This window comes from Winslowiella iniecta, assembly GCF_001267535.1.
GTDB classification, from domain to species: Bacteria; Pseudomonadota; Gammaproteobacteria; order Enterobacterales; family Enterobacteriaceae; genus Erwinia; species Erwinia iniecta.
Genome location: NZ_JRXE01000009.1, coordinates 28697 through 83077, shown reverse-complemented (window position 1 = coordinate 83077; position 54381 = coordinate 28697). Strand labels below are relative to the sequence as shown.

The 54381-nt window shown below is 53.5% G+C and carries 48 protein-coding genes; 20 read left to right on the top strand and 28 right to left on the bottom strand.

The features are described 5' to 3' along the window. From NG42_RS23425 to NG42_RS08035, 6 genes are all read right to left on the bottom strand, one after another. On the bottom strand, positions 1-310 hold a 310-nt coding region (locus NG42_RS23425; RefSeq protein WP_241488326.1), incomplete at its 3' end, for a sorbitol dehydrogenase family protein. Then, positions 294-1691 (bottom strand): c-type cytochrome, encoded by a 1398-nt coding sequence (locus NG42_RS08055; protein ID WP_082203849.1) that lies wholly within the window; start codon positions 1689-1691, stop codon positions 294-296. The genes NG42_RS08055 and NG42_RS23425, both read right to left, overlap by 17 nt. A 142-nt stretch (positions 1692-1833) precedes the next feature. Continuing rightward, positions 1834-2547: a hypothetical protein gene (locus tag NG42_RS08050; protein ID WP_052898803.1), complete on the bottom strand. Its 714-nt coding sequence runs from the start codon at positions 2545-2547 to the stop codon at positions 1834-1836. Between the two features lie 53 nt (positions 2548-2600). After that, positions 2601-3749 (bottom strand): lactonase family protein, encoded by a 1149-nt coding sequence (locus NG42_RS08045; protein WP_052898802.1) that lies wholly within the window; start codon positions 3747-3749, stop codon positions 2601-2603. A 36-nt stretch (positions 3750-3785) separates the two neighbouring features. After that, positions 3786-4424 (bottom strand): 3-oxo-tetronate 4-phosphate decarboxylase, encoded by a 639-nt coding sequence (otnC, locus tag NG42_RS08040; protein ID WP_052898801.1) that lies wholly within the window; start codon positions 4422-4424, stop codon positions 3786-3788. A gap of 29 nt (positions 4425-4453) precedes the next feature. Then, the gene (locus tag NG42_RS08035; protein WP_052898800.1) at positions 4454-5761 is read right to left on the bottom strand and encodes an MFS transporter; all 1308 of its coding nucleotides are present in this window, start codon (positions 5759-5761) and stop codon (positions 4454-4456) included. Positions 5762-5998: 237 nt separating this feature from the next. Between NG42_RS08035 and NG42_RS08030 the strand changes: the two genes are divergently transcribed. Next, positions 5999-7033 carry a LacI family DNA-binding transcriptional regulator gene (locus NG42_RS08030; RefSeq protein WP_052898799.1) on the top strand — a complete coding sequence of 345 codons (1035 nt, stop codon included), beginning with the start codon at positions 5999-6001 and terminating at the stop codon, positions 7031-7033. 48 nt (positions 7034-7081) lie between these two features. Here NG42_RS08030 and NG42_RS08025 read toward each other — a convergent pair whose 3' ends face one another. Both NG42_RS08025 and NG42_RS08020 read right to left on the bottom strand, forming a co-directional pair. Then, positions 7082-7783 carry a molybdate ABC transporter substrate-binding protein gene (locus NG42_RS08025; RefSeq protein ID WP_052898798.1) on the bottom strand — a complete coding sequence of 234 codons (702 nt, stop codon included), beginning with the start codon at positions 7781-7783 and terminating at the stop codon, positions 7082-7084. A gap of 20 nt (positions 7784-7803) precedes the next feature. Beyond that, positions 7804-9042: an alpha-hydroxy acid oxidase gene (locus NG42_RS08020; RefSeq protein WP_052898797.1), complete on the bottom strand. Its 1239-nt coding sequence runs from the start codon at positions 9040-9042 to the stop codon at positions 7804-7806. A 274-nt stretch (positions 9043-9316) separates the two neighbouring features. Here NG42_RS08020 and NG42_RS08015 point away from each other — a divergent pair, with 274 nt between their 5' ends. Together NG42_RS08015 and otnK are read left to right on the top strand one after the other, a co-directional pair. Next, complete coding sequence (locus NG42_RS08015) at positions 9317-9985, top strand: aspartate/glutamate racemase family protein (RefSeq protein WP_052898866.1); 669 nt, start codon at positions 9317-9319, stop codon at positions 9983-9985. A 3-nt stretch (positions 9986-9988) separates the two neighbouring features. Next, a complete protein-coding gene (otnK, locus tag NG42_RS08010) occupies positions 9989-11272 on the top strand; it encodes a 3-oxo-tetronate kinase (protein WP_052898796.1) in 1284 nt (427 codons plus the stop codon). Positions 11273-11472: 200 nt separating this feature from the next. Here otnK and fhuE read toward each other — a convergent pair whose 3' ends face one another. Beyond that, positions 11473-13686: a ferric-rhodotorulic acid/ferric-coprogen receptor FhuE gene (gene fhuE / locus NG42_RS08005; RefSeq protein WP_082203848.1), complete on the bottom strand. Its 2214-nt coding sequence runs from the start codon at positions 13684-13686 to the stop codon at positions 11473-11475. 425 nt (positions 13687-14111) lie between these two features. On the opposite strand from fhuE, the gene yghU reads away from it, so the two are divergent. Then, the gene (gene yghU, locus NG42_RS08000; RefSeq protein WP_052898795.1) at positions 14112-14978 is read left to right on the top strand and encodes a glutathione-dependent disulfide-bond oxidoreductase; all 867 of its coding nucleotides are present in this window, start codon (positions 14112-14114) and stop codon (positions 14976-14978) included. A gap of 145 nt (positions 14979-15123) precedes the next feature. Further along, positions 15124-15582 carry a MarR family winged helix-turn-helix transcriptional regulator gene (locus NG42_RS07995; protein ID WP_052898794.1) on the top strand — a complete coding sequence of 153 codons (459 nt, stop codon included), beginning with the start codon at positions 15124-15126 and terminating at the stop codon, positions 15580-15582. Positions 15583-15594: 12 nt separating this feature from the next. Here the strand turns inward: NG42_RS07995 and fsa are convergent, their stop codons facing one another. Genes fsa through NG42_RS07975 form a run of 4 tightly spaced genes read right to left on the bottom strand, consistent with a single transcriptional unit; the run spans position 15595 to position 18309 of the window. After that, positions 15595-16257, bottom strand: a complete 663-nt coding sequence (gene fsa, locus NG42_RS07990) for a fructose-6-phosphate aldolase (protein WP_052898793.1) — start codon at positions 16255-16257, stop codon at positions 15595-15597. A 17-nt stretch (positions 16258-16274) separates the two neighbouring features. Continuing rightward, entirely contained in the window at positions 16275-17534 is a 1260-nt protein-coding gene (locus NG42_RS07985; RefSeq protein WP_052898792.1) for a PTS ascorbate transporter subunit IIC, read from the bottom strand. A 21-nt stretch (positions 17535-17555) separates the two neighbouring features. Continuing rightward, complete coding sequence (locus NG42_RS07980) at positions 17556-17843, bottom strand: PTS sugar transporter subunit IIB (RefSeq protein WP_052898791.1); 288 nt, start codon at positions 17841-17843, stop codon at positions 17556-17558. A gap of 22 nt (positions 17844-17865) precedes the next feature. After that, the gene (locus NG42_RS07975; RefSeq protein ID WP_052898790.1) at positions 17866-18309 is read right to left on the bottom strand and encodes a PTS sugar transporter subunit IIA; all 444 of its coding nucleotides are present in this window, start codon (positions 18307-18309) and stop codon (positions 17866-17868) included. A 282-nt stretch (positions 18310-18591) separates the two neighbouring features. Here NG42_RS07975 and NG42_RS07970 point away from each other — a divergent pair, with 282 nt between their 5' ends. Continuing rightward, positions 18592-19779: a LacI family DNA-binding transcriptional regulator gene (locus tag NG42_RS07970; RefSeq protein WP_052898789.1), complete on the top strand. Its 1188-nt coding sequence runs from the start codon at positions 18592-18594 to the stop codon at positions 19777-19779. 102 nt (positions 19780-19881) lie between these two features. On the opposite strand, the gene NG42_RS07965 is transcribed toward NG42_RS07970, so the two are convergent. Together NG42_RS07965 and NG42_RS07960 are read right to left on the bottom strand one after the other, a co-directional pair. Then, entirely contained in the window at positions 19882-20331 is a 450-nt protein-coding gene (locus NG42_RS07965) for an SgcJ/EcaC family oxidoreductase (RefSeq protein WP_052898788.1), read from the bottom strand. A gap of 217 nt (positions 20332-20548) precedes the next feature. Then, positions 20549-21181 (bottom strand): response regulator, encoded by a 633-nt coding sequence (locus tag NG42_RS07960; protein ID WP_052898787.1) that lies wholly within the window; start codon positions 21179-21181, stop codon positions 20549-20551. A 448-nt stretch (positions 21182-21629) separates the two neighbouring features. Here NG42_RS07960 and NG42_RS07955 point away from each other — a divergent pair, with 448 nt between their 5' ends. Further along, positions 21630-22268 carry a helix-turn-helix transcriptional regulator gene (locus NG42_RS07955; RefSeq protein ID WP_162231021.1) on the top strand — a complete coding sequence of 213 codons (639 nt, stop codon included), beginning with the start codon at positions 21630-21632 and terminating at the stop codon, positions 22266-22268. A gap of 23 nt (positions 22269-22291) precedes the next feature. Here the strand turns inward: NG42_RS07955 and NG42_RS07950 are convergent, their stop codons facing one another. Beyond that, the gene (locus NG42_RS07950) at positions 22292-25879 is read right to left on the bottom strand and encodes an ATP-binding protein (protein ID WP_052898785.1); all 3588 of its coding nucleotides are present in this window, start codon (positions 25877-25879) and stop codon (positions 22292-22294) included. A gap of 733 nt (positions 25880-26612) precedes the next feature. Between NG42_RS07950 and NG42_RS07945 the strand changes: the two genes are divergently transcribed. From NG42_RS07945 to NG42_RS07910, 8 genes are all read left to right on the top strand, one after another. Then, the gene (locus NG42_RS07945; protein WP_053115834.1) at positions 26613-27377 is read left to right on the top strand and encodes a DUF1835 domain-containing protein; all 765 of its coding nucleotides are present in this window, start codon (positions 26613-26615) and stop codon (positions 27375-27377) included. 307 nt (positions 27378-27684) lie between these two features. Then, positions 27685-28839, top strand: a complete 1155-nt coding sequence (locus tag NG42_RS07940; RefSeq protein ID WP_052898784.1) for a mandelate racemase family protein — start codon at positions 27685-27687, stop codon at positions 28837-28839. A gap of 136 nt (positions 28840-28975) precedes the next feature. Then, positions 28976-30607, top strand: coding sequence for an ABC transporter substrate-binding protein (locus NG42_RS07935; RefSeq protein ID WP_052898783.1), 1632 nt, complete (start codon positions 28976-28978; stop codon positions 30605-30607). After that, positions 30604-31641 (top strand): ABC transporter permease, encoded by a 1038-nt coding sequence (locus NG42_RS07930; RefSeq protein WP_053115833.1) that lies wholly within the window; start codon positions 30604-30606, stop codon positions 31639-31641. The genes NG42_RS07935 and NG42_RS07930 overlap by 4 nt, the downstream gene beginning before the upstream one ends. Then, a complete protein-coding gene (locus tag NG42_RS07925) occupies positions 31638-32543 on the top strand; it encodes an ABC transporter permease (protein WP_052898782.1) in 906 nt (301 codons plus the stop codon). Before NG42_RS07930 ends, NG42_RS07925 begins: the two co-directional genes overlap by 4 nt. Next, entirely contained in the window at positions 32515-33381 is an 867-nt protein-coding gene (locus NG42_RS07920) for an ABC transporter ATP-binding protein (protein WP_052898863.1), read from the top strand. Before NG42_RS07925 ends, NG42_RS07920 begins: the two co-directional genes overlap by 29 nt. Positions 33382-33406: 25 nt before the next feature. Next, the gene (locus NG42_RS07915; RefSeq protein WP_052898862.1) at positions 33407-34177 is read left to right on the top strand and encodes an ABC transporter ATP-binding protein; all 771 of its coding nucleotides are present in this window, start codon (positions 33407-33409) and stop codon (positions 34175-34177) included. Positions 34178-34562: 385 nt separating this feature from the next. Beyond that, positions 34563-35429: a nucleoside-specific channel-forming protein Tsx gene (locus tag NG42_RS07910; RefSeq protein ID WP_052898781.1), complete on the top strand. Its 867-nt coding sequence runs from the start codon at positions 34563-34565 to the stop codon at positions 35427-35429. 124 nt (positions 35430-35553) lie between these two features. On the opposite strand, the gene yjdN is transcribed toward NG42_RS07910, so the two are convergent. The 3 genes from yjdN to NG42_RS07895 form a co-directional block, all read right to left on the bottom strand. Continuing rightward, positions 35554-35991: a VOC family metalloprotein YjdN gene (gene yjdN, locus NG42_RS07905; protein ID WP_052898780.1), complete on the bottom strand. Its 438-nt coding sequence runs from the start codon at positions 35989-35991 to the stop codon at positions 35554-35556. A 153-nt stretch (positions 35992-36144) separates the two neighbouring features. After that, complete coding sequence (locus NG42_RS07900) at positions 36145-36546, bottom strand: nuclear transport factor 2 family protein (protein WP_052898779.1); 402 nt, start codon at positions 36544-36546, stop codon at positions 36145-36147. Between the two features lie 231 nt (positions 36547-36777). Then, entirely contained in the window at positions 36778-37470 is a 693-nt protein-coding gene (locus NG42_RS07895) for a GntR family transcriptional regulator (RefSeq protein WP_052898778.1), read from the bottom strand. A gap of 716 nt (positions 37471-38186) precedes the next feature. Between NG42_RS07895 and NG42_RS07890 the strand changes: the two genes are divergently transcribed. Further along, the gene (locus NG42_RS07890) at positions 38187-39575 is read left to right on the top strand and encodes an MFS transporter (RefSeq protein ID WP_420911304.1); all 1389 of its coding nucleotides are present in this window, start codon (positions 38187-38189) and stop codon (positions 39573-39575) included. A 38-nt stretch (positions 39576-39613) separates the two neighbouring features. On the opposite strand, the gene NG42_RS07885 is transcribed toward NG42_RS07890, so the two are convergent. Further along, positions 39614-40252: an RpiB/LacA/LacB family sugar-phosphate isomerase gene (locus NG42_RS07885; protein WP_052898776.1), complete on the bottom strand. Its 639-nt coding sequence runs from the start codon at positions 40250-40252 to the stop codon at positions 39614-39616. A gap of 372 nt (positions 40253-40624) precedes the next feature. Here NG42_RS07885 and NG42_RS07880 point away from each other — a divergent pair, with 372 nt between their 5' ends. Then, positions 40625-41791 (top strand): oligogalacturonate lyase family protein, encoded by a 1167-nt coding sequence (locus NG42_RS07880; protein ID WP_052898775.1) that lies wholly within the window; start codon positions 40625-40627, stop codon positions 41789-41791. A gap of 24 nt (positions 41792-41815) precedes the next feature. Further along, on the top strand, positions 41816-42139 hold the full coding sequence (locus tag NG42_RS07875; protein WP_052898774.1) for a cupin domain-containing protein: 324 nt from the start codon (positions 41816-41818) through the stop codon (positions 42137-42139). A 119-nt stretch (positions 42140-42258) separates the two neighbouring features. On the opposite strand, the gene NG42_RS07870 is transcribed toward NG42_RS07875, so the two are convergent. From NG42_RS07870 to NG42_RS07860, 3 genes are read right to left on the bottom strand one after another with little or no spacing between them, the layout of a single operon-like run. Continuing rightward, the gene (locus tag NG42_RS07870) at positions 42259-43572 is read right to left on the bottom strand and encodes a c-type cytochrome (protein WP_052898773.1); all 1314 of its coding nucleotides are present in this window, start codon (positions 43570-43572) and stop codon (positions 42259-42261) included. Between the two features lie 11 nt (positions 43573-43583). Then, positions 43584-45368 carry a GMC family oxidoreductase gene (locus NG42_RS07865; RefSeq protein WP_052898772.1) on the bottom strand — a complete coding sequence of 595 codons (1785 nt, stop codon included), beginning with the start codon at positions 45366-45368 and terminating at the stop codon, positions 43584-43586. Positions 45369-45370: 2 nt separating this feature from the next. Next, positions 45371-46111 (bottom strand): gluconate 2-dehydrogenase subunit 3 family protein, encoded by a 741-nt coding sequence (locus tag NG42_RS07860; protein WP_052898771.1) that lies wholly within the window; start codon positions 46109-46111, stop codon positions 45371-45373. A 325-nt stretch (positions 46112-46436) separates the two neighbouring features. Here NG42_RS07860 and sbmA point away from each other — a divergent pair, with 325 nt between their 5' ends. After that, positions 46437-47672, top strand: a complete 1236-nt coding sequence (gene sbmA, locus NG42_RS07855; protein WP_052898770.1) for a peptide antibiotic transporter SbmA — start codon at positions 46437-46439, stop codon at positions 47670-47672. 10 nt (positions 47673-47682) lie between these two features. Here sbmA and NG42_RS07850 read toward each other — a convergent pair whose 3' ends face one another. After that, on the bottom strand, positions 47683-49326 hold the full coding sequence (locus NG42_RS07850; RefSeq protein ID WP_052898769.1) for a dihydroxyacetone kinase subunit DhaK: 1644 nt from the start codon (positions 49324-49326) through the stop codon (positions 47683-47685). A 151-nt stretch (positions 49327-49477) separates the two neighbouring features. Between NG42_RS07850 and leuA the strand changes: the two genes are divergently transcribed. Further along, the gene (gene leuA, locus NG42_RS07845; protein ID WP_052898768.1) at positions 49478-51160 is read left to right on the top strand and encodes a 2-isopropylmalate synthase; all 1683 of its coding nucleotides are present in this window, start codon (positions 49478-49480) and stop codon (positions 51158-51160) included. Here the strand turns inward: leuA and NG42_RS07840 are convergent. From NG42_RS07840 to NG42_RS07825, 4 genes are all read right to left on the bottom strand, one after another. Beyond that, positions 51152-51916 carry an AraC family transcriptional regulator gene (locus NG42_RS07840; protein WP_052898767.1) on the bottom strand — a complete coding sequence of 255 codons (765 nt, stop codon included), beginning with the start codon at positions 51914-51916 and terminating at the stop codon, positions 51152-51154. The genes leuA and NG42_RS07840 overlap by 9 nt on opposite strands. A gap of 118 nt (positions 51917-52034) precedes the next feature. After that, entirely contained in the window at positions 52035-52682 is a 648-nt protein-coding gene (locus NG42_RS07835) for a Qnr family pentapeptide repeat protein (RefSeq protein ID WP_052898766.1), read from the bottom strand. 126 nt (positions 52683-52808) lie between these two features. Further along, the gene (locus tag NG42_RS07830; RefSeq protein WP_052898765.1) at positions 52809-53156 is read right to left on the bottom strand and encodes an endonuclease domain-containing protein; all 348 of its coding nucleotides are present in this window, start codon (positions 53154-53156) and stop codon (positions 52809-52811) included. Between the two features lie 133 nt (positions 53157-53289). Continuing rightward, positions 53290-54381, bottom strand: a 1092-nt coding sequence (locus NG42_RS07825) for a methyl-accepting chemotaxis protein (RefSeq protein WP_072133744.1), incomplete at its 5' end; no start/stop codon positions are given.

The following is a 54381-nucleotide window of genomic DNA, read 5'->3' as shown; positions in this document are numbered from 1 at the left end:
CCTGCAAAAAGTCATCGACGTGGGCGAACTTCTGACCATCAAGATAAGCCGCAAGCGCCGCCAGCCGTGCCGGGAAGTCCGGATAGTGGCGATTCAGGGCCGCATAGTAGCGCTGACTGAGAATCGGGCTGGTTGCCCGGCTGGCAAGGAAAGCTGACACCACGGAAAAACCCGATTTCTCACTCTGTTGCGCGGCGGCCATCTGTGCCGGAAATAGTGAAGCGCAGGCGGCGGTTAACGACAGTGCCGCCATCCCCTGCAATAAACGGCGGCGGCTTAGCGAGCGCGGGGGGTTATTTGGCTGCGACATGCTGCCTCCTTCTTTTTATCATCACCAGACCGGCAACAATCAGCACCAGTGCAAGGCCAGCTCCCGCCATCACAGCCGGGCGCGTCAGGCGAACCAGCAGCGGAGTCTCGCCGCCCTCACGTAAGGTTTTCACCTGTTCAGCGGTGACCGTCACCTGCGGATTGCCATAGTTTTTCAGCACATAGTTACTGACGTCGGCAATTTGCTGGTCGCTAAGGCGCATGGCGAAATCGGCGTTCGGACCGAACTCCGGCATCGCGATCGCTTCGCCATGCACCGTGCGCTGTACGCCAAACAGAATGGTGGAAACCAGGTTATCAGGTCGATCGGCACCGGTGGCGGTGTTATGGAACAGCGACGGATAGCGTTCGCTGCCCTGCCCGTCCGGCTGATGGCAGTTGGCACAACTGCCGCTGAATACCTTCCAGCCCGCATCGACGTCGCCAGTCTGTCCACGTAGCTGCTGTTCACTACCGGAAACAGCACCGTAACTTTCGCGGGCGCGCACGTCACCGTTGCTGACGGCGGGAACCTGACGCAGATAAGCCACCATTGCCGCGATATCACTGTCGGAAAGGTATTGCAGGCTGTGCTCTATCGCTTCGGCCATCGGCCCTGCCGCCTGCGCTTTGCCGCTGAGATGCCCGGTTTTCAGATACTGTGCCAGTTCGGCTGGCGTCCAGTTGCCGATGCCGGACTGAAGATCGGGGGTAATATTCGGCGCATACCAGCTGCCGAGACTACCGCCAGACAGCGCCCGATCGTTTTGCTGTCCCATCAGTGCATTGCGTGGGGTATGACAGGTGTCGCAATGCGCCAGCGCGTTAACCAGATAGTCACCGCGATTGATCTGTTCAGACACCCCCGCAGTCGGCGTAAAGCGCTGATTATCGGCAAACAACAGGTTCCACACCGCCATTGACGCGCGAATATTAAACGGAAAAGCCAGCTGAGTCGGCGGAACCGGGCTGTCGACAGGTGCCACGCCGTGCATAAAGTAGAAATACAGCGCGTGGATATCGTCATCGCTGATTTTGGCGTAAGCGGTATAAGGCATTGCCGGGTAAAGATGCTGCCCCTGTTTATTGACGCCTTCGCGCACCGCGCGCGCAAATTCCGCCTCGCTGTAATTGCCGATGCCATCGGTGGTGGAAGGGGTGATATTGCTGGCATAAATGCCGCCCATCGGCGAAGGGATCGCGTACCCTCCTGCCATGGTTGCCCCCTGGTGAGGTGACGTGTGGCAAGCACCGCAGTCGGCGGCGGTCGCGAGATATTTCCCTTTCGCTATCAGCTGCGCATTTTCCGTCCGGGCGTCAGCATGGCTGACCCCGCTGAAAAGGATCAGACTGATGGCGAAAGGCAGACAAAATTGTCTCACCTGACATGCTCCTGTAAATGTAAAATAAGATATTGTTTTTGTAGGATAAAAAGAGGGCGTGTTTCACGCTCCACGAAGCAAAACACCGTGTATCCCGCTGCGGTTAACGGCAGCGGAATGCCACGGCGAAAAGGAAAAACGGTTACAGCAGTTCGTAATCGTTAAAAATCAGCGGGGTCTCTCCGCCATTGCTTAACTGTATTTTGCCGGGGTCGATCAGCATCGCATCGCCGCGATGCAGCCAGATCTCTTTCACCCGGTTAGGTTTGCCGGGTTCAGCCACCAACAAGCGGCCTTCGGTAAAGAACACCCGCACACCGGGGCCATGCTGGGTATACTCGGCGGTGTTTTCGCCCGGTTGCAGCGTGACTTTCCAGCCGCGCACAGTTTTCTCATCCAGCACCTGCTTAAACGCCGGGCTGTCCGGGCGCGTTGCGCCACCAAAGTTTTGCGGGCCGTTCTGTTTAATCTCAAACGACACCTGATGATTCAGCGTGGTGTCGACGTTAGTGACTTTATCCTTTTCCGATTTGCCCTGATGCGCGCCAAATTTCACATTGCCGCTTTTCATCTCATGGTCCTTCACCGGTTTATCCGGGTAGGAGATCTGCACTTTGCTGCCGTTCACATGGGTGTTGACGTAATCCAGATGCTGCTCATGAAACTGGGTGGATTCACCCGGACGAATCATCACGCGCATCACGGTAACGTACTGATTTTCCATAATAACGTGATGCAGAGGTTCGAGATCGGTGGCAACGACTTCTTCTTCCGCAAAGGCGGCAGGGGCGGCGCTCAGCGCCAGCAGACCTGCGGCGATCAGCGCGGGTAACAGCGGGTATGACTTAGGTTTCATAGTGGCTCCAATAGTTGTTGACTTAATCCGGGGCGGCGGCCTGTCGTCTGGCGTTACTGTTCAGCCAGCGAGATCCAGTTTGCCCCTTTGCCGGTGGGATAGCGGCCAACCAGCGTCAGTGCGCCAGTGGAATCGTTAATGGTGTAAAGAGAAAGCTGATCGGATTTCTGCCCGGACTCAATCAGGAAGCGGCCAGTGTTATCAATGGCAAAACCACGCGGCTGCTGCTCGGTTTTGATACTGGCAAGTCGGGTCAGATGGCCATCGTTGGCATCGACAGAAAACGAGGTCAGCGTGCTGCTGGTACGTTCGGTTGAGTAAAGGAAGCGCCCATTCGGCGTGATATGGATATCTGCCTGCCAGATGCGCGGCTTAGGCGATGACGGCAGCATGTCGTCACCGGTCAGCGGTCGCGCTTCGCCACGCTGCATATCTTCATCCGGTGAGATCGAGCTGACCGCTTCTGCCTCGCTGGCAGTGCCGTCTTTATTCAGCGTCAGACGAGTAATGTTGCCGGCCATTTCGGTGAGGATATACATATTGCGTTTGCCCTGCCCATCGGGCTGCGGGGCAATCACAAAGTGTCGGGGGCCGGTGGCGGCTTCGTGCTGAATATTGATAAACGGCGGGTCGTTCGGCGTCACTTTGCCGGTTGCCGCGTCAAAATGATATTGCAGCAGCTGATCCGTCCCGAGCAGTGTAACGTACAGATAATGATTGGTCGGATCAACCTGAATGGCATGGGCGCGCTTACCGGTATGCACCACCTGCACCGGTTTTTCCTCTACCCGACCCTGGCTGTCGATACGATTAATACTGAACAGATCGCCGCCGTAGGAAGCGCTCAGCAGAAATTTTCCCTGCCGATCGAGCGACAGATAAGCCATGCTTTCCGGCAGGGGTGACTGTCCGGCTTTCTCCAGCTTGCCATCCGGCTGAATATGATAAGCCACCACGTGATAAGGTTTGCTGCGCACCGAGACGTACAGCATTTTATTATCCGGCGACACCACTGAAGACATCGCCTTGTCTCCGGCCGGAAAGGCGCCGGTCGGCACCAGCGTTTTATTCGCTTTATCCAGCTGATAGCCGGTAACCGTGCCGCTTTCGGCGTTCGAAACATACACCAGACTCTGCGCCTGAGCCGCAGTGGCCAGCGTCATCATCGACAGTAAAGCACCCGCATAAAGCCGTTTTTTCATCGTTAACTCCTTACCAGTCTGAAGGGGGAAACAGGATTACCAGTGGGTGGAAAACACCTCGCACAGCTCAGCGACATCGGCATCGCTAAGCGGCTGAGGTTTCTCCTGCGCCTGCATCCACAGCCTGGCGGTTTCTTCCAGCTCTTCCAGGGCAAAACATGCGCTTGAAACCGAACGGCCCCAGATAACCGGACCCAGCCGTTCCAGCATCACCCCTCTGACTTCGCAAGCCAGCTGCGCCACCTGCTCTGCCACTTGTGCAGCGCCCGGACGGCAGTAGTTAATCAACGGAATACGGCCGACTTTCATCACCTGATAAGGCGTAATCGGCGGCAGGATGCTGGCCTGCTGCCAGACGCCCTGCAGTGTCAGCCCCACCAGATGGGTGGAGTGGGTATGCACCACGCCCTGCACATTCGCATTGCGATCGTAAACCTGACGGTGCAATAACAGCGTTTTCGACGGCTTATCGCCGGAGATCCATTCACCGTTGCTGGCCACTTTAGCGATGCGCGCCGGGTCGAGGCGGCCAAGACAGGCGTCGGTCGGGGTGATCAGCCAGCCATCTTCCAGCCGCGCGCTGATATTACCGGCGCTACCAACGGTATAGCCGCGCTCAAACAGGCTGGCTCCGGCCCAGCAAATCTCTTCACGTAGCTGATGTTCAGTTTTCATCTCTGCCTCTTCGACGTCTAAAGGAAAAACTAATGGGAAGCGGTGGCGATTTTGCTGGCCGCATCCGGTTTATCAATTTTCAGCGGCTCGACTTTACCCATGATGAACATAAAGTTGAGCGCGCCGAACAGGCAGATGCCCCCGGCCACCAGCAACGGCACCACAAAGGAGCCGTGGCTTAGCGTCAGCATCAGGCCGGTAAAGGAGGCGGTGACGATACCGGCGAGATTACCGGCGAAGTTCTGAATCCCACCCAGCGTCGCCACATAGCCAGAGCCAGGCGCGACATCGGCAGGCAACGTCCAGATATTGGCGGCGGTAAAGGCCAGTCCGGCATAGGTCAGCGAGAACAGCGTCAGAATCACCGCCACACTGTCGGTAAAGGCGGCAAAAGCAATCACCGATGACAGCAACATCCCGGCAATCAGGCAGGTTTTGCGCGCGGTGGTCAGGGAATAGCCTTTGCGGTACATCCAGTCAGAGGTGATGCCACCCAGCAGACTGCCGGGAATGCCCATCAGCGCCGGAATCGCACCCAGCGTGCCCAGTTCTTTCAGCGAGAAGCCGTGCGCGATGGTGAGATAGGTCGGAAACCAGGTCACAAAGAAGTAGGTGGCAAAGTTCATGCAGAAGAAGCCAATCATCATGCCCCACACGGTTCGGTAGCGGAACAGCCCGGCAATTTTCACTTTTTCATTGTTATCAACCGTATGCACGCTACGATCTTCCAGCAGATTCTGGCGCTGCTGTTCATCCAGCCCTTTCATGTCTTCCGGTTCACGGTAGAACAGCAGCCAGACCGCCACCCAAATCAGCCCCAGCGCGCCAGTGACGATAAACGAGGTTTCCCAGTCCCAGGTGCTGATCAGCCAGGCAACCAGCGGTAACGCGATGGCGCTACCGGCGCGCGGGCCGGCATCAAAAATACCGCTGGCGGTTGCGCGCTCTTTTTTGGCAAACCATGAGTAGACCACTTTGGCGCAGCCCGGATAGCCACCGGACTCGCCAATCCCCAGCATCAGGCGCGAAGCGAAGATGGAGGTAAAGCCACGGCCGAAAGCGGTAACCACCGTGAACAGTGACCACCAGCCCACCGCAATCGCCAGTCCGGCACGGGCACCGAGACGGTCAATCAGGCGACCCGCAGGAATTTGTAGTAAAGCGTAGGTCCAGAAAAATGCACCAAGAATCAATCCCATACTGGTGTCATCCAGTCCAAGATCTTCTTTAATATGCGGAGCCGCGATGGCCAGATTGATACGATCTATATAATTAATGGCGATGGCGAAGAAGCAAAATGCGATCATCAGCCAGCGGACTCGTGGGTATCTACGCATGGTGAATTCCTTTATTATCTCGGTGCTTTTAATGTTGGCTTTTATAAGAAGGGAGACCGTTTGATGGTCTGTTTCTTGTTATCATTTGTTAAAAAATGACCTTTATCTGATAATATGATGTTAAAAGTAAGCGATTACAAAAATCAGTCAAGCTAAAAGTAAGCGCTTTCAAAATGAACCTTTGGTTGTCTGCAAAATTTGTGGGCGACATCACTAATTTGCGTCTGGAGTCCCGATATGTCCGATAAGTCCGCACAGCCTGCAAGAGTCTCACTGGAAGATGTCGCCAGACGATCCGGGGTATCGACAGCCACCGTTTCACGCGTGCTTAACGGCAGCAGTTCAGTGAAGCAATCCAGGCGGGAGGCGGTAGAACGGGCCTGCGAGGAGCTGGGATATGTGATTAATCGTGCCGCCAGGACGCTGGCATCACGCAGAAGTATGACCATTGGCGCGGTGGTACCGACACTGGCGACTGAAACCTTTTCCCGTCCATTGGCCACCTTTCAACAGAAGATTCACCAGTCGGGCTACACCCTGTTACTGGCCAATTCGGACTTCGATCCGGATACTGAGTTAAAAGAAGTGAACAAGCTGGTGGAGTACGGCATTGATGCGCTGATGCTGGTCGGTAATTCACATCACCCGCGCCTGTGGGAACGAATTACTCAGCAGAATATTCCGTGCATTCAGACCTTCTCCGTCGACGATCGCCACCCAAGCGTGGGGTACGATAATGAACAGGCCGCAGGCGAGCTGACCCGGCATCTGCTGGCGCTTGGGCATCAGAATTTTGCGTTAATCGTCGGCACACCGCCGTCCAACGACCGCGTTTCCGATCGTATTACCGGTACGCGGCAGGCGCTGGCGGCTGCCGGGCTGCAACTGGCAGCCGCTAATCTGATTGACAGTGCCTTCACCATGAATGACGCCCGCGAGGCGATGTTCCGTCTGCTGGATGGCGAAAACCCGCCGACGGCGGTGATCTGCGGTAACGATTTGCTGGCGTTTGGCGCACTGCGGGCGGCAGGCGAACGCTATTTGCGCGTACCGAATGATATCTCAATCACCGGCTTTAATGACTATGAGTATGCCGAGCACCTGGAACATCCGCTGACCACCATGCGTGTTGAGCTGGATAGGATTGGCGAACACGCGGCAAACTATTTGCTGGCAACATTAAATGACCAGCCAGCGCCACGGCAAACCATCATTAAGCCCGAATTAATTGTGCGTGGCAGCACCGGTTCGGCACCGCGTCGGGTTCGTTAATCCGCACAGTAATAACGCCTTCCGCTGCTGACAACGGAAGGCCAGCGGTTAATCGCGACAGGTCTGCCCGAAAGATTCAAAAGCGGCCCGGGCCGGTGCGCTGCGCAGAAAGTCCAGCAGAGCGGCAGCGCCCTCAGGATGGGTTGCAGCCGCGAAAACCCCGGCTGAAATGGAGGTCACTTGCTGCACTTCCTCCGGTAACGGGCCAATCACCTTCACACCGGGTACGGTTAATAATTCGCTGATCTGCTGGATGGCAATGTCCGCGTGGCCGGACAATAGCTGGCTGGCGGTAAACCCCTCCGCAATGGTGGTGGCACGCGCATTAATTTGCTGTTCAATACCCAGCTGTTTCAGCAGCGCCTGGAAATAGACGCCGCTGGCTCCGCCCAGCGAATAGGCCACCGATCGGGCCTGCAACAGCGCCTGCTTCAGCGCCTGCGTACTGCTGATATCCGGAGCACTGGCGTCGGGCAACATTGCCAGTCCAATCGGCGAATCCACCAGTTCCACCCGGCTGCTGGCGATAACAATCCCCTGCTCAATCAGCTTGTCCATTGCCGACACCGTCAGAATCACCGCATCGGCGGTATCGCCAGCGGCGATCTTTTTCTCAATGACCGTGGTCGGGCTCCATTCAATCTCCAGCTTGCTGTCCGGGTACTGCTGCTGCCAGCTGGCTTCCAGCCGATCGAACGGTGCACGGATCGCCAGTGCGCTAAATACGCGGATAGTGTTGGATGCCGTCATACCCTGCTCCTTTTTTGTTTTCAGCGCATTTTGCGCAAGTAGCTGGCGTCCAGTTCTGACGGCGTACGCACGCCAATCAGCGCCAGGTCGCGGTCAATTTCATCACGCAGAATATGCATCGCGTGCTCGACGCCCGCCTGGCCGCCAATCACCGCACCGTAGAGGAATGGCCGACCGAGGAAGACAAAGTCTGCGCCCAGCGCCATCGCCTTCATCACGTCAGTGCCGCGACGAATGCCGCTGTCGATAATCACCTTCATACTGCCTTTTTGCGCCGCGATTTCCGCCAGCGTTTCCAGCGGCGGCACGGTGTAGTCGAGCTGACGGCCACCATGATTGGATAAAATCACCGCGTCCGCGCCAAGATCGCGGGCAATAAACGCATCTTCCGGCGACATTAGTCCTTTAATCACCAGATTGCCTTGCCATTTACGGCGAATGGCTTCGACGTTTTTCCAGTTCAGCTTGTCGCGTGCATGGGTGTTACGCACTTTACTCGACATCATCGGCGGCCCGCGTTCGGCATCGGTGTTTTCAAAGTGCGGCGCGCCGTGGCGCAGGAAAGTCTGCGCAACGGTACCCAGCAGCCAGCGCGGACTTATGGCGCTTTCAAACATCACTTTCGGGGTGATTTTTATCGGCATACTGAAGCCACTACGGGTGTTGTGCTCGCGGTTGCCGAGCATCGGCGTATCGCCAGTCACCACCAGCGTGTTGAAACCCGCTGCCGCCACCCGATCCACCAGCCGATCAATTCGTGGCTGATCCCCAGCCAGATAAGCCTGGAACCACGCATCAGGATTGGCCGCGTAGACATCTTCCAGCCGTATCAGCGAAGAAGCACTGAGGATCATCGGCACATTCATCGCGCGGGCGGCTTTAGCCAGGGCAATATCCGCCTGATAAGCGACAAAAGAAGCGCCACCCAGCGGCGCGACGCCGAAAGGATGCTGCCAGCGCTGCCCGAACAGCGTGGTGTGCTGATCGCGCCCCGAGACATCCCTGAACATGCGCGGAATAAAGGTGTAGCGCTGGTAGGCTTCAAAGTTACCGGCAATGCCGCGCCCGGTTTCCACGCCACCGGCAACATACTGATAGATCATATTCGGCAACCGACGGCGGGCATGACGTTCAAAATCATCCAGCGCCAGCAGATCGCGAAAAGCACGCGGCAACTTGCGTACCGCCGGATTAGTCGTCACAACAGTTTCGCGGGTGTCCGCCTGCGGCACTGAAGAGGAGTTGGCAGGTGATGTCATAATGCGTTCTCACAGTCCATGAAAAGAGGTTAACGGCATGACTTAACATGACGGATAATGCGTTTAAATTTGTAAGCGCTTTCAATTCTGAGCAATCATCACTAACATTTCAATATCACCCTAACAACACTGACGCATTTTTATGTGATGTGCATCACTTTACAGACACATTTGTAAGCCCTTACATTAAGCCAGGTCGTTCTGTTGCATGATTCAGCGCGCCAGTTATCCGCTGAGCCATAGCCAGTGAAGAAGAATCTTTATGGAGTCTGATATGACATCTCGTATTGTTTTACTGCATGCCACCCCGGTTGCCATGGCACCGATAGACGCTGCATTCCAGCAAGTCTGGCCAGAAGCTGAAACCATCAATCTGCTTGATGATGGACTGTCGATCGACAGAGCGCGCGAGGCGGATCTTTCCTCCGCGCTGATCGATCGTTTTGTCCGTCTCGGACATTACGCCAGTGATATGCAGGCGCAGGGCATTCTGGTGACCTGCTCGGCCTTTGGCCCGGCTATCGATCGGCTGGCTAAAGAGCTGGCGATCCCGGTGCTGAAACCGAATGAAGCGATGTTTCATGAGGCGCTGGCCCAGGGGAAAAATATCGGCATGCTGGCGACATTTGGCCCGGCAGTGGAAACCATGACCGATGAATTTAACGAGTACGTTGCCCGTCATCAGACCGCAGCCACGCTGACGACTCTGCTGGTTGCAGACGCCATCGATCTGCTGAAAAAAGGCGATGTCGAAAGCCATAACCGACTGGTCGCCGCCCGCGCCCACGAGCTGGCGCATTGTGATGTGATTATGCTGGCGCATTTTTCAACGTCGCGTGCCGCCGACAGCGTTCGGCAACAGGTGAATATACCGGTACTGACCGCGCCGCATGCTGCGGTTAACCAGATGAAGGCCAGCGTCACCCGCGGCGCTGAGGAGTAAGTCATGCTAATCGGCGTTATTGCAGATGATTTTACCGGAGCCAGCGACATTGCCATCACCTTGTCAAAAGGGCTGACCGGTGAAGGCGGTCTGGAAACCACTCAGTATCTCGGCGTTCCCGATGCTCCTGCCGCCGGGCAGGTTGAAGCCGGAGTGATTGCGCTGAAAAGCCGCTCAATTCCGGCTGACGAGGCGGTAGCGCAGTCACTGGCCGCCTGCCGCTGGCTACAGGCGCAGGGATGTCAGCAAATTGTGTTTAAATACTGCTCCACTTTCGACTCCACCGATGCAGGCAATATTGGCCCGGTAACCGATGCGCTTGCTGCGCATCTCGGCGCGCAGCAGGTGGTGGTCTGCCCGGCGTTTCCGGCCATGGGCCGCACGGTTTATCAGGGGCATCTGTTCGTCCATGACCGGCTGCTCAGTGAATCGGGTATGGAGCATCATCCGTTGACGCCAATGACCGATGCCAATTTACGTCGGGTGCTACAACGCCAGTCGCGTAACCCGGTGGCGCATATCGGCTGGCAAACCGTGGTGCAAGGTCGTCAGGCGCTGCGGGATGCTTTTGCCGCCGCTCGCCAACAGAACAGCGACACCACACTGCTGATTGTTGATGCCATCAGTGAACAGGATCTTACAGTGATAGGTCGTGCGTGCGAGGGCGCACCGCTGGTTACCGGTGGTTCAGGCATTGCGCTGGCGCTACCGCATAACTTTATTGCCCGTGGCCAGGCGAAAGGTCAACGTGCCAGCGTGCCGCCAATTGACGGCCCGGAGGCAATTCTGGTCGGCAGTTGTTCAGGTGCCACTCGCGAGCAAATTGCCGAGCATCAGAAAAAACATCCGGTCATGATGATTGAGGTGGCAGATGTACTAAGCGGGAAAACCGTGCCGGATCATTTGGTGGCATTTATTCAGGCGCATCAGGGCGAAGCACCACTGATTTACTCATCGGGCGATCCGCAAACGGTCAAAGCCATTCAGCAGCAGTATGGTCGCGAGAAAGTCGCTGCGGCGCTGGATTCACTGTTTGGCACCACCGCGCGGCAATTGATCGATGCCGGCGTGCGTCGCCTGGTGGTCGGTGGCGGAGAAACTTCCGGTGCCGTGGTCAGCGCGCTGAATCTGAGCGCATTAACCATTGGCGAAGAGATTGATACCGGCGTGCCGGCAATGATTTCGCAAGGTGAAGCTCCGATCGCGCTGGCGCTAAAATCGGGCAACTTTGGTGGCAAAGATTTTTTTGCCCGTGCAGTGGCGACATTGCGCGGCGGTATCGCCTGATTACAGAGATCTCTGAAATATTGTAGGGAAGTCATTTTCGGCTCCGCTCCTGATGGCATACAGGATGCAAATCCTCGGCACGGGCGGCGAGAACGTCGCCCCTACAAAAAATGGTGTCAGGAGTGTCTGGCCTACAGCCAGTTTATCGGATATGGATAACCAGCACGGGATGCCCTATCCCTAAGGCATCCCGTGCAGCATCAGAAGCTGTAGTTAGCGGTAACGGACAGGTTCCGTGGCGCACCGTAAATCACTGAACGGCTGACCGAAGTATCGTAGGATTTGTCGAACAGGTTGTTCAGGTTTGCCTGCACTGAAAGCTGTTTCGTTACCTGATAACGGCTGAACAAATTAACCAGCGCATAACTGCCCTGCTCAGCATACAGGGTGCCATTGCCGTCCGGCCCTTCAACGTGATCCCAGACATGGGTCTGCCAGTTTACACCGCCGCCGACGGTAAGATCCTGCAACATCGGCAAACGATAGCTGGTAAACAGTTTCAGCGTGGTGCGTGGCAGAGTCGGATTTACCGCTTCTCCCTGATTATCTTCCGCAATATAGCGAGTCGCACCGAACGTCATTTGCAGATTATCCGTCACCGCGCCGTTGACCTCGAATTCAATCCCTTTACTGACGGTACCCTGCGCACCGTAGTAAGCCGTATCTGTCGTGCCAGGAATGATAGCGCCGGTGCTCTGCGCCACGTTATCCTGCTCAATACGAAACACCGCTAACGAGGTAGTCAGACGGCTGTCCAGCCAGTCAGCTTTCACACCGGTCTCATAGTTTTTGCCGGTGACCGGAGAGAGGTAGTTACCGTTGATATCACGATACGATTGTGGATTAAAGATCGAGGTATAGCTGGCGTAAGCGGACCAGGTATCATCAATGTCATAAATCAGGCCGGCATAGGGAGAGATATTATTTTTCTCCATATCCACCGTCATGGTGCTGGTGCTCCACCTGGTGTAACGCGCGCCGACAATCAGATGCAGCGGGTCAGCCAGCGAAACGCGGGTCGCAATATAAGCGGATTTCTGATGAACCGTATCGTCCTGCGCAACGTTCTGCTCACCCCATGCGGTTTCAGGATAGCGACTGTCCCAGTTATTAAAATTACCCGCCTCTTCGGCACTGATATTTGCCCATGAGTTGACGTAGCGGTTCTTCTGCTGGCTATAGCTTACACCCGCCATCAGTTGATGCTGGCGACCCAGTAGTTCATAAGGGCCAGAGACAAAGGCATCAACCGCATTAACTTTGCGCTTACCGGAGTTCCAGCCGGTTCCGCCCACCACCGGATAATTAGCATAGGGGCTAACGCCGATACCGGTATTTTTATCGAAATAACCGTCGATATAGAGCATTTTACTGTCGAAATCGACTTCAGTATGCGCGCCGTTCACCGTCAAATCCCAGCCGTTATCAAAGCTTTGCTTCAGGCTGGCAAACACTTTTTTCGAGGTTTTATCGCTGAAAGCCCAGTCAGGCGCGGTACTAAAGCCACGATCATAATGGGTTTTGCTGCCGTCGGAATACCAGCGAGGCATGCCACCCCAGGTCGGATTATTAACGTTAGTTTCCTGATAGTCATAGCCCAGCGACAGGGTCGTGGAATCCGTCAGGTCGGCATCAATCACGCCATACAGGAATTTTTTCTTACTGTTATAACGGTCGATCCAGCTATCATTATCCTGATAACCGGCAACCACACGGCCACGCACATCACCTGATTCGCTCAGCGGTGCGGAGAGATCGGCAACATAACGCTGTTTATCCCAGCTACCGTAGCTGGCGGAAACATTACCGACAAATTCGCGGCTGTTGGCATGCTTACGCACCATATTGACTGAAGCGGAAGGATTGCCTGCGCCGGTCATCAGACCGGTGGCACCGCGCACCACTTCAATACGCTCATAGATAGCCGTATCGGAAAGTGCATCCCCCATATTCCAGCGTTCTTCAAACTGGGTCGGAATGCCATCGACCATATAGTTATCAATCAGAAAACCGCGGGAATAGAAGGTACTGCGATCGGAATCCGCCACTTTTTCTGTTACGCCGGTGGTGTTTTTCAGTACATCACCCAACGTCTGTAACTGCTGATCTTGCATGCGCTGCTTGCTGATAATACTGACTGACTGCGGAGTATCACGTGCGGTCAGCGCCATTTTTGTTCCGGCGCGGGTGACCGGCGGGTTGTAATCGCTACTGGCGGTGCTGTCGTCACCGCCGGTGGTGCCATCCACCAACAGCGTTTCTTCTTTTTGCGCGGTTTCAGCCGCCGCGGCATAAGGCAACTGCAAAGCCGTCGCGATTACCACGGCGAGCAGTGAAAGAGATGGAGGATTGACGCTGGCCAATGCGGACGCGCTGAGGCGATTTTCCCGGTTACTGCGTGAAGCAAAAAACATTATTCACCCTCAAAACATTTTATTATTTTTCAATTGGCTGGACGAACGCATCCGCCATTTCTGGCTACAGAAACGCCACGCATTCGGTCAGGTTTTCCCTGTGGCAGTAATGATTTCTGCCGTAACAGCGCTGTCTAAAGTCAGCGTCTTTCCCTGGGACTATCCCCACTCTTAACTGGAATCATTTGGAAGCATTAATGATATATCCACCAGTAAAGCGAATGAGAAGTATAATCATTTTGATTATTCGTGTAAAAGAATGTGACAGTGCCGCCCGCGTTAAATTTTTTCATCATTAGCGCTGCTCTGCATCAACATCATCACCCTCGTTGCAATCCCTCATGCGGTTAAGTCTGCCCCTGCCAGAGTGCTACACTCAGAACCGGATAAAACACTCTTACTCTCAGCAAAGGCAGGTCATTACCATGGCGGAAAATAACTATCAGCCTCCTAAAGTCTGGAGCTGGAACCAACAGGGCGGCGGCAACTGGTCCACGATCAACCGTCCGATTGCCGGACCCACCCATGAGTCCTCATTACCGGTTGGTAAACACCCTCTGCAACTCTATTCACTGGGTACGCCCAACGGTCAGAAAGTCACGATTTTGCTGGAAGAGTTACTGGCGCTGAATGTCAGCGGCGCGGAATATGATGCGCACCTGATTCGCATCGGTGAGGGCGATCAGTTCTCCAGCGGCTTTGTTGAGGTGAACCCCAACTCCAAAATCCCGGCGCTGCGGGATCACTCCACAAACCCGCCAACCCGGGTGTTTGAATCCGGCGCTATCCTGCTGTATCTGGCAGAGAAATTCGGTCACTTTGTGCCGAAAAATGCGGCGGCGCGCACCGAAGTATTGAACTGGCTGTTCTGGTTGCAAGGCTCCGCGCCTTACCTCGGCGGTGGCTTTGGCCATTTCTACCACTACGCGCCAGAAAAAATCGAATACGCGGTCAACCGCTTTACTATGGAAGCCAAGCGCCAGCTTGATGTGCTGGATCGCCAACTGGCTGAGCATCGCTATATTGCGGGTGAAGATTACTCGATTGCCGATATCGCAATCTGGCCATGGTATGGCAACCTGGTGCTGGGCGGACTGTATGAAGCCGCGGAATTTATTGATGCGGCGTCGTACACCAACCTGCAACGCTGGGCGAAAGAGATTGAGCAACGCCCTGCGGTACAGCGCGGTCGCATCGTTAACCGCACCTGGGGCGAACCGTCCCGGCAACTGCACGAACGCCACGACGCCAGCGATTTCGAACTGCGCACCGAAGATAAACGTCAGTCATAACGCTGTTTAGCTGTTTTTCTGAGCGGGTGCGCGCGGTTCTTCACGCGCACCTGCCTGCTGTCGTCTCTCATTTCACTATTATGGCTGGCCGCACGGCCGGGAAATTCGCTTGCAATCAGGTAGTGCCCTACCTATATTTTCAGCTATGACAACACCTCAGAAAGATTCACCCCAGGATGAAGCACCGCTGCTGCTAGACCAACAGCTCTGTTTTGCCCTCTATTCCGCCAATCTGGCGCTGCACAAACTTTACCGGCAACTTCTGGCAAAGCTTGAACTCACCTATCCGCAATATCTGGTGATGATGGTGCTGTGGGAGAAGGATGATGTGACCGTATCCGAGATCGGTGAACGTTTGTTTCTTGATTCAGCGACGCTGACGCCGCTGCTGAAGCGCCTGGAAACAGCCGGAATGATCCACCGCCAGCGCTCTCGTCAGGACGAGCGCCAGGTGATGGTCACATTAAGTGAGCAGGGTCGCCAGCTGCGCCAGCAAGCCACAACCATTCCGGAATCGATAAGCTGTGCTGCGGCCTGTGATGCCGACACCCTGCAAGGACTGAAACAACAACTGGAAACTCTGCGCGATAACCTTAACGGCTAACGCCTTCACTGATTACAGCACCAGCGTACCAAACGCCGCTGACCAGTCGTGGTCGAAGCGTTTTAGCGCGTCATCTACAGCCGGGTCCAGCAGGAACATCTCTGCTACCTGCGGATCGACCGTAATCGCCTGACAACCTGCCAGCATACAGTCAAGCACCTGACGCGGGGTACGGAAACTGGCCGCCAGCACTTTACTGGCAGGACAATGCAGGCCAACCAGTTTCTGTAGCTCGGTGACCAGCCCAATGCCGTCTCCGCCCTGACTATCCACCCGGTTCACATAAGGTGCGATATAACTGGCGCCGGCCAGCGCAGCAAAGAACCCCTGCCCCGCACCGTATACCGCTGTACCGAGGGTCGGAATATTCAGCTGGGTCAATTGCTTAATAGCGGTCAGGCCATTATGCGTAACCGGTACTTTTACCACTAAATCGGGAATCACCGCGCGCAGTTTCAGCGCTTCTTCCACCATTGCCTGCGGTTCTCTGGCAATCACCTGGGCAAACAGCGTGCTGTCAGCCGGCAGCAACGAGGCTAACTCCTGAAGTACGCTGACCATATCGCGCTTACCGCGCGCGACAATGCTGGGATTAGTGGTGACACCTTTAATCGGTAATACCGCAGCCAGGCGTTTTACCTCTGCGACATCTGCCGTATCCAGATAAAATTCCATCGTTTGCCTCCGTCAACTTAGCGGACGATCAGTCCTAACAAAATCCCGAGCGCACCGAAATCGGAGTCACTGAATGTGGTGTTCGCCAGACCAATACTGCCCAGTACCGGCAGCAGGAACACCGGCAGGAAGGTGATCAGTAAACCATTGGCAAATGAACCCAGGATCGCCCCGCGTCTGCCGCCGGTAGCGTTACCGAATACCCCGGCCGCCGCGCCAACAAAGAAGTGCGGAACCACACCCGGAATAATCACCGTCATATTCAACGCATACAGCAGGAACATCCCGAGCACACCCGCGATAAAGCTGCTGAGGAAGCCGACCAGTACCGCGTTGGGTGCATAAGGAAACACTACCGGGCAATCGAGCGCCGGTTTGGCATTCGGAACCAGTTTGTCAGAGATGCCTTTAAACGCCGGAACAATCTCCGCAATCACCATTCTCACGCCTTGCAGAACGATATACACGCCCGCCGCAAAGGTGATGGATTGCATCAGAGAAAACATAAACCAGTTCTTTCCACCGGCATTCATCTCTTTCACCGCCGACGGACCGGCCACCAGGCAGGTAACAATAAAGATAAAGAACATGGTGAAGGCAATGGCAACCGGCGTATCGCGCAGAAACAGCAGGCTTTTCGGTACATCCATATCTTCGGTAGATTTCTCTTTATTACCAAACTTACTACCAATAAATGCCGAAAGAAGCTGAGAAAGTGCCGAAAAATGACCAAAAGCGACATCGTCCGAACCGGTGACTTTCTTCATATAAGGATGAATAATCGCCGGGAAGATAACCATCGACAGACCGACGACCAGAGAACCGACGGCAATCAGCATGGCACCCTGCATTCCGGCAGTCGCCAGAATCACCGCCACCATCATTGACATAAACAGCGTGTGGTGTCCGGTCAAAAAGATAAATTTCAGCGGGGTAAAACGCGCAATAACGATGTTAATCACCATGGCGAAAAACATAATCATCGCCATTTCAGTACCAAAGTTCTTCTGCGCAACGGCAACAATGGCTTCGTTATTTGGCACCACACCGGCAATACCGAACGCGTGATGGAAAATCACCGCAAAGTCGCCGAGCGAAGAGACAATTAACCCGGCACCCGCGCCGAGAATAACAAAGCCCATGACGGTTTTAACCGTGCCTTTAATACATTCTGTTACCGGCTTTTTCTGCGCAATCAGACCAATAAGCGCAATCAGACCGACTAATATCGATGGCTCAGCCAGCACATCACTCATCAAAAAACGGAAGAATTCCATTTTGATCTCCAGCAGTTATCTTTATAACGCGCCAAGTTCGGTCAGTGCGACAGACAAACGTTCTTTCATCGCCACTTTATCAACCATGTTGTTCAGCGAGACGATTTTTCCCGCCACGTTCTGCGCCACCAGCTGCTCTGCAATATCTTTCGTGCCGACAAAAATATCACTTGGTGTACCTTTGGCTGAGCCTAAGTCCACATGGTCAACTTCTGCCGCCACACCAAGATCTTTAACGATAGTTTTGATGCTCATTTCCATCATTAAACTGGTGCCGAGACCGTTACCGCATACGACTGTGATTTTCATAATTTTTTTCCCGTAGTGATGATTAATAGTTGGCAAGAATGGATAAAATTTGCTGCTTATTACTGGCCGCCATAATGGCCTGCACATGCTGGTCATTATCAAATAGCTGCGCCAGGCTGGAAATAACCTCGATATGACTGTTGCTGTCAGTGGCTGCCAGTACAATCAATAACTTAACTGGATCGTTTCCTTCTGAATCAAATATCACCCCATCCTTTACCAGCGTTAAACAGAGCGACAAACGATTGGCGCCATCCTCTGGCCGCGCATGGGGCATGGCAATGCCAGGCCCGACCACGTAATACGGGCCGATTGCTTCATGTGAACGGTAAATTGCGTCGACGTAAGATGGCTCAATCGCCTTGCTGAGCAGCAGAGGCTGGCAGGATTTGGCGACTGCATCGCGCCAGTCCTGACAACTTTCGAGGATTTGTATGGTTTCTGGTGTGAGTAATTGATTCAGCATTGCCCGATACCTGTTTTTTAATAATCTGGCAGCAGACTAAAGTAACAGGCAGGACAAGAATGTGACCCTTATCAAAAAAGATAACGCTAACAGTTATAATTATCATCAAATGTGATCGGTCTATCGTTTGACTGTAAACCTCTTGTTGCCCTGATACAATTGATGCAAACTTACCGGTGCTAAGGAACAGCTTCATTCGAAAAAAAACAAATAATTATCATGACGTTAGATACCCAATATTTTTAGCTTCCCGGGGATAAGCCGTCAGTGGAGGAGATTGGCATGAGCAAGCGTCGCAGCAGTGGTCGGGTGACACTCCAGGATGTGGCGAACTATGTTGGCGTAGGAACCATGACGGTTTCCCGGGTGATGCGCAACCCTGAGCAGGTGTCTGAAAAGTTACGCGCCAAAGTGGAACAGGCCGCCGCCACGCTGGGTTATCAACCGAATAATGACGCCAGCGAACTGGCAAGCGGCAAAGCCAAAGTCACGCTTGCGGATGTGGCACATCATGCCGGTGTTGGCCCGATGACCGTTTCGCGCGCCCTGCGCGACCCGACGCAAGTCTCCGGGGAGTCGCTAAAAAAGATCGTCGCAGCGGTTGATGAGTTAGGCTATGTCGTGCAACAGCATGCCTCAGCGCTCGCCTCATTTCAGAATAGCGTGGCGGTGCTGTACCCGTTCTTCAACGATAAACCCAGCATCACCTTCCTCGGCGCATTGCAGGACACCCTGAGCAAACGGCAATTTCAGCTGATTCAGGCCTGCCATGAGTATAACCAGCACAGTGAAAGCAAAGTGGTGGAGAAACTGCTGCAACAGCGCCCGGCGGCCCTGGTCCTGTTTGGCGCACAGCTCTCATCCCTGACCCGGACACTGATCCAGAACAGCGGTGTTCTGACGATAAATATTTGTAGTGCCGAACCTTTTGCCGCCGACTTAACGTTTAATTTCGCCATGTCAGAAGCCGGCGAGAAACTCACCCGCCACTTGCTGGAGAAGGGCTACAAAAATATCGCTTTTATTGGTGCCCATACCGATAATCGACTGCAAAAACAGCAAATTAATGGCTGGAGCAAGGCGTTACTTTCCCATTACCACAATACCGATTTAAAAATTACCGTGCCGGAAGCACCGGATTTAAAATTGGGCCGTTATGCACTCGGTGAACTGTTACAGACCTATCCGGATATCGATGCGGTGATTTGCAGCCATGAAGAGATTGCTCTGGGTGTGCTGTACGAATGCCAGCGGCGGATGCTCAAGGTTCCGTATGATTTAGCCGTCGCCTGCCTTGAAGGCTCTGAAAATTGTGAACACAGTTATCCGTCACTGACCGCCATGCAGATTAATTATCAGAAGCTGGGCAGTCAGATCGGTGCAGCCATCAGTGCGATGATCGCCACCCCTTCCGGCGAAACCGCAGTTCAGAACCTCAGTTATAAACTGGAAGTTCGCTTAAGCACCTGATAAATATCTCTGCAATGCGATAAATAAAAAAAGAGCCGCTGGACAGAGCGGCTCTTTTTTATTCGCAGGATAATTAATAATCCTGCCTGTCATTTATTTTTATTATTCCGGCATTGCAGATGAATGGTGGCTTGAGATCAGCCATTGTTTGCCATCAAATGCATAAGTGTAGGTATAACGAGCAGAAACTTTGGTGTTGTCTTTAAAGGTGAAAGTATAAGTACCTACATCAATCGCTTTATTACAGCCGATACGAATGGTACGGCTGTCAATTTTACCGAATGGTTTCTTCTGCAGAAAATGCTCAAAGTAATCCACACGTTCTGCATCAGTCAGGCGTACCTGATTTGATACGGTTGGCAGCAGGACGGCGTCGGAGAGATAGTTCGCCGCCACTTTCTTTGCATCACCGGTTTGCAGTGAATCATTCCAACGATCGAACAGTGCTTCGATTTGTTTTTGGTCAACCTTCTGACAATCTTTTACGTCTTTAGCTAACACGGAGCCAGAAAAAGATGCTGCCAGAATAAGAAGTGCGATTTTAGTTTTCATTTAAAAAATTCCCCTGGTTAATTAACGCAGAGAAATTTAATTTTTTCCAATTATTTAATCAACGGAATTTACGCATACTTATAGTTGATTAATAAAAGAATACAAAAAAAACAGCTGAATGAATTTAAGAAAAAACGACTGCGTTTTATCTCATTGATTTAATAATTTTATTTTTAAGCGGATTTTTAGTTATCAGGCTAATTAGATTGGCTATTTTTTAATCCAGGTTGTGCCGCCGGGCAAATACCATCATCTCGAACTGATTTTTTACGCCGATTTTATCGGCCAGCCGTCGTTTGTAGGTACTGACCGTCTTATTACTGATACTCATTTCTTTTCCAATCTGAATATTACTCATGCCACGAGACAAATAGCCCAGCACTTTCATCTCCTGGTTTGAGAGACTTTCAATCAATTTAATCTCATGCCGGGTATCGAACATCTCTGGTGAAGTGGTGGCTACGCCGGAGCGCCGTGGGTAGTAGCCATACCCGCGCAATACTGCCCGTGCAGCATCGGTAAATTCACTGAGATTATTTTTCTTACTGACAAAACCATCAGCACCGGCGTTCATACAGCGTGTGACATAGTGTGGCTCACTCTTGCTGGTCAGCACCAGGATACTGATTTCACATCCCGCCATTCGCAGTCGCTCTATCACATCCAGCCCGTTTAATGCCGGGATATCGATATCCAGCACAATTAAATCGGGAGGGTTACTTCCTGCCAGACGAACCGCATCCAGCCCATTATCCGTTTCAGCAATCACTTCATGACCTTCATTTTCCAGTAACATACGCACGGCGAGGCGCGCGACCGGATGATCATCAACCAACAGCACTGTACTCATTATCTTTCCCTTAAAATCCGTTATTCCCGGGCGCTATCCTGCCCCCTCGCATCCTTTCGATATGATACAGATAAATATTACGGCTGTATCTTTTTAACGCAACTTTGTTAATCGGCAGTTTATCAGTAGTCTGTTGCTGAGACATCCGCTTTTGTTGCAATATAAATAACGCCATCCCGTTAAAATCGCTATGCGACGAAACGTAGGAAATGGATTACAAAAACATCAGACCAGGACTGCATATCTTTATGACTGACCTGATATTAACTTATACCCGCTGGATGCATTATTCGTTATGTCGTCTTTAGCAATAAAATCAGGTAATTAACATTCACTCACGGCTTTCAATCTCGCCATAGTTATCAGGCTGGGTTTTATTAATACCGCAGAAGCTGTTAATACCTGAAAAAGATGCCACTGTTTTATGCCAGCATTAGGAAATAAGTTTATGGAAAGCGATTACAATATCCTGCTGATTGATGAGTGCTATCTTTCACGACTGGGCCTGACACTGTTATTAAAAGAGCCAGGCAATCACCATCTCCGTTTTCATCATGCCACCTCACTGGATAATGCCCGTTTCTTTATTACCTCAGGAAAAATAAATGCTATCATTCTCGACTGTAAGAACGACATTTCCCTGTCCAGCACGAAAGTTTTCCTGCGAGAGACGCGGTTAAAAGCGCCAGACATTAAGCTTATCGTCTATAGCCGTAACTTCTCTCGTTCCATATTAAGGATGTATCAGACCTTTATTATTCATGGTTTTTTATCGCGGCGGGACGCGACCGACTGTGTGGCAGATAAACTACAAAGCATCTTCTTTATGGGAAAAAATGCATTGAGTCCGAGCTTTTTTCAGCAGGCGGAAAAAATTACTCCGGACGCCGCCTGCCTGACCCCGGCAGAGAGCCGCACTTTACGCTTTTTACTGGATGGTAAAACGCCGGCACAAATTGGCCGTCTGACTCAGCGCAGCGTGAAGACCATCAGCAGCCAAAAACGTAGCGTAATGCGCAAACTGGGTATCACCAGAACCAGCCAGTTAATTATGATGCGCGAAGGATTGTACCGTACCTTTTATTAACGCCAGCCGCGCCAACATCACCACTACCGCGGGTAATGTTCATCCATATACCGCTCAATCGCCTGATTGAGCTGAACAATCGTGTTCAGAGTGCCATGTATCTCAGCAGCAATAGTCAGCGCACTGCGCTGCTCGCACCTACTTTCCAGTTTGCGGCAATCGTTCTCAGCCTGAGTCGCACCAATTATCTGCGCAACGCCCGCCAGACGGTGCAGGCAATGCGCCAGCCCTTCCCAGTCCTGTTGCTCAAATAAGCGGGTTGCCTGGCGAATATCACGATTATTTTCTTCCCGGGTGGTTCGCAACAGGATCATCATCAGGTCGTTATCATGCTGCGTCAGGCTACGCAGTGCGGCGATATCCACCAGCTGTTCCAGTGAACAGCCCTGCTGACGGACGGTGATATTGCGGAACAGCGATCGCAGCAGCGTATCCAGTTGAGTGAGCCGCAGTGGTTTAAACAGGCAGTCATCCATACCCGCCGCCAGAAAGCGTTCGCGCTCTTCGGGTTGGGCATTCGCCGTCAGGCCAAGAATAATCACCGGGTTTTGTTGTTCGTCACGAATCCTTTTGGTCAGCGCCATGCCATCCATAACCGGCATACTGCAATCAGTAATGATTAAATCAAAATAGTCGCGACGCCATGCCTGTAGAGCCTGCTCACCATCTTCAGCCTCCGCCACCTGATGGCCGAGACGGGTCAGCTGGTGTTTAAGTAACAATCGGTTAGCCGGATGATCATCAACGGTCAGGATTTTCAGCACTCTGGGCGTCTCCCCGGTTTCCGGCGTCTCAACCTGACGAGTAACCTGCGCATCGCGACAAGCCACCGGCAGGCGAACGGTAATACAAGTGCCCCATCCCGGCTGGCTTTGTAAAACAATCGATCCCCCCATCATGGTGATCAACTGATGGCAAATTGCCAGTCCCAGCCCGCTCCCCCGCTGTTTTTTCCCACTTTCACTCTGTTCAAAGGGAGTAAACAGCCGTTTTTGCTCTTCAGGGCTGATGCCCATACCCGTGTCGGTAACTGTCAGCTCCAGCAGCACATCCTGCTGCTCGCCGCGCGCCCAGCTCAGATGTACTTTCACCGTTCCGCTTTCGGTAAATTTTATTGCATTGCCGATCAGGTTTGAGAGCACCTGGCGAAAGCGCATCGGATCAAGATAAATATCGTGGGAGGACGACTCTTCAGCCTCACAGCTCAGCGTCAGGTTCTTCTGACGCGCCAGGCCGCCAAAAACCCGCACCACCGGTGCGATGATTTGATCAAATCTGACCCATTCGGGGGCCAGCTCCAGTTTGCCGGACTCTATTTTTGCCATATCCAGAATATCGCCAATCAGACCGAGCAATGACTGAGCTGATTCATAAGCGACATGCACCGGCTCATTGGCGTCACTGTGATCGCGATTGAGCACCTCCAGCTCCAGCAGACCGATAATCGCGCTGATCGGGGTACGGATCTCGTGGCTGATGGTGGCAAGGAAAATACTTTTTGCCCGGTTAGCCTGCTCAGCGCGTTCCCGCGCCACGGAAAGTGCAGCAAGCAGATCTTCGTGATCGGTAATATCCTGCCAGCTACAAATCAGCCCGGCGACCTGATGGGCATGATCATAAAAGGGCACCGCCTGATGAATAATCACCCGTTTTTCAATGCCGTTATAGACCGTATAGCGCCGGGCGTCGCCGCTGTTTGCGCTCCGCGCCAGAACCTGGCACAGCTGCGGATAGACTGCTGCTAACGGATGTAGCGGCCATTTAAGCGATAGCTGAATCAAACGGATATCCGCCTGCCGGAAGAAATCGTACCAGGCCTGGTTGTGATCGATAATTTCAATATGACGATTGACCACATACACCGGCACTGGCGTACCGTTAAACAGCGTTTCGTGGAAGGTGGCCTGTTCCTGCAATTTAAGCTGCATTTTAAGTCGGCCACGGATTTCGCGCCGCAGATAATATATCCATACCAGCGAGGTGATCACTACCATGGCGAATATGCCAGCCAGCCAGTAAAACTGCACGCGATACAGCGGCCAGGTTTGCAATTTCACATTCGGCGTCGCCTGCCATTTGTTTACCAGCAGCGAGATATCACGCGGAGGAATGTCTGCCAGCACTTTATTAATAATGCTGTGCAATTCCGGCAAATCACGTCTGACACCAAACGTGACACGTGAAGGCATTTCCCCCAGTTGCGCGGCGATTTTTAGCTGGCCGCGAAAGTAGTGATCAATCATATAGCGGGCGCCCATCAGGTCATGGACTGCGCCGTCGACTTTACCCTCATTGACCATTTGCAAAGCCATATTGGCATTCTTCGCCTCAATCAGCGTAATCGCCGGATAATGGCTGGCCAGCCATGCCATCTGGCTATGGTCCGGAGTGACCGCCAGTCGCTTGATATGGGTGAGGTGACTATCAGAATTCATCCGCTCGCGCACTACCAGCACAAAAGGCTGAAACAGATAAGGCCGGGTGAACAACAGCGGCTTATCCTGTAGCGGACTGGTGTTCATCATCGTCATTAAATCGCCCTTACCTTCCAGCACCTCATTCAGCATGGTGGCTTCAGATGCGGCCTTTACCGGTACAAAATTCAGGCCGGTACGCAGACTGATAAAACGTAATACATCGGCGGAGATGCCGTGAAATTGTCCTTTTTCATCGAACATGGTAAAGGGCGGATTAACCGCATCAACCACAATTCGCAGCTGGCGTTGCTCACTAATCCAGCGTGTTTCGCGTGGTGTCAGGTTCAGTGCAGTATTTAACTGCCAGATATCCAGCCCATGGCTCCACTGGTTGAAGATCGCTTTATGCTGGAGTGGGGAAATGGCATTCAACGCGGCATTAACCGTCTTTTTCAACGTACTGTTGTCGCTACGCAGAAAAAAACGCGGACCGGTATCCTGCGGCGACAATAATTCGGTTATGGCCAACACATTATTAAAGTGACGCTCAATCAAAAAACTGACGCTGGTCAGATTGCCAATCGCATAATCGTTTTCGCCAAACGCCACTGAAGCCAGCGCACTTTCCAGCGAAGCGTAACGGGTCACTTTGGCCAGGGGATAGTCGTTTTTAATCCACGCATCATCATGATATTTACCGACCAACGCCAGGTGGATCGGTGCTGTACGCGCAGCCGGTTTAAACTGCGTAGCGGCTGAAACCAGCGCCGGGCGATTAATCATAAAAGGCTGCGTGCTGGTTAATCCCTTATGTTCCGTCAGTGGCTCACCGCTGTCATCCAGCACCATATCGACGCATTGCTGTTTAAGCGCCGTCAGCGCGGCATCACGATCGGGATAACGCAGCACCTTAAGCGACAATCCCAGGTAGCGGGAGATAAGCAGGCTGTAATCGGCAGAGATCCCTTCAAACTGATCGGGCTCAGCAACCATATCAAACGGCGGATTATCTGGCGCAAAAGTGGCAATCCGCACTTCCCGCTTTATCCCCAGCCATCGCCACTGCTGGTCAGTGAGTTCCAGTTTTGGCGGCGACAGTGTCTCACGATTCAGTAATTGCATCGGCTGCGGTGCGGCCGTCGCCAGGCTGAAAGGCAGCAACAGCAACAATCCGCTTAAAATGACATAGCGCATAAGGATACCAATCTGTTTTTTCCCGCTGGCCTAAGTTGTAAATTTCAACATCACATTTTTTCAATATTAATAAAAGTAAAGTCCTGAAGCTTAAAACGGTACATTTCTCTGAATTATTAAGCTTTCTGTTGAAAGCTCATTGTAATAGTTGACACGCTTGATACCACGTTATCCATTTATTATTACATGTTATCTCAGTTAAATTGACTGTGAAAGCCAGTGACGACTCAACATCCGATCCGCGGATTCGACCGCCGAGGATTGATCAGAAAAAATTTCCGCCGGTTAATGCTGCTACTGTTTTTCCACCGTAAAAAATCATGCGTTGTAATCATTTAAATTGAAATAATTAACGATAAAATTCCAATAAGTTTCCCATAGAATCTGATTAAATGGCCTGTCACTGACATTGTCGCCCCTCGCTCAAAACAGCAGCATACCGATATTACACGCTATTTTCGCTACAGAACGCGTAATTTCCTCTCACCTTTACCGAGATATTCTGCATAAAAAACCGGTAATCCTTTTTTGAAAAATTAAAAACATTAAACTACCAGAGATAATAAAATGATATTTTTAGTTGTATTTTCAAATAATCATAGACATTTAAATTGATATATAAAATGGCTGACCAGTTAAAAACTATTACTGCATCAGGGTGAAAAATTGTTGACCAAAACGTTGATTTTGTTTAATCATCCTCAACATGATCCTCTGTATAAGGAAATAAATTTTGACTGCCAGTCAACATTGCCATATCGCAGCATTAGGTTCTGCGGCAGGAAATATCAGAATCGCGTTTCCTGATGATGAAGTGCTGGTTTTTGCTGATGATTTATCCTTTGGCCCGCTCTACCCCCTCGCAGACGCTGAAGCTTTCTCTGCCCGCATGATATGGCTGGAAACGTTATGGCAGACAGTCTGCGCCCCCGAATGCTCTGACGTTATTCTGCGTCGTCAGCTGACGACCACCCTGCTGAGCCGTCTTCACCGTTGCAAAAGCGTCACTATTTGGGTTGGCGACAATAGCCGCGAGCAATTGATGCTCAGTGCGTTACTGGAACAGCTACAGCAGAGCGAAATTTTCATTATCAATGTCACCACCATCGGCGGCGCAAGTTCGGTGGCAAATGTTCCGCCAGAAAGGCTGGCTTTATGGTGGCAGGAACGCACACTGCTTTCAGCGGCAGAAATTGAACGTTCTCAGGCAGTCTGGCATCAACTCCTGGCTTTCCCCTCAGAGCTCCGCATCTTCCGTCAGGGCCAGCTGTTAACTCAACCGGTCAGTTACTACGATCATCTGATTTTAACCGCGCTGACCGCCACCCCGACCCAGGCTTCACACATCGTAGGGGAAGTTCTCTGCATGGCTGAATGCGATACGCTCAGCTATCTGTTTATCGATTCCCGCTTAAGGACACTGATTTTTCGTCAGGATGTGCTGGTTGAAGGGCCAATAAGTCATCTCAGGCAGATGAAAATCAGGAAAGCCATCTAGATCCGCCCGATTTAATGGCATTAATACCTCCGCTTGCTCCTCCTCTCTGTCCGATACAGATCACATTTCACAACATTATCGTGAATATGCTCACGCTGACCAGGGCATATGCCTAAAAATTGGTGTGTATTTACTCCGCTTTCGCCAGGGCAACAACTGCACGATATGGTTACAGTGTTAAATGAAACGGCGTTTTATTATAAATATTCGCAGTTTTTGCTTTAACACTGTCGGGAGGCCGCAGCCTGCACTTTTTACTTCGCCTTCCGTGAGATTTCTTACAACACCGCTTACGGCAGGAGTCATTGTGAAAATAAGCTCGGTTGATGTCACCGTATTTACTTATCCCACTCGTCGCGTCTCGGACAGTGCGGGTCATTCGCACCCCGGAGAAGAGAACCAGGCGAAAATGGCCATGCTCACCATTACCACCGATGAGGGCGACTGCGGTTACTCGTTTGCTCCGCCTGAAGTGGTGCGCCCGCATGTGGTCAATGCCTTCTTCAAAAAAGTGCTGATTGGTCAGAGTCCGTTTGATCGTGAACGTCTGTGGCAAGACCTGGTGCACTGGCAGCGCGGCAGCGCCCATCAACTGACTGAACGCGCCCTCTCCTTTGTTGAGCAGGCGCTGTGGGATCTGATTGGCCGCAAACTGAAAATGCCGGTACACAAGCTGCTGGGCGGTTTTCGCGAAAAAGTTCCGGCTTATGGCAGCACCATGTGCGGTGATGAGCTGAAAGGTGGACTGTCGACGCCGGATGAATTTGGGCAGTTTGCCGAAAAACTGGTGGCTCGCGGCTATAAAGCCATCAAGCTGCACACCTGGATGCCGCCGGTCTCTTTCGCCCCTGACACCAAAATGGATATCAAAGCCTGTGCCGCGGTACGTGAAGCCGTCGGACCGGATATTGAACTGATGCTGGATGGCTACCACTGGTACAGCCGCAGTCAGGCGCTGACCATCGGTAAGGCGCTGGAAAAACTCAACTTCGCCTGGTTTGAAGAGCCAATGGAAGAAGAGAGCATGGCCTCTTATGCCTGGCTGGCAGAGAACCTGTCCATCGATGTGATTGGCCCGGAAAGCCTCGGCGGCAAGCATCACAGCCGCGCCGATTGGGTAAAAGCCGGAGCCTGCGACATTCTGCGCGCCGGTGCTAACGGGGTCGGCGGCATTTCACCCTGTATGAAAGTCGCCAGCCTCGCCGAAGCTTTCGGTATGGATTGTGAAGTGCACGGCAACGGTGCCGCCAGCCTGGCGGTGGTCGGGGCGATCCGCAACTGCCGCTGGTACGAGCGCGGATTACTGCATCCATTCCTGGATTACGACGAACCACCGGCCTATCTGAACAGTCTGGTTGACCCGATGGATCAGCAAGGATTTGTGCATCTGTCGATGCGCCCGGGACTCGGCGAGGACATTAATTTTGACTATATAGAGACCCATACCATCAGCCGCGACTGAGCAACGGGCAGAAAAAAATAAAAACCCCAACCTAACTGGAGTTGCAGCCAGACAGCAGATGAACCCACGCCGTTGGCACCGCTGCAACTTTATGTATCAAGGGGATAAACCTCTGACTCTACCCGGAAGGTACAACATGAACACTGGCAACCTGGCAGGAGCGTGGCTGTTTGCGCTGCTGCTGATGTTCAGCGGCGGCGCGGCGCAGGCAAAAACGCCGCCCGACCAACTGATCATCGGCATGAACATGAATAACCTGCTCACCCTCGATCCGGCCGCTATGACCGGCAACGAAGTGGTCGGCATCGTGGTCAATCTGTATGACTCGCTGATTGAGCTGGACCCGAACCAGCTTACCCATGTGCGCCCGGCGCTGGCCACCAGCTGGCAGGTGAACAGTGATGATAATCTGCTGACGTTTCAGCTGCGCCAGGGAGTCACTTTTCATTCCGGGAATCCGTTAACCGCTGAGGATGTGGTGTGGTCAATGCGCCGCATTCTGCATCTCAATCTGGCGCAAGCGTCGGTATGGAAATCGTACGGCTTTACCAAAGAAAATGTCGATCAGATGGTACGCGCCAGCGGGCCGTATACGGTTGAGATTGAACTGCCGAAAGCCAATGACCCGAAACTGGTGCTCTATTCACTGGCGGCGCTGGGCAGCGGCTCAGTGCTGGACAGCAAAACCGTGCAGTCCCACGAAAAAAATGGCGACTGGGGCAATAAGTGGCTGGCGACCAACGAAGCCGGTTCCGGCCCGTTCCGGCTGGATACCTGGCAGGCAAAAGATGTGCTGCGCATCAGCCGTAATCCGGATTACTGGCGCGGCGAACCAAAATTAAGCCGCGTGGTGTTCCGTCATTTTCAGGAGTCGCAAACTCTGCGCCTGATGGTTGAAAAAGGTGACCTTGATATCGCCAGCAATATGGCGGTGTCGGATATCAATGCCCTGCGCCAGGACCCGGACGTCACCGTCGACGCGGTGAAAAAAGGCACCATTTATTACGTGGCGATGAGCATGAAAGAGTCGCATTTCGCCGATGCTAAAGTGCGGGAAGCGGTACGATATCTGATTGATTATCAGGGAATTAACAAAGCCCTGATGCCGGGATACGGCATCCTGCACCAGCGTCCGATTCAGTCTGGTATGCCCGCGACCTTACCGAATCCGGACTATAAGCTGGATATCGCCCGCGCCAAAGCATTGCTGGCCGAAGCAGGTTATCCGGACGGCTTTGACACCACGCTGCGGGTGCTGGCCGATCAGCCATTCCTGAATATCGCGATTGCGGTGCAATCGACGCTGATGCAGGCTGGTATTCGCGCCAAAATCGTCACCGGCACCGGCAACCAGATTTACGGCGCCATGCGTGAACGCCGCTTCGATATGCTGGTAGGCCGTGGCGGCAGTGGTGTCGAACCTCATCCGCACTCCAGTCTGCGCGCGCTGGTTTACAACCCGAATAACAGCGATGCCGCACGCCTGACCAATTTCCAGGGCTGGCGCACCAGCTTCTATGACCCGCAGCTGAACAGCCAGATCGACGGCGCGCTGCTGGAGCGCGACGCGGCGAAACAGCAACAGGATTATTACGCCATTCAGCAGCGCTACGACGCACTGATCCCGGCGCTGATTCCGCTGTCGCAAATGGTCGATTCGGTAGTGGTGCGCAACGATGTCCATGACTATCAGCCGCACCCTTCCGCCACCACCTTCTTACGCGATGTCTATAAATCCGCGCCAGCCGACGGAGGGAATACGCCATGACCGCACAATGGTTCTTAACCGATGGTATCGCCCGTCGGGTCAGCCGCCGTGTCATTCAGGTGGCTATTACGCTGTTTGGCCTGCTGCTGCTGACCTTTTTTATCGGTCGGGTAATGCCCATCGATCCGGTGCTGGCAATTGTTGGCCCGGATGCCGACCACAGCACCTATCAGCAGGTTTACCATCAGCTGGGGTTTGATAAGCCGTTATGGGCGCAGTTTGGCCTCTATCTCAACACCCTGCTACACGGTGACTTAGGCAACGCCTTGCTGACCGGTAAGCCGGTGGTCGATGACATCCTGCGGGTGTTTCCGGCCACGTTAGAACTGGCAACGCTGGCGATTATTATCGGCACCGGACTGGGCATCCCGTTAGGCGTACTGGCGGCGGCAAAACGCAACAGCCTGGCCGACTATGTGGTGCGTATTATCAGTCTGGCAGGTTACTCGACGCCGATTTTCTGGGTCGGAATGATGGGTCTGCTGGTGTTTTACGCCTGGCTGGGCTGGGTTGGCGGCGCAGGACGCGTTGAACTGAGCCTTGATGGTCAGGTGACCAGCCGCAGCGGCCTGCTGCTGGTGGACTCGCTGCTGGAAGGCAACTGGACGGTATTCCGTAATGCGCTGAACCACCTGATTTTGCCCGCATCACTGCTGGGCTTTCACTCGATGGCGTATATCAGCCGTATGACGCGCAGTTTTATGCTGGCTCAGCTGTCGCAGGAGTTCATTATCACCGCGCGCGTCAAAGGGCTGAATGAGTGGCAAGTTCTGTGGCAACACGCTTTCCGCAATATTCTGGTGCAACTGCTGACGGTGGTGGCGCTGGCCTACGGCTCTTTGCTGGAAGGCGCGGTATTAATCGAAACCGTCTTCTCGTGGCCGGGATTTGGTTCCTATCTCACCGGCAGCCTGCTGCTGGGCGATATGAATGCCGTGATGGGCTGCGTACTGGTGGTCGGCGTTATTTTTGTGATGCTGAACCTGCTCTCTGACCTGTTGTATCAGGTATTCGACCCGAGGACTAAAGCATGACCATTTCCCTCGACTCTCCGACCGCCAGCAACCGCCGTGAAAGACTGGCAGGCCTGCGCCGTACCAGCGGCCGTGTCGGCCATTTTCTGCTGCGGATGGCGCGTAACCCACTGACGGCGATTGGCGGCGGCATTGTGCTGCTGCTGATGATTGTCGCGCTGTTTGCGCCGTGGATCGCGCCGTTTCACCCATTAGTACAAGATTTGAATAACGCGCTGACGCCACCCAACGCCGTCCACTGGTTTGGCACCGATGAGTTTGGTCGCGATATCTTCAGCCGCCTGGTGTATGGCGCGCGCATTACGTTGTATATCGTGCTGCTGGTGTCGGTCACCGTCGGGCCGCTCGGCCTGCTGCTTGGCGTTACCGCCGGTTACTTTGGCGGTAAGGTCGATATGCTGCTGATGCGCATTACCGACATCTTTATCTCTTTCCCGAGCCTGGTACTGGCGCTGGCATTTGTCGCGGCACTCGGCCCCGGCCTTGAGCATGTGGTGATCGCTATCACCCTGACCGCCTGGCCGCCAATCGCCCGTCTGGCACGTGCGGAAACCCTGTCGCTACGTCAGGCTGATTTTATCTCAGCGGTGCGTTTGCAGGGCGCGTCGCCGTTGCGGGTGTTATGGCGACATATCGTGCCGCTGTGTATGCCTTCGGTGATTATCCGTATCACCATGAATATGGCCGGCATTATTCTGACTGCTGCCGGTCTGGGCTTCCTGGGACTGGGCGCTCAGCCACCGGATCCGGAATGGGGCGCGATGATCTCCAGCGGTCGTACTTACATGATGGAGTGCTGGTGGGTGGTCACGATTCCGGGGCTGGCGATCCTGATCAACAGTCTGGCGTTTAACTTCTTAGGAGATGGCCTACGTGACATTCTCGATCCCCGCAGCGAATAACGCCCCGGCGTTACTGGACGTGCGCGATCTGCACGTCAGCTTTATCAACGGACGCCTGGAAACACCCGCGGTACGCGGCGTCTCCTTTCAGCTTGGTCGGGAGAAACTGGCCATTGTCGGCGAATCCGGCTCCGGTAAATCCACCGTGGGTCGCGCGCTGTTACAGCTTCATCCGGCGAAAGCGCAGATCCGCGCCGATCGTATGCAGTTTGGCGATATCGATCTGCTGAACGCCTCGGCCGCCGACATGCGTAAGATCCGCGGCAAGCGCATTTCAATGATCATGCAGGATCCGAAATATTCGCTTAATCCGGTGATCTGCGTGGGCGATCAAATTGCCGAAGCCTGGCGTTCACACCATGCCTGCTCACGTGCTGAAGCGAAAAGCAAAGTGATCGAGATGCTCGACGTGGTGCGCATTCGTCAGCCGGAAAGGGTTTACCATCTCTATCCGCATGAAATATCCGGCGGCCAGGGACAGCGCATTATGATTGCCATGATGCTGATTACCGATCCGGAACTGGTCATCGCTGACGAGCCCACTTCCGCGCTTGATGTGTCAGTACGCTTGCAAGTGCTGGCTCTGCTGGACGACCTGGTACAGTCGCGCGGCCTCGGGCTGATTTTTATCAGTCACGATATCAATCTGGTACGCAGCTTCTGCGACCGGGTGCTGGTGATGTATGCCGGGCGCGTGGTGGAATCGATCGCCGCTGCCGATCTTGACAATGCTCAACATCCCTATACCCAGGGGCTGCTCAACTCGCTGCCGGATATGCAGCATCGCCGTCCACGCCTGCCCGTCCTCCAGCGTCAGTCAAGCTGGCTAACCGATTAAGGAAGCGCCCATGCAATCATCCACTATGATCGACGTCCGGCAGCTTAATCTCAGCTTTAACGCCGGCGCTAAAGCCAGTCAGGTGCTGTTCGACGTCAATTTTGCTGTGCAGCAAGGCGAGATTTTTGGCCTGGTTGGCGAGTCCGGTTCCGGTAAAACTACGGTGCTGAAGTGTCTGGCCGGACTGTTTACCCACTGGCAGGGCGACCTGGCGATTAACGGCCAGCCGCTGGAGCACAGCATCGGCCATCAGCGCTGTCGTCTGGTACAGATGGTATTTCAGGATCCGTATGGTTCCCTGCATCCGCGCCATACCGTCGCCGATATTCTCGAAGAGCCATTGCAGATTCACCATATTGGTCAGCGCGACCAGCGGGTGAATAATATTCTCGAAAAAGTCGGGCTGAACCGGGCATTCCGCACCCGCTATCCGCATCAGCTTTCCGGTGGGCAGCGCCAGCGCGTAGCGATAGCCCGCGCGTTAATCTTACAGCCACAGGTGCTGCTGCTGGATGAGCCGACGTCGGCGCTGGATGTGTCGGTGCAGGCGGAAATCCTGAATCTGCTGAGCGATCTGCAAAAGGAAGAGGGGCTGACCTATCTGATGGTCACCCACGATCTTGGGGTGATCGCCCACCTTTGCCATCGGGTGGCGGTGATGCAGTTTGGCCAGATTCTGGAAACCCTGGATACCGATACGCTGCTGCGCGGCGAAGCGAAAGTCGAATATACCCAAATGTTGCTGGAAGCCAGCCGCCATTACAGTCGTGAAATGGCGGCGCGCGCCGCCGGATAATTGTTTTACCATGCCTGCGCACCCGGTTTACTTCGGGTGCGCTCAGGCTATCCCCTTCGTTAACCATTCCCTTTAATCGCATAGTTACGCACATACCGCGCCACTTTCAGCCTCGGTTTGCCTTGCAGACAAACGTTTGCGTGAAAATGCGATATTTTTGTGACTCAAATCACAAAACACCTGAACCATAATGAAACAAACTTTGACAAATGTGAGCAATATCTATTTTCTATTCCACTGTTGCAGGCACCATGCGCGGGCATTGTTCAACAGGCGTTTGCTCTGTTTGGTGACGACAGAAAATCACTCTCCTGTCCTTCAGGGGCGACCTAACAAGACCATCATTCTCGCGAAACAGAATGGTCATTAAGCATGTGGTAATAAAATGAAAACTAAAATGTTGATGGCGGCGGGAACGCTGATGGCGATGTCATACAGCGTATCTTCACTGGCTGAAGGTAACGACGCCCAGTACGTATCAGACTGGTGGCATCAGAGCGTTAACGTGGTCGGCAGTACCGACACACGTTTTGGACCACAGCTGAGTAACAACGTCTATCTTGAGTATGAAGCCTTTGCTCACAAGGACTGGTTCGATTTTTACGGCTATATCGACGTGCCTAAATTCTTCGGTGGCAACAGCAACCAGACCGGTATCTGGGATAAAGGTTCGCCACTGTTTATGGAGATTGAACCGCGCTTCTCCATCGATAAACTGACCGGCACCGACCTGAGTTTTGGTCCGTTCAAAGAGTGGTATTTCGCGAACAACTATATCTACGATATGGGCCGCAATAGCGACAACCGTCAGAACACCTGGTACATGGGTCTGGGTACCGATATCGACACCCATACCAAACTGGCACTGTCTGCGAATATTTATGCAAAATACCAGTGGGAAAACTACGGTGCCGCCAACGAAAACAGCTGGGATGGCTACCGTTTCAAACTGAAATACTTCCTGCCACTGACCGACCTGTGGGGCGGAAACCTGAGCTATATTGGCTTTACCAACTTCGATTTTGGTTCCGAACTGCGTGATAAAGCGGGTGACGCGCGTACGAACAACTCCATTGCTTCCAGCCATATCCTGTCACTCGGTTACGATCACTGGCACTACTCGGTAGTGGCGCGTTACTTCCATAACGGCGGCCAGTGGGCTGACGGCACCGAACTGGACTTTGGTAAAGGTCCGTTTGAAGTGAAATCTACCGGCTGGGGTTACTACCTGGTGGTCGGTTATAACTTCTGATGCCGTTTTTCCCCCAGGGGCGGCGTTCTCGCCGCCCGTGCCGCGGGTTAGCCCCCTGCATCGCATCAGGACGGGAGCCGAAAACGGCTCCCCTACGTTACGTTATCCGGTAATTTTTTTGCGCTCAGGGCATTGGCTTCTCGACATTGACCATCCACGGAATACCAAATTTATCGGTCAGCATGCCAAAACCTTTGGCCCAGAAAGTCTCCTGCCACGGCATCGTCACATGACCGCCGGCGGACAAATTATCAAACCAGTTTTTCCCTTCTTCCAGGTCGCTGGTTGCCAGGCTAATGGCATACCCCTGATGCTGCCGATCGCTGCTGGCCATATTGCCGTCACTCATCATGATTTCACTGCTGCCGATCTTAAGCTGGGCGTGCATAATCTTATCCGGCGGAAAGTCAAAGCCAGAGCCGCAGCCCTCCTGCACGCTTTGCGGATCCGGCATCTCGCCAAAGGTCATTTTAAACCGCAGCTCAGCACCAAATGCCTGCTGATAAAAGGCAATCGCCTGTTCACAACTGCCATCAAAAAACAGATAGGGATTGGCTTGCATGGCGCACTCCTCACTAAATACGGGACGCTGCAAGAGAATCAATCCTTTCGCAGCGTGACTGTCACTCAGCGGATAAGTGTAGTCAGCCTTGCCAGCGTAAAATGGGCGTCAGCACGCACAACAGGCCGATAGTTCAGCCGATAGCCGCTCTGCTCAGGCAGATTGCGCGATCTCAGGCGCTAAAATCCATTCGGCGCTGTCATTCCACACATCCATATGGGTGATTTTACCGCCGCGTACTTCATAGCGATCGAGATAACGATTTCCGGCAAAGGTGCGTCCATCCGGCCACTCGCCGTACAGCGTGCCGTTGGCATACACCACTACGCTGTCACCGCGATCCATCCAGTCAAACTGACCCAGTGCCTTTTTCACCCATTTATAACGCCCGCCGTTAAAGGCAGTGATCGCCTGCGGATCGGCCATTTCTCGCTTGCCGGTAAAAGTAATTTTTACCCCTGGCGCCATAAACGTTGCCGCCAGCACCGGATCGGGTGCCATCGATGCGGCAAGAAATTCACGGACGATTTGTACTGCGGGATGTTCAGCGCTCATGGCATACCTCATCGTGTTATAGCGGTTAAAATTGCTAGTAATTAATACTAAGATTGCTAGCAATATGCAATAAATGCAACCGAACAGGACGATGAATGCTGATAACATTCTGATTAATTAGATGATTTTGTTGCGGCGCGGGTTGGTAACAGGAGGCAGAAATCGTACAGCACTTGATTAGCAGCAACGCCGATGGGCAAATCAGGCGGATATCGTTTCCCGACTGCTGGCTTAGTTAAGCAACAGCGCCTGACGAAGGTTCAGCTCCTGCGGTGCAGAATCCGTCAGATCCAACTGTTGTTCCAGCTGGTTGAGATGTTCAATCATAATCGCCTGCGCCTGCTTAACATCACCAGCCTTCAGCGCGCTGATAATCGCTGTATGTTCGGCACACTGGCAGGAAGGGATGTCATTACGCTGGTACAGCGCCACGATTAGCGAGCTGCGTACCATCAGATTCGACAAAATTTCACCCAGCACTTTATTGCCGCTGACTTTAGCGAGTAACAGATGAAACTGGCTGAATTCACGCACGATATCGCGACGATCTGCGCGGTCACTGGCATCTTTTTCCGCCTGCTGCTGTGCATCAATCTCATCCACGGCGCGCGCCATCGCTTCCGGCGTAATGCTGATAACAATCGCGCTTTCGATTGCCCGGCGGGCAATAAATATTTCGCGGGCTTCGCGCGCTTCCGGCTTCGCCACCATCGCACCACGATTCGGTTCAATGGTGACAATATGCTGCAACGCCATGCGCTGTAATGCCGCCTGCACATGGTTACGATTGGCCTGCAACACCTCAACAATCTGCGCTTCGATCAGGCGCATGCCGGGTGTCAGACGATGTTGCGCAATCGCAATGGATAACGCATCAACAATGCGCTGCACTTCCCGTTGCTTGGCTGTTGCGATTCTGTTCATCTTGCACCTCAACTGAACCTGACTGCGTTTATCATAACATCCGTTGCGTGCCTGGCGTACAACTTCCCGGCAGGCATGTTTTGCACCTGAACATTTTCCCTGTCGACTATCCGCCAATGTCAGTGTGATATTTAACAGGAAATCGGGATATCGACGGTTTATTTAATTTTGGCGGAAAAATTAATTGAAAAGAGGGGGGTACAGCTTATATCCTGGTAAAAGGAAAAAATAAATATACCAACAATAACAATCACATCCCAGTCAACTCCAGATACGGATATTTTATGATAAAGGCTACCAGGCATTACCCAGTGATAAAAGACTTAGCTCTGTTTATCCATCCGATTATATTTGTTTCGATGATATGAAAACGACGTTAAACTGTATCTGAACAGCAAAAAAAATAGCTATAAGTTATCAGCCTGAGATGATGCATTAAGAAGCACCTCTGACAAGTTCAGGCTTCAGATTTCCTGGCGACTCAGTCAGAGCTAATCCGTGGCTCACTTAACAGCGATGGCGGCACCGCACGACCATTCCATGTCACCATCAGCATCATCCCCCTTCAATTAAACCTACTCAGATTTTTATGCTTATTTTTCTGCGTCTGATAGCGATTTAAAAATTTAAATCCAGCCATCAGCCTTTAGCATGGAAAGGTAATCACTATGTTACTGAGGAAAATAATTAAAATGAGTTCAGCATCTGCCATGGGGATGGCGTCTCCTTCTGTATCTACCAGTAAAAACAATAATTTAGTTAACCGTATCGATGCCCTGCCGGCTTCAGCCGGACTGTGGCGTTTTATTACCTTACTGGCACTCGGTGGTTTTTTTGAGCTCTACGACCTGTTTCAGACGGGATATATTAGTTCAGGATTAATCGCGGAAAACATATTTCATATTGGTAGTGAAGGCGTATTCGGAATATCCGATCAGGCGGCCTTTGCTTCGGCAACATTTTTGGGTTTGTTTATCGGTGCCAGCTTACTGGCTCCCTATGCCGACCGCTTTGGCCGCCGGATGACCTTTATGTTTGCCCTTGCCTGGTATGGCGCTTTTTCCCTGCTGATGGCGTTTCAGAATCAGGCCGAGTGGATCATCTTCTGCCGCTTTCTGGTTGGCGTCGGACTGGGCATTGAACTGGTGACTATCGACACCTATCTGACCGAGTGGGTACCGACCCACCTGCGCAGCAAAGCCTTTGCTTACGCCTTTTTTGTCCAGTTTCTGTCGGTTCCGACAGTCGCACTGATGTCATGGTGGCTGGTGCCGCAAACCCTTTTCGGCTTGACCGGCTGGCGCTATGTCGTGATTGCAGGCGCACTCTGTTCACTGATTATCTGGTTTATCCGTAAAAATCTGCCTGAATCTGCCCGCTGGCTGGCGCAGCAAGGTCGTCATCAGGAAGCACATCAGGTACTCAGCAAAATGGAACAGCGCTGTGGCGCGCCGGTCGGGCAAGGGATTTCCCCGACCGATGCCGCCGCCCAGCTACCACAGCAAGGCACGTTTAAAGAGATTTGGTCAGCGCAGTACCGCAAACGTACTTTGATGCTGGTGGTGATGAACTTCTTCCAGGCCATTGGCTTTTTTGGCTTTGGTAACTGGCTGCCGGCGCTGCTGTCGGGCAAAGGAACCACTGTCACCCACAGCCTGCTGTACGCCTTCTTTATCACGCTCGCCTACCCGCTGGGTTCACTGATTTGCAGCCGCTATGCCGACAGAATGGAAAATAAATGGCAGATCGTCCTCTCCTGTCTGATGACGGTAGTGTTCGGCACCCTGTTTGCCTTCCAGACTAATGCGCTGCTGCTGATTGCCTGTGGCTTTCTGATTACCTGGTCGAACGCCTGGCTAACTTACAGCTATCACGCTTATCAGACCGAAATTTTTCCGACCCATATTCGGGCGCGGGCAGTCGGGTTTTGCTACTCTTTTAGCCGCCTGTCGACGGTGTTCAGCAGCATTATGATTGGCCTGATTTTGCAGTACGCCGGTACTCAGGGAGTGATCGCGTTTATTGTGGCAAGTATGCTGATGGTGATGCTGTCGGTGGGAATATTCGGGCCGAAAACCCGCGGTATCAATCTGGAAAATATTTGATAAAAGCCGCGGCAACAACCGATGCCGCGGCTTTTTCTTTAGGCGACTAACTGACGGACAAAGGCTTCAATCTCTTTATCCTGACAGTTTTCAAAGAAGCACTGCTGGAAACGCTGGCCGCTGACGGCGGTTTTCACCAACTCAGGATCGATAGCACGCAGAGTATCGAGATAGTTCTCTTTCACCACCGCAGCCTTCACCTGATTCAGAATACCGGCATTACGCACCTGCGGCTCTTTGCGATCGGCCGGATAGCCCTGACCTTTCTCGCCGGTGAACGCTTTTTCAAAGATAAAGCGCAGATTCAGCTCCGCACCCCAGCCAAAGCCTTTGGCAAATGGAAGCGCCAGCGCGTTACCATTGTTGATCTGGGCAAACAGGAACGCATCAGCCGGATCGATACAGTAGCCGCACACCACGCCCGGATGAATATTCAGCGACATCAGCGCGCCCTGGCCGGTGCCGCAGCCGGTAATCACGAAATCCACCGCCTTAGAATTCAGCAGGATGCTGGACATAATGCCGAGATGGATATAAGTCAGATGATGATCCTGCTCATCACTCATGCCGACGTTAAATACCGGGTAGTCTTTGCTGTCTGCAACCTGCTTCAGCTCTTTCAGCACTACGGCATTTTTGCCCGCCTGACTGTTCTCCATCATCAGTGCAATTTTCATGGTTCTCCCCTTTACTTCAGTGGCTTATCTCAGTGAATTAAGCCTGTGACACAGACTGGTGCACCACAGGTCGCAATTAATTTTTATGAAACGTTGTTTCAATTTATCATAGACGATGTTTCTTATAGAGGGAAATGCCGCAAATTAATGTGACTTGCTTCACACAACAACATCCATCACTCCACGGTAATCGGATTTTGCGATCCCACCGGCAACTTCCCCGCTGACTTTTTCAACAGCGGTTTATTGTGATCCCGTTCTCAATTCTTTCGGCTGCCGCTCGGCATCAGGATGGAAAAGGATATGCTTAGCGATAAATATGAAACAGCGTTTCAATAAATAGATTAATTTCGGGCAGATAAGGGGAACCGCATGGCGAAGGGCTTACGCATCACACTTCCTTTTCACCACTTTCAGGATCCAGAGACCGGCGTAGCTATGACACGCCTGACGCCTCCGGAAGTGTTGTGTCATCGTAACTACTTCTATCAGAAGTGTTTTACCCAGGACGGTAAACAGCTGCTGTTTGCCGGAGAGTTCGATGGCAACCGTAATTACTATCTGCTTGATCTGGAAAAACAGGAAGCCGTACAGCTGACTGAAGGCCGCGGTGATAATACTTTTGGTGGTTTTTTGTCACCCGATGACCGCTATCTTTACTATGTGAAAAACGAACGCAACTTGCAGCGCGTCGATGTTAAAACCCTGGTTGAAACCACGATTTATCAGGTTCCGGACGACTGGGTCGGTTATGGCACCTGGGTGGCAAACAGTGACTGTACACATCTGGTCGGTATTGAGATCGCCCGCGAAGACTGGGAACCACTCACCGACTGGCAGATTTTTCAGCGCTTCTTCGAGAAAAATCCACACTGCCGTCTGCTGCGTGTAGATCTGAACAGTGGCGAAGCGCAGACCATTCATCAGCAGCATCTGTGGCTGGGCCATCCGATTTACCGGCCGTGGCACAACCAGACTGTGGCGTTTTGTCATGAAGGCCCACACGATCTGGTCGATGCGCGCATGTGGCTGATAAATGAAGACGGTAGCAATATGCGTAAGGTAAAAGATCATGCGGTGGGCGAAAGCTGTACCCATGAATTTTGGGTGCCGGATGGATCGGCGCTGATCTATGTTTCTTATCACAAAGATCGCCCCGATCGACAGATCTGCCGCTACAATCCGGACAGCGATCGTAACGAAGTGCTGATGACCATGCCCGCCTGTTCCCATCTGATGAGTAATGAACATGGCTCGCTGCTGGTCGGCGATGGTTCTGGTACGCCGGTCGATGTGCAGGATACCGCCGGCTATACCATTGATAATGATCCATGGCTGTACGTCTTTGATGTGCAACAGCGCCGTCATTTCCGTCTGGCAGCGCATCACAGCTCATGGCGCGTGCTGGATGGCGATCGTCAGGTGACTCATCCGCATCCGTCATTTACCCCGGACGACCGTCAGGTACTCTTCACCTCGGATTATGAAGGGCAGCCTGCGCTCTATCTCGCGACCTTACCCGATAGCCTGACCCATTAATCGTTAACAGCTACAGGAATAACCATGTTTATCTACAAAAAAGAGACCACGCTGGAAGATTTGGGTAATGGCGTAACCCGCCGGGTTCTGGCGCATGGCGGCAGCATGATGGCGGTAGAAGTGAATTTCGAGAAGGATGCGGTCGGCCCGTTGCATCATCATCCGCATGAGCAGCTGACCTATGTGCTGTCAGGGCGCTTTGCTTTTACCATTGATGGAGTGACGAAAGAGGTGGCGGCGGGCGATACCTTGTATAAAAAACCGCATGTGGTTCACGGCTGTGTCTGTCTTGAACCAGGCACCCTGCTGGATACCTTTACTCCGCAGCGCGAAGATTTTCTTTCCTGAAAATACCGGGATTTCTGGAATATTATAGGGGAGCCGTTTTCGGCTCCCGTCCAGATGGCATGCGAAGTGCAAGCCTTCGGCACGGGTGGCGAAAACGCCACCCCTACGGGTACAGAGAATTACTTCAGCTTCTCGATATCGGCATCACCCTGATTATCGACCACCGCTTCATCTTTACGCACCTTAGCCACATCCTTCTCGGTCACGACAGTGCTCGCCGTGTTACCCCAGCTGGTACGGATAAAGTTAACCACATCGGCCACCTGATGATCGTTCATCCGCCAGCCAAACGCTGGCATGGTGATGGCGGTCGGTGCGCCCTGCACGCCGGGCAGGGTACTGCCGCTTAGCACGATATGGATCAGTGAAGTAGGGTCATCCGCCTGCACCACCGCATTGCCCGCCAGTTCCGGGAAGAAGCGTTTATAGCCACTGCCGTCGGTTTTATGGCAGGCCGCACAGCTGTCGACATACAGCGCGGCACCGGTTTTGCTGTCATCGCCGCGCCACAGCGCTTTTGCCACGCTGTCGTCCGGTTTGAAGCCTACCTGGTTGGGATCTTTGGCGCCCAACGACTTCAGATAACGGGCAATTGCCGTTGCATCTTCTGCGCTAAGGTACTGCAGGCTGTGTTCGACCACATCGGTCATGCCGCCAAACACCGCGGTATGATCGTTGCGGCCAGTACGCAGGAACTGCACCAGGTCGTCTTCGCTCCAGCGGCCTAAGCCATCGCGGCTGTCACCACGCAGATTGCTGGCGGTCCAGCCATCAATCGGTGCATTGCTGCCGGACAGGTAGTCGCCGCCGTTGTCATCATTCAGCGCTTTTTCCTGCATGGTAATGCTGCGCGGCGTGTGGCAGGCACCACAGTGCCCCAGCCCTTCCACCAGATAACGACCACGCGCCAGCACCGGATCTTCACTCGCTTTTGGCTGGAAAGCCTTCACATCCGGAGCAAAGATGCCACGCCAGATCGACAGCGGCCAGCGCATCGACAGCGGCCACGGAATGTCGCTCTCTTTATTCTGCTGCGCGATCGGCTGCACGCCATGCATAAAGTAAGCATACATCGCATGCATATCGTCATCGCTGACCACGGCATACGAAGGATAAGGCATCGCCGGATAGAGCGTATCGCCATTTTTCGCTACGCCGTGACGCACCGCTTTCTGGAAATCATCATAGCTGTAGCTGCCAATGCCATGCTGCGGATCCGGGGTGATATTGGTAGAATAAATCGTGCCGATTGGCGTCACCATCGGCAGGCCACCGGCAAACGGTTTGCCGTCTTTGCTGGTATGGCAAGCCACACAATCACCGGCGCGCGCCAGGTACTCACCGCGCTTCACCAGATCGCCGGCATTGCTCTCTTCCGCCTGCACACCAAACGCCAGCATGCCCAGTAACAGGGCTGATAATCCGATTTTCATTGTCATTATCCTTATGCCTGCACCAGCGGACCGGGGTTTTTCAGATACTGTTCACGAATCGCTTTGGCTGACCAGTAAGTCAGTGCCGCCACCATGCCGGTCGGGTTGTAGCCCAGACCCTGCGGGAAGGCAGATGCGCCCGGAACAAACACGTTGGGAACATCCCAGCTTTGCAGATAGCGGTTAATGGCGCTGGTTTTCGGATCTTCGCCCATAATCGCACCGCCGTTCATATGGGTGGTCTGATAAACGGTGGTATCGAAATGCGTGCCCGGCTTTTTCGGCGCACCGGTAATCAGCTTCGGATTCATCGCTTCGGCGATGGTATGCATACGGTCATGCATAAACTGCGACATTTTGATGTCGTTATCCTGCCAGTCAAAGGTCATACGCAGCAGCGGCTGGCCGTAAGCATCTTTGTAGTTCGGGTCGAGATCGAGATAGTTATTACGATAAGACTGGTGCGCACCGTGCGCATCCATCGACACATGATGGGTATAGTGATCGGCAACCGCGGCCTTCCACTGACTGCCCCAGTTTGGCGTACCCGGCGGCACTGGCAGGCCGGAAATGGGCTTCACGCCCGCCTGGTTCACCCAGAACGGTGAACCGCCAACAAAGCCATATTTGCTGTGATCGAAGTTATCGGCATTAAAGTCATCCACGCCAACCCCTGCGCCACCGGCACCGATAAAGTTATTGGTATGCACGTCTTTATCAAAGAAGGCTTTAATGGTGGAGATATTCTGGTAGGCAAAGTTACGCCCGATAGTGCCTTCGTTGGTCACCGGGTTATACGGCTTGCCGATGCCGGAAAGCAGCATCAGATGCACGTTATGGAACTGGAACGCCGACAGAATCACCAGGTCTGCCGGTTGCACCACTTCACGCCCCTGCGCATCCACATAGGTGACGCCAGTCGCGCGTTTTTTGTCATCGGTCAGGTTAACGCGCAGCACATGTGAATTGACGCGCAGTTCAAACTTCGACTCCTGACGCAGGGCTGGCAGAATATTGACGTTCGGCGACGCTTTAGAATACATGTAGCAGGCATAGCCGCTACAGAAACCGCAGAAGTTACACGGCCCCATCTGTGCGCCGTAGGTATTGGTATACGGGCCGGAGGTATTCGCCGACGGCAAATCGTAAGGGTGATAACCCACCGATTCCGCCGCTTTGGCAAACAGCTGCGCAGAAAACGTGCGTTTCTGCGCGGGAAGCGGGAAGTCACTGGAGCGATCCGGTGCAAACGGGTTGCCACCCTGCTCTTTACCGACCACTTTGCCTTTGATACTCCAGGCCGAGCCGGAGGTGCCGAACACTTTTTCCGCCTGATCGAAGTAAGGTTCCAGCTCGTCATAAGTGACGCCGAAGTCCTGGATGGTCATACCTTCCGGGATAAATTTCTTGCCGTAGCGCTCTTCATAGTGGCTGCGCATCCGCAGTTCAATCGGGTCGACGCGGAAATGCACGCCAGACCAGTGCAGACCCGCACCACCGGTGCCGGTACCCGGCAAAAACGCCGCCAGCTGACGATACGGCTGTGCGGTTTGCGCCGAGTTATGGCGGATGGTGACGGTGCTTTTCGACAAGTCCTGGAACAGCTTTTTACGCACGTTGTAGGTCAGTTCGTCGATTACCTGCGGATAGGCTCCGTCAGGATAGGTATCGCGATGCGGGCCGCGCTCCAGCGCCACCACATTCAGCCCGGCTTCTGTCAGCTCTTTGGCCATAATCGATCCGGCCCAGCCGAAGCCGACAATCACCGCATCCACTTTCTTCATTTCGTTTGCCATGCTTATGCTCTTTCCCCGCGAATAGACACTGGCGGGAACGGATAACGTTCGCCGCGTTCAACCCAATCCATAAAATCAGCTCGTGCGCCTGGGAAGCCAATCAGCGTCCAGCCTGCCATCTGCTGATTGCCACCGTGGATCGGATCGCTGAAGAAACCTTCACGGGTGTTTTGTAACAGGAAAGAGAAAAAGACTTTGCTCGGTAGCTGTCTGAACTCGGCACTGCCGCTTTCAAACGCCTGCAAAACCGTGTCCTGCTGCTGTGGGGTCAGTTCGGCAAACACTTTACCGTGCTGCGCTTTGGCATAAGCATCGGCTTCTTCCAGCCCCAGACGATAAATCTGTTGCGGCACCAATGGCAGCTGATAACCCAGCGCACGGTCTGCATCAGGATTAAACGGCCCCTGCATATACCAGTTAGCACCGGTAGCCCAGGGGGTGTTCATCTGACGATCGATAAACTCCGGCACACCGGCTTCCAGCGCACCAGGACCACGCTCATCTGCCGGGATCAGGCGCGCGACGGCGGCCTGCAGAAAAGCGTACTCTTCGCGGGTGAACCAGCTAGGTTGATAATCTTTTGCCTGCTGCGGGCCAGCAGGCGCCCTGCTCTCTTTAGCCTGCGCCTGGGTGGTGATGGCCAGAGAACCGATTCCGGTGCTGCCAATCGCGACCGCCGGAGCCAGCGTAATGGTCTTAAGGAGAAAGTCTCTCCTTGAGCTGCCTGTTTTTTCTTTTGACATTACATTGCCTTATCACGCTACCGCGCTGCGGTGCGTATCAATGAGTGAGTATCGGTGTTGTCGTTTTTATTAGGGTGATCCGGGGATACAGGCCGTAACGTTTTTTGTTACCGGTAACAATATTAATATTGTAACAGCATTCCCCTTTAAACTTTAGGCTTAAGAAACAAAACCACACAAATTCCTTAACAATTACCCTACAGTTAACTCGTATTAGTTAGAAAAATCCTGACAAGGCGGAAGTCTGAAACGGACAGACACAACCGAGGACAGACTGAAAACAATGAAGGCGCTATAACTGGCTGACAATAACCGTGGAGTGCCTATGTTTAGCTCTTTCTTTCCCCGGCCAGCGCTGTTTTTCATTAGCGCGGCAATCTGGAGCCTGATGGCGATCCTGTTCTGGTTCGATGGCGGCGACCAGCTGGTTTTTCACCTGCATCAGTTTGCTTCATACGCCGGAAAACCCTTACCCGACAGTGCCTGGCGCTTTGTTCAGCCCTCTCAGCTTTGGTTTTATCTCTACTACGCGATCATTGTCGGATTATTCGCACTGGCGTGGTGTATTTACCGGCCTCATCGCTGGCAACGCTGGTCAGTTCTCGGCAGCGCACTGATTATTTTCGTGACCTGGTTTGATGTGCAGGTTGGCGTGGCGATTAACGCCTGGTATGGCCCGTTTTACGACATGATTCAGAATGCGCTCGGGCACCCCAATACGATGAAAATCACGGTGTTCTATCAGCAGCTGGCCGCATTTCTTGGCATTGCGCTGATCGCGGTAGTGATTGGCGTGCTGAACGCTTTTTTTATCAGCCACTGGATTTTCCGCTGGCGCAGCGCGATGAATCATTACTATATGGCGCACTGGCAGCAGCTGCGCCATATCGAGGGCGCAGCGCAACGGGTACAGGAAGACACCATGCGTTTTTCCAGCACGCTGGAGAGCTGGGGCATCAATTTAATCCAGGCGGTAATGACGCTGATCGCTTTTCTGCCGGTGCTGGTGGCGCTGTCAAAGCATGTGGAAAGCGTGCCGATCCTCGGCAATATTCCCTATGCGCTGGTGGTCGCCGCGCTATTATGGTCGCTGTTCGGTACCGCGATGCTGGCGGCGGTGGGGATAAAATTGCCGGGGCTGGAGTTTCGTAATCAGCGGGTGGAAGCGGCCTATCGTAAAGAGCTGGTGTATGGCGAAGACAACCCGCAGCGCGCCGATCCGCTGACCGTCAGTCAACTGTTTCAGCGCGTGCGCTTCAACTATTTTCGCCTCTACTTTCACTATCTCTACTTCAATATCACCCGCATTCTCTATTTGCAGGTAGATAACGTTTTCGGGCTGTTTGTGCTGTTTCCGTCGATTATTGCCGGCACCATTACGCTCGGCCTGCTGCAACAGATTACCAATGTGTTTGATCAGGTACGCGCCTCATTTCAGTACCTGATCACCTCATGGTCAACGCTGGTGGAACTGATGTCGATTTACAAACGTCTGCGCAGCTTCGAGCAGGTGCTGAATGCTGATGCCTCTCTCCCCCATTCGCTGGAGGAGAGCGGTTAACATCCGCGAATCAGGCTTGTTGCAGCGCGGCAAACACGCGTTCGACCGCATACGCGCCGGGATCTTTCACCCCGTTCAGACTGTCCTGATTGAGGTAGGAAGAGCGCCCGGCTTTTGCCACCTTCATTTCGGCGGTAGAGTCCGCACCGGCGCGCGCCGCGCTGGCGACCGCCGCCAGGTCCTTGCCTGCCGCCAGCGCGTTAAATGCTGGTTCCAGCGCATCAACCATCGTGCGATCGCCCACCTGCGCACCACCGTAATGTTTCATGCGCGCCAGCCCATATTGCAACGCCTGCGCCAGCGGTTCGCCCTGCTCCAGTTTCTGCCCGGCAGAGGTAAACAGAATCGACATCAGCACCCCGCTGGAACCGCCCATCACCACCGCCAGCTCTTCACCCACCAGCGTCAGCAACTGCTCAGGTTGGTTCAGTGGTAATTTATTCGCCTGATATTGCTTGAGAATTTTACCTGCGCCCGCCGCAAAGGTAGAACCGGTATCGCCGTCGCCCACTTTGGCGTCGAGCTTGTTCAGCTCGCCTTCCAGCCCGACCAGTGTTTCACAAATGCTACGTACTACCTGCCCGACCTGCTGATTATCCGAGGGTGAGAAGTCGGGACGGGTTGACGCTTTCTCGCCTGGCTGCGGCGTCAGCGGCTGTACCGCCACCAGCGGCTGCCAGCCAAAGGCCTCTACCGGTGTCTGTAATGCGGTTTCCGTCTGACTATCCAGCACCATCGTCGACAGGGAAAAACCTTTCATATCCAGCGCACTGACCAGGGTGGCCGGCCCCACCAGATGCGAAATCTGCTGACCTAATGGCGATGCCAGCGTGTCGCGTGTCAGCACCGCCATCTCCAGCGCAGAGAAACCGCCAAGATTATTCAGCAGCAGCGCCACTTTTTTATCCGCAGGCAGCTTCTCCGCCAGCTTTTTCGTGACGATCGCGACTATTTCGCGACTGTTCTGGGTTTTTAGCGTCAATACGCCCGGTTCGCCATGAATCCCCATCCCTAATTCGCTATGCCCGGCTTCAACCCGTTCATCGCGCGCTTCACCGGGAATATGGCAGCTGGAAAACGCCAGTCCGATACTCTGTGTCGCCTCAATCGCCTGATTCGCCAGCCGCGTGACCTCACTCAGTGACTGCCCCTGTTCCGCAGCATAGCCAGCGACTTTATGCACCAGCGCAGTGCCAGCGATGCCACGCGGCTGCGGGTTGTCGGGCAGTGAAATATCATCTTTCACCATCACCAGCTCGACCTGATAACCGAGCTTTTTGGCTTTCTCCGCCGCCAGGCCAAAATTAAGCCGATCGCCGGTGTAGTTTTTGACGATAAGCAGACAGCCCGCCTCGCCGGTAACATGAATAATGGCCGTCAGCACCGCATCAACACTCGGCGAAGCAAAGATATCGCCACACACTGCGGCGGTCAGCATCCCTTTACCGACAAAGCCAACATGCGCCGGTTCATGACCGGAACCGCCGCCGGAGATCAGCGCAACCTGGCTTTTATCCCAGTCGTTACGCACCACAACCCGGATATCGGCATCCACTTCCAGTCTACTCAGATTATGAAAAGGCGTGCTGTACAGCGCACCTTCAATCGCTTCATTAACCAGATGATTTTTGTCATTCATAAAAAATTGACTCATTGAAATCCTCCCGTGATGTTGCCCAGACGAAAGCTTTAACTGTAGTTGAAATCGTCCTGTCGGTTATGCGCTAGCGATTGTCAGTTATGCGTGAGATTGCCGGGCCGCTTTTCATTAACAATGAGGGAAACGCCACGAACAGGAAAACATCATGTTGACGCAACCTGCTGGAAAATATCTGCCTTTCCCACCGGTAAAACTGGACGCGCGCCAGTGGCCATCCAATACCCTGACCCGCGCACCGCGCTGGCTCTCGACCGATTTACGCGACGGCAACCAGGCGTTGGCCGAGCCGATGGACAGCAGACGTAAACTGCTGTTCTGGGATCTGCTGTTGCAGTGCGGATTTAAAGAGATCGAAGTGGCTTTCCCCTCCGCTTCGCAAACCGATTTCAACTTTGTCCGTCAGTTAATTGAAGAGCAGCGCATTCCTGATGATGTGTCGATTCAGGTGCTGACTCAGGCGCGCAGCGATTTAATTGAACGCACGTTTGCGGCGTTACAAGGGGCGAAAAACGCGACTCTGCATCTGTATAACGCCACCGCCCCGGTTTTTCGCCGTCTGGTGTTCCGTCAGAGTAAAGAGGAAATTATCCAGCTGGCGGTCAGCGCGGCGAAGCAGATTCGTCAGCTGTGCGAAGAACAACCGGACACCCACTGGACCTTTGAGTATTCGCCAGAAACCTTCTGCTTTACCGAACTGGATTTCGCCCTCGAAATCTGTGAAGCGGTGGCAGAAATCTGGCAGCCGTGCGCCGCACGCCCGATGATTATTAACCTGCCAGCCACTGTGGAAGTCAGCACGCCAAACGTCTATGCCGATCAGATTGAGTACTTTTGTCGCCACTTCACACGCCGCGCCGAGGTTTGCATCAGCGTGCATCCGCATAATGATCGCGGCACCGGCATTGCCTGTGCCGAACTGGCGATGCTGGCCGGGGCTGACCGGGTAGAAGGCTGTCTGTTTGGTAACGGCGAGCGCACCGGTAACGTCGATCTGGTGACGCTGGCGCTGAATCTCTACACCCAGGGCGTACCGCCTGGCCTTGATTTCAGCCAGATGAAACAGGTGGTGGATGTGGTTGAACAGTGTAACCAGTTACCGGTTCATCCACGCCATCCGTATGCCGGAGAGCTGGTGTTTACCGCCTTCTCCGGATCGCACCAGGATGCGATTAAAAAAGGCTTTGCCGCACGTCAGCAACAGCCGGAAACCCGGTGGGAAGTGCCCTATCTGCCGCTCGATCCGGCCGATATTGGTTGCAGCTATGAGGCGGTGATTCGCGTTAACAGCCAGTCCGGCAAAAGTGGTGCCGCCTGGATGATTGAACAGAATCATGGGCTGACCTTGCCACGCGCATTACAGCAAGATTTTAGCCGCCGGGTGCAGCAACAAACCGACACTCATGGTAAAGAGATGACGCAGGCCAGCATCTGGCAGCTGTTCCGCGAGGCGTATGGTCTGCGCGACCCGATGTCGGTGGCGCTGGGTGAGTACAGCAGCCAGAGCCAGGCTAACGGCCAGCTCAATTTCCGTGCTGAGTTGCTGATGGGTGGCAAACGCAAAGCGCTGTGCGGCCGCGGTAATGGCCTGCTGTCAGGCGCGGTGGATGCGCTGCGCCAGGCATTTGACCTGCCGCTGTCGATTCAGGATTATCACGAACACACCCTGGGTCAGCGCAGTGACAGCCGCTCGGTGGCCTATATTCGTTGTACTTTTGATGATAATCAGGCGGCCTGGGGCGTCGGTATCGACAGCGATGTTTCCCGCGCCTCGCTACAGGCCTTGCTGAATGCGCTGGCAAACTATCTGCAAACCCGCCGTTTACTTTAGGGGAAAATAGTCGCTCGGCGCGACGCCAAGAATACGGCGAAACATCGCGCTGAACGCGCTGTGGCTCTCGTAACCGAGATCGAGCGACACACGCAATACCGACTCACCTTGTGCCAGACGTGTCAGGGCAGTCATCAGCCTGGCACGTCGCACCCAGTCGCTAAACTGCAAACCCGTTTCCCGTTTAAAATGGCGCGACAGCGTGCGGCTACTGACGTTTAACCTTTCAGCCGCCAGCTCCAGCGCCCAGTTTTCACCAGGCAGCATCCGAACCTGACGACAAAGCTGCATCAGACTGGCGCTGGTCGGTTCCGGTAAATGGAAGGGTAACTCTGACATCACCCGGATCTCATCCAGAATCAGCTCATAGATGCGCTCATCGCGGCTACCGGGCTGATACTCCTCCGACAAGGCCAGCGCGCTAATAATCAGTTCGCGAAGCAGCGGTGAAATCTGTACCACCTGACAACTGGCAGGCAAGTCGGCACGCGCCAGCGGATCGATAAACAGCGCGCGCGCCGCGACCTGCCCGGTAATTTGTAACGCATGCTCGGTTCCCGCCGGTAACCAGACACCACGGCTTGGCGGCACAATCCAGTAGCCTTGCGCCGTTTCCACCCGTACCACACCACTCAGGGTATGAATCAGCTGCGCGCAATTGTGCTGATGTTTCGGCTCTACCGCACCATGCAGATAGTCTTGTGCATAAGGAATTAACGGACGGGTGGTAAAGGTAAAATTTGCCGTGGCGCTCATGGCTGTGCTTCCAAAAACAATGTTTATTAACAATAGCATAAAAGCATCCGGCGGTAGCTTTTAGATATTATCAGCGCCTGAAGCATTCACTACTGACCGCAGGCTTCGCATTGCTGTATTACGACACCACCAGTATCCCCAGCCGTTCCATTAATGCTGCTGCCTGATCGCTGTCGAGTTTGACGCCTTCCAGGTCAACGTAACGCACATCCAGCTCTCCCAGCGAAGAACGGGTCAGATCGCAATGGGTGATATCGAGCGTACGCCAGTCAAAAGCGGAAAACTCACCGCCGGAAAGGTCGGAACCGCTGAATTTCGCCCCCATCACCTGCGTGCCCAGCCAACGGTTTTCCCACAGCTCGCATTTTTCCAGCACTACGTTGGCGAAATTGGCATAGCTGAGATTGCATTTAGTGATGTAGGCACTGCAAAACCACACTTTCGGCGCGATGATATTCATAAAGCTGGCACCGCGAAAATCGGCGCCTTGCAGCATCGAGTCTCTGATCTCGATACCGAGCAGGTTGGCGTTGCTGAAGTTGCTCATCGACAGATCACAGTTTTTAAAGCTGGCATCTCTTAACGTTGCGCGACTGAAATTACAGCCCAGCTGACTGTCACGATGGTAAAACTGCACATCGATAAATTGCGTATCGGTTAAATCCGCCGCAGAAAAATCGCAGTTAATAAAGCTCGCGTGCTCGATCTTCTCGCCGGTGAAGCGATCGGCAGCGATCTTTTGATCGCGCAGGATCAATTTGTCCATCGTAATACCTGTTTTTTTAACCAGTTATTTTGATGGTAGCTTTGCGCGCAAAGTCATGCAAATGAATTTCGTTGAACTTACAGCAGCATGGTGTTTTTTACTCCCCCACCCTGGCCCTCCTCCATTTCATGGGGGAGGGGAGCCAGGCGACTGAGCTATAACCTTTAAGACACTGTCGGGATGATTGAAAATATCATTGTTCCAGAAACGCAGAACTGTCCAGCCATAGTGGTTTAAATAACGCGTTCTTTGCCTGTCAGCATCTGCCCGCTGCTGGTGCTGACCGCCGTCAATCTCAATAATCAGTTTTTGCTCCGGACAGGCGAAATCGACAATAAAAGGCGCAATCACCCATTGTCGGCGAAACCGTGCAGTGTGGATTTGGCGCTTGCGAATGCTTTTCCACAGGCGTAGTTCAGCGTCGGTCATTGTCGCGCGTAGTCTGCGGCTGGTAAGCAGGTTTACTCTGCTCACAGAACAGCAGCATGCCCGAGCGTTACCTTCCCCGGAATGGCTGGAGTGTAAATCTGGAACCCGGCTTCAGGATTTTAGCCCCTTCCCCCGTGTTACGGGGGAAGGCTGGGAGGGGGGAGCAACCCCCCTCCGGTTAACGAAACACGCTAATTGCTTCCACCAGCCGGGTTGCCTGTCGCGCCATACGATCGGATGCTTCCGCCCCTTCCTGCACGCGTGCCGCATTTTGATGAGTAATATTATCCAGATCCTCAACCGCCAGGCTCACCTCTGACAGCGCAGTGGCCTGCTCTGCGGTTGCCGAGCTGATTTGCGCAATCAGGGAAGTGACGTTCTGCACCTGAGAAACAATATCTTCCATGGTCCTGCCAGCATCGTTGACATGTTCAGTGCCGGTTTTCACCCGCGACGCGCTGGTTTCCACCAGGTTTTTAATCTCACTGGCGGCAGTGGCGCTGCGCTGCGCCAGACTGCGTACTTCACCGGCGACGACCGCAAAACCCTTGCCCTGCTCACCGGCACGCGCGGCTTCAACCGCCGCATTCAGCGCCAGAATATTGGTCTGAAAAGCAATACCGTCAATCACGCTGGTAATATTGGCGATTTTACGCGAACTGTCGGCAATTTCCGCCATCATCGTGACCATTTCGCCCATGGCATCGCCCCCTTTCACTGCGGCTTTACTGGTAGAAATCGACAGGCTGTTCACCTCGCTGGCACTCTCGGTATTGCTCTTTACCGTGGCGGTCATCTGGTTCATGGTGGCGGCGGTCTGCTGCACATTAGCCGCTGCCTGCTCGGTGCGGCGGCTGAGTTCATTGTTACCTTCTGCAATCGCGTCGCTGGCGCTCAGCACATTGATCGCCTGACCACTTACATCATCCACCAACCAGCGGAACATCAGCCCCAGCTGACCTATGGCGCGCAGCGTCATACCCACTTCGTCGACCCGATCAAGCTGCTCAACTTTATGGCTGGTGCCGGTCGCCACGCTCAGCGCCTGCTGGCATACCCGCTCAATCGGACGCGAAATCTGATGCTCCAGCCAGCCACCCGCCAGTAGCAGCAACATCGCCATCACCGCGGTATAAGCCATCATACTTCCGGCCGCCATACCCAGCAGCCAGACGCCCAACACACTGCACGGTAACAGCGTCAGCAACGTGGTACGAATACGCCAGCGCAGCGGCAAGGTCTTAAATATCGAGCGCCAGCGCATCATGCC

Coding starts and splice junctions, on each gene's coding strand:
- NG42_RS07995 (WP_052898794.1), top strand. CDS start 15,124: ATGACAACACCTCAGAAAGATTCACCCCAGGATGAAGCACCGCTGCTG.
- NG42_RS07835 (WP_052898766.1), bottom strand. CDS start 52,682: ATGGACAAATTGATCCTGCGCGATCAAAAGATCGCTGCCGATCGCTTC.
- NG42_RS07885 (WP_052898776.1), bottom strand. CDS start 40,252: ATGAAAATTGCACTGATGATGGAGAACAGTCAGGCGGGCAAAAATGCC.
- yjdN (WP_052898780.1), bottom strand. CDS start 35,991: ATGCAAGCCAATCCCTATCTGTTTTTTGATGGCAGTTGTGAACAGGCG.
- NG42_RS08020 (WP_052898797.1), bottom strand. CDS start 9,042: ATGACATCACCTGCCAACTCCTCTTCAGTGCCGCAGGCGGACACCCGC.
- NG42_RS07980 (WP_052898791.1), bottom strand. CDS start 17,843: ATGAAAATCACAGTCGTATGCGGTAACGGTCTCGGCACCAGTTTAATG.
- NG42_RS07935 (WP_052898783.1), top strand. CDS start 28,976: ATGAACACTGGCAACCTGGCAGGAGCGTGGCTGTTTGCGCTGCTGCTG.
- otnK (WP_052898796.1), top strand. CDS start 9,989: ATGCTAATCGGCGTTATTGCAGATGATTTTACCGGAGCCAGCGACATT.
- NG42_RS07960 (WP_052898787.1), bottom strand. CDS start 21,181: ATGAGTACAGTGCTGTTGGTTGATGATCATCCGGTCGCGCGCCTCGCC.
- NG42_RS07875 (WP_052898774.1), top strand. CDS start 41,816: ATGTTTATCTACAAAAAAGAGACCACGCTGGAAGATTTGGGTAATGGC.
- yghU (WP_052898795.1), top strand. CDS start 14,112: ATGGCGGAAAATAACTATCAGCCTCCTAAAGTCTGGAGCTGGAACCAA.
- NG42_RS07950 (WP_052898785.1), bottom strand. CDS start 25,879: ATGCGCTATGTCATTTTAAGCGGATTGTTGCTGTTGCTGCCTTTCAGC.
- NG42_RS08045 (WP_052898802.1), bottom strand. CDS start 3,749: ATGAAAAAACGGCTTTATGCGGGTGCTTTACTGTCGATGATGACGCTG.
- NG42_RS07860 (WP_052898771.1), bottom strand. CDS start 46,111: ATGTCAAAAGAAAAAACAGGCAGCTCAAGGAGAGACTTTCTCCTTAAG.
- NG42_RS07850 (WP_052898769.1), bottom strand. CDS start 49,326: ATGAGTCAATTTTTTATGAATGACAAAAATCATCTGGTTAATGAAGCG.
- NG42_RS08025 (WP_052898798.1), bottom strand. CDS start 7,783: ATGACGGCATCCAACACTATCCGCGTATTTAGCGCACTGGCGATCCGT.
- NG42_RS07840 (WP_052898767.1), bottom strand. CDS start 51,916: ATGAGCGCCACGGCAAATTTTACCTTTACCACCCGTCCGTTAATTCCT.
- NG42_RS08015 (WP_052898866.1), top strand. CDS start 9,317: ATGACATCTCGTATTGTTTTACTGCATGCCACCCCGGTTGCCATGGCA.
- NG42_RS07955 (WP_162231021.1), top strand. CDS start 21,630: ATGGAAAGCGATTACAATATCCTGCTGATTGATGAGTGCTATCTTTCA.
- NG42_RS07895 (WP_052898778.1), bottom strand. CDS start 37,470: ATGAACAGAATCGCAACAGCCAAGCAACGGGAAGTGCAGCGCATTGTT.
- NG42_RS07900 (WP_052898779.1), bottom strand. CDS start 36,546: ATGAGCGCTGAACATCCCGCAGTACAAATCGTCCGTGAATTTCTTGCC.
- NG42_RS07865 (WP_052898772.1), bottom strand. CDS start 45,368: ATGGCAAACGAAATGAAGAAAGTGGATGCGGTGATTGTCGGCTTCGGC.
- fsa (WP_052898793.1), bottom strand. CDS start 16,257: ATGGAATTTTATCTGGATACGGCAGATGTCGCAGAGGTAAAACGCCTG.
- NG42_RS07975 (WP_052898790.1), bottom strand. CDS start 18,309: ATGCTGAATCAATTACTCACACCAGAAACCATACAAATCCTCGAAAGT.
- NG42_RS08030 (WP_052898799.1), top strand. CDS start 5,999: ATGTCCGATAAGTCCGCACAGCCTGCAAGAGTCTCACTGGAAGATGTC.
- leuA (WP_052898768.1), top strand. CDS start 49,478: ATGTTGACGCAACCTGCTGGAAAATATCTGCCTTTCCCACCGGTAAAA.
- otnC (WP_052898801.1), bottom strand. CDS start 4,424: ATGAAAACTGAACATCAGCTACGTGAAGAGATTTGCTGGGCCGGAGCC.
- NG42_RS07930 (WP_053115833.1), top strand. CDS start 30,604: ATGACCGCACAATGGTTCTTAACCGATGGTATCGCCCGTCGGGTCAGC.
- fhuE (WP_082203848.1), bottom strand. CDS start 13,686: ATGTTTTTTGCTTCACGCAGTAACCGGGAAAATCGCCTCAGCGCGTCC.
- NG42_RS07880 (WP_052898775.1), top strand. CDS start 40,625: ATGGCGAAGGGCTTACGCATCACACTTCCTTTTCACCACTTTCAGGAT.
- NG42_RS07970 (WP_052898789.1), top strand. CDS start 18,592: ATGAGCAAGCGTCGCAGCAGTGGTCGGGTGACACTCCAGGATGTGGCG.
- NG42_RS08035 (WP_052898800.1), bottom strand. CDS start 5,761: ATGCGTAGATACCCACGAGTCCGCTGGCTGATGATCGCATTTTGCTTC.
- NG42_RS07870 (WP_052898773.1), bottom strand. CDS start 43,572: ATGAAAATCGGATTATCAGCCCTGTTACTGGGCATGCTGGCGTTTGGT.
- NG42_RS07965 (WP_052898788.1), bottom strand. CDS start 20,331: ATGAAAACTAAAATCGCACTTCTTATTCTGGCAGCATCTTTTTCTGGC.
- NG42_RS07915 (WP_052898862.1), top strand. CDS start 33,407: ATGATCGACGTCCGGCAGCTTAATCTCAGCTTTAACGCCGGCGCTAAA.
- NG42_RS07925 (WP_052898782.1), top strand. CDS start 31,638: ATGACCATTTCCCTCGACTCTCCGACCGCCAGCAACCGCCGTGAAAGA.
- NG42_RS08050 (WP_052898803.1), bottom strand. CDS start 2,547: ATGAAACCTAAGTCATACCCGCTGTTACCCGCGCTGATCGCCGCAGGT.
- sbmA (WP_052898770.1), top strand. CDS start 46,437: ATGTTTAGCTCTTTCTTTCCCCGGCCAGCGCTGTTTTTCATTAGCGCG.
- NG42_RS07985 (WP_052898792.1), bottom strand. CDS start 17,534: ATGGAATTCTTCCGTTTTTTGATGAGTGATGTGCTGGCTGAGCCATCG.
- NG42_RS07890 (WP_420911304.1), top strand. CDS start 38,187: ATGGCGTCTCCTTCTGTATCTACCAGTAAAAACAATAATTTAGTTAAC.
- NG42_RS07910 (WP_052898781.1), top strand. CDS start 34,563: ATGAAAACTAAAATGTTGATGGCGGCGGGAACGCTGATGGCGATGTCA.